Genomic DNA, 57671 nt, shown 5'->3' on the forward strand with positions numbered 1-57671 from the left:
GCGGATCACGCAGTCCTCGCCGTGGACGGAGGGCATCACGGAAACCCGGAAGTCGATCGTGCGACCGCTGACCCGGACCTTGAACCGCCCGTCCTGGGGGATCCGCTTCTCGGCGATGTCGAGTTCGGACATGACCTTGATCCGGCTGACGATCGTCTGGTGATGGCGGCGGTCGATCGGTTCCATCGCCTGGTACAGCACGCCGTCGATGCGGTACTTGATGATCACTTCCTGTTCGCGGGTCTCGATGTGAATGTCCGACGCGCGCCGCTGAATCGCGTTGAAGAGGGTGGAGTCGACCAGCTTGATGATCGGACTCTGATCGGCTGAGATGCGGTCGATCGAGAGCACCTCGCCGCTGTCCTCGTCCTCCTGGACGAGCTGGATCTTGAAGTCCTCGGTCGCCTCGTCCAGGACGCGCTGGGCGCTCTCTGACTTCTGCAGCAGATCCTCGATCTCGGTGCGGGTGCCGATTCGGGCCTCGAGCGGCTGACCCAGTTGCAACTCCAGTTCGTCCAGTCTGACGACGTCCGTCGGATCGGCCATCACGACCGCGAGGCGGCCCTCCAACTGGCGCTCGGGAATGAAGCTGTAGCGGAGCATCAGGTCGAATGGGATGTGGCGGAAGAGGTCGTTGTCGATGCGGAAGTTGTCCAGATCGGCGACCTCCAGGCCAAACCGGGCCGCGATCCGGGCCGCCTCGGTCCGTTCGCGGGCGAGCCGGCCTTCCTCTTCGCTGGCCAGACGGAGGCTCTCGAGTTCCGAGACGCCTTCCGCGATGAGGCGCCGGTTCCGCGCCGCGGCCGTTTCGTCCTGGACGACCATCAACCCTGGACCTGTCCGAGCACGCTGAACAGCGGCAGATACATGGAGAGAACGAGCAGCGCGATCGTGAAGCCCATGACCACCAGCATCACCGGCTCGATCAGGGAGAGCAGGCGCTCGGTGCGGGTCTCGACGTCCTCGTCCAGAAAGTCGGAGACGCTGTTCACCATCTCGTCCAATGCTCCGGTCGCCTCACCGACCTTGACCATGTCGATCGCGAGATCGGTGAACGCCTCGGATTCCTCGAGTGCCACGTGGAAGGCAGCGCCCTCTCGAATCCGCGGGCCGAGAGCCGCCGCGCGACGGTGGAGGAACCGGTTCGTGACCGCGGAGGTCGCAGTGTCGAGCGCAGCGGCCAGCGGCAGTCCGCCGTGCAGCAGAGTGGCGAGGGAGCGGCAGAACTCGGACAGCGCGAAGCGGTGGAGGATCGGTCCGATGATCGGCAGCCGCAGCTTCAGGCCGTCGACGACGGCGCCCAGGCGACCGCTGCTTCCGACCCTCCAGGCGACCCAGACGGCGATGATCGTCGCTGCGACCAGGACCAGTGTGGTCGGGTTACGCAACAGCGCCGACAGGCCGAGCAGCATCTGCGTGATCCAGGGCAGATCGAGGTCGAGAGCCTGGTAGAACTCTTCGAAGCGTGGCATGACGAAGAACATCATCACGGCCACGATGCCGACCGACAGGCAGACCAGCAGCGCCGGGTAGAACAGCGCGCTGACGACGCGCTTGCGTGAAGTGGTGACCAGTTTGAGTTGACGGACGTAACGGCGGATCACCTGCTCCAGGCCGCCGCTCTGCTCGCCGGCCTTGAGCATCGACGCGTAGATCGGTGGGAACGCCCCGCCGGCCTCGGCGAATGCGTCTGAGAGTTCGGCGCCGCTCTCGACCCGGTCCTTGATCTCGGCCAGCGCTTCCCTGAACGCGGTGTTGCGCTGCCGCTCGTGCATCAGCTCCAGGCATTGAAGCAGGGGGAGTCCTGCGCCGAGGAGGCCGGCCATCTGTTGATTGAAGACGAGGAAATCGGGGCCGGGAATCGCCTTGCGCGAGCTGCCCTCTCCGGTCGCGGAGGCGGATCCCAGCAGCGATCCCAGCATGTGCTGAAGGCCGCGGCGTCTGATCTCGAAGACATGGAGCCCGCGACGCTCGATCTCACGTCGCGCGCTCCTCAGATCGGGCGCCTCGTGAATCTGCTCGACGATGCGACCGTCGGCAGTGCCGAGCCGGCAGACGAACTGCATGACCGGGATCGTCCTACTCGCCCGCGCTCAGGTCGTCTTCCTGAGGCGGGCTGACGGTGACCGCGACGACCAGTCCGCTGTCGGCCGAGTCGCGGGACGAAATCGCCAGAACGAGGGGCTTGCCGACCCAGACGTTCACGTGGCCGTTGAAGATCCGCTCACCCAGGCTGTCTCCACGGCTGCGGTCGACCTCCACGCCGTAGAGCTTGAGCCGGCGGTCGAGCAGCACGGTGCCGACCCGGAAGCCGATCCGGAACTCGGTACCGATATCGAAACGCACGTCCTCGCCTTCCATGGCCTCGAACCGCCCCTCGCCGAGCTGCCGGTAGCTCGTGAAGGCCAGCCAATCGCCCAGTTCGTCGATGAGTTCGGCCGGCAACTCGGAACGCGGGTCGCCCTGGCCGCGGCGCGACGCCTCGAGAATGAAGATGTGCAACTCGACCTGACGGCGCGGGTGGTCGAAGTCACGGAGCAAGGCGAGCAGGTGCTCCAGAACGCTGCGCGCGTCCCGCAGCACCAGCGTGTTCGTCGCGCGTTGCAGTTCGATCGTGCCGTGCGGCGACATCTCGCCCTGCATCCACTCCAGGGCGTCGTCGGCGCGCTGATGCTGGAGCGTGAACGCGTGGCGGACCTGGGTCTCGGCCTCCTGCTGCGCGGCCCCCGCCGTCGAGAGCAGTAGCGGAAGGATGACGGCGAGGGCGACGCGCGTACTCGCGGAAGCAGCCGCCGTCATGGTGCGATTTCCGTGACGACCAGGACCATGTCGAGCTTGGAGTCGATGCCGTTCCCCGGGAACTGGAAGACGCCCATCGGCTCGTCGCCGAGCGGTTCGACGAGCGGGGCCATGGCGATGTGGGGTGAAAGACTCAGTTCGGAATCGACGACGTCGCCGGGCGACGGCGCAGTCTCCGGCCAGAGCAGGAAGCCCAGGCCGAACGCCGCCGCCGCGGCGCCCGCCGCAAGGACCGACGCGACGGGGAGCCGCCGGCGAGCGGTCCGGGCCGCCTTGAGCCGCCTTTCGGTGGCGCGTCCGTCGAGTTCGAGCCGGACCCGTCTGCGGAGTTCATCGACCTCCTGTGCCGTGTCGGCGCGGTCACGAGCGCTGGCGAAGGCCCCGCCGATGAGGAGCAGCGGATCGACCTGGAGCGAAGCCGTGTGGCAACGCTCGCAGTCCTCCCGATGGCGCAGGGCATCTGCCCAGGCCCGGTCGATGACCGTGTCGCCGATCTCAGGGCTCCGTTCGGCGTGCTCGCGCTCGCGCGCGAGAGCAGCCCAGTCCGGGCAGGCGGTAGTCATGAGCGATCCTCGATCCCGGTGTGCTTGACCCGGGCGTTTTGGGCGTATTCGGGATACCGCTTCCGCAACTCCTTGCGGAGTTGCCGGCGGCTGTTGAACAGGTGGTTGCGGACGGTGGACGGGCGAATGCCGAGAATGCGAGCGATCTCCTTGCCCTTCAGCCCTTCCATTTCGCGCAGTACGAAGACCGCGCGCTGCTTTTCGCTCAGCGTCGACGCCAACTCGTGGAACACGGTCTGGATCTCCTGTTCGGACAGGTTTTCGAGTTGCCGCGCGAAGGCCTCACCGCGCTGGTGCTCGTGCTGCAACTGGAAGCTCTGCAGCGAGCGGATGCGGGACGCCCGTGACCGTAGGTGGTCGATCGCGAGGTTGGAGACGATGCGGTAGATCCAGGTGTTCGGGCTGTAGCGCTGGTCGAAGCGGTGGCGCGAATCCCAGATGCGCAGGAAAGCGATCTGAACGATGTCGCGTGCGTCCTCCCGGTCGCCTACCATGCTGGTCGCCAGGTGCAGCAGATGTGATGCCTTGCGGCGCATCAACTCGTCGAGCGCGAGTTCGTCATCGCGGCGCATGCCCGCCAGGAGTTCGACGTCGGACGCCTCGGACCACTCCACCCTGCGCTGACGTTGCGAGTAGGCAATCGTCAGACCGCTGCGTGGAGGATCTTCGCGTGGCGGTTCCATGCGGATGGCTTGCGCGGATCTCATGCCTCGCTGTTGATACGGAGGCCCGGGGCAAAGCGTCCAAAGACTGCGCTGCCAGGAACCTGGAACGCTCACCGCCCGGCGGCCACGACGGCTGGAGGCGGCCGAATTATACTCCCCGACAGGTGCGGCCGCTGACCAGCCGGCTCGTCTGAAGCATGTGGTTCCTGTACCAGCTCGCGATGGCGGCAGGGTTGGGCCTGGCGGCGCCGGTGCTGCTGGCCCGGCGCGGTCGCCACTATCTGGCGACCCTTCCGGCCCGGCTCGGCCGCCTGCCGGCGGCTCAGGGAGAGCGGCCGCTGTGGCTTCACGCCGCATCGGTCGGCGAGGCCGGTGTGGCGGCGACGTTTGCGCGGGTCCTGCCGCCGGGACTCGATCTGCTGGTGACCACGGTCACGCCGACCGGCCAGGCGGCGGCGGAGAAACTGTTCGTACCCCTGGCCGAGGGGGGGCGTAGCGTCGTCGTCACCTACCTGCCATTCGACTTCGACCCGCTGGTTTCCCGGTTTCTCGATCGCTACGGGCCGCGTGCCCTGGTGCTGCTCGAGAGTGAACTCTGGCCCTTCGTGCTTAGGAGTTGCCGCCGGCGCGGGATTCCCGTGGCGGTGCTCAATGCGCGCGTCAGCGACCGCAGCTTCGTCCGCATGAGACGGGCCGGCCGCCTTTGCAGGCGGACGCTGCTCGATCCGGTCCAGCGCTTCGGCGCCCAGAGCCCGCAGGACGAGGATCGATTGCGGAGTCTCGGCGCTTCGGACGGGGCCGTGTCGCTGACCGGAAACCTGAAGTTCGACACGCCGGAGCCGGCGCCGGTCACCGGCCTGGAGCGGATGTTGCGGAAGCTCGCGAGAGGGCGGCCCATCCTCGTCGCCGGCTCGACGATGCCGGGCGAGGAGTCGATCGTTCTGGACGCCTTTGAACGGCTGGACCACGAGGCCCTGCTGGTTCTGGCGCCCCGGCATCCGGAGCGTTTCGACGAGGTGTGGCGAGAGATCGAGGGCCGGTCTCTGGGGGCGTTCCGGCGGAGCGCAATCCCTGCGGAAGGGTCGGGCGCGCCGTGGCGGGAATCCACGTCTCGGGTCGTGCTGCTCGACTCCCTCGGCGAGCTCGCCTCCATCTACCGGCTGGCGGCCGCCGCGTTCATCGGGGGCTCCCTGGTGCCCACCGGCGGCCACAATCCGATCGAGGCGGCCCGCTTCGGCGTGCCGGTCCTCGTCGGTCCGTCGATGGAGAACTTCCGGCGCATCGCGCGGGACTTCGAGGCCGAGGGCGGCCTGACCGTGACCGGCGACGGCGAGGCATTGAGCCGCGCCTGGAGGCGCTTCCTGGATCGGCCGGACGAGGCAGCGGAACAGGGCCGGCGCGGCCGAGCGATCGTCAACCGCAACCGCGGCGCGGTCGAGCGGTCGGTTGAACTGCTGCGTGGGCTGGTCGACCTGGCTTGAACACTGTGCGCAGTCCCTGGCAGCAGTTCTACGGTTGGGCGCACGCTCAGCGCCGACGCTACTGGGCGACCCGTTCCGAGAGCCTGGCGCGGCCTGTGGTGAGCATCGGCAATCTGCACTGGGGTGGCAGCGGCAAGACGCCGACGGTGATCGCCGCGGCGCGGGGGCTCCAGGCCGGGGGACGGAGGGTGGCCGTCCTCTCGCGCGGCTACCGCCGGCGGGGCCGGACACCACTCCTGGTCAGCCTGGGTGACGGTCCACTGGCGACGGTGCACCAAGCCGGCGACGAGCCGGTGATGATCGCCGAACAGGCGCCGGGCGTGGTGGTGGCCGTTGGCGCCGACCGCCGCGCGGCCGCCGGCCTGGCCCTCGAGCGGGCGTCGGACATCGATGTCTTCCTGCTGGACGACGGCTTCTCCCATGTTCGCTTACACCGCGACGTCGAGATCCTGACCTTTCCGGCCGCCGACCCCTTTGCCGGCGGCCTCCTGTTGCCGGGCGGTCGGCTGCGTGAGCCCTTGAGCATGGTGCGCGTCGCCGATGCCGCGGTGATCACCGGCCTCGAAGCCGGTGCCGAACCGCCGGACTACTTCGAACCGACGCTTCGCGGTCAAGGTTTCGCAGGCAGGGTGTTCACGTCGGCCCTCCGGTCCGAGCTCTTGGGTGGGCCGCCACCGGAACGACCGCTGCTCGTCACGGGCGTTGCCCGTCCCGAGCGGGTCGCCCGCACTGCAGCCGCGTCCGGCCTGGAGGTCGTGAATCACCTCCGCTTTCGCGACCACCACGGCTATCCGCCGCGTTCCCTCCGTGCGATCGAGGCCGCGCGCGTCCGCCACCGCTGCGACGCCGTGGTCACGACGTCCAAGGACGCCGTCAAGCTCCGCGAGCGGTGGTCCACCGGTGCTCCACCTCTGCTCGTGTTGAGAGTCGAGGCCCAGCTCGACGTGGACTTCCTGCCCTGGCTAGCGGGCCGGTTGGAAGGCTGAGCTCAGGCGAACGACCGCCCCCCGATCACGGCCCAGATGATCCACAGGATAGCGACCGGGCAGACGAAGCGGAGCAGGACGCCGCGCCAGATGAAGAACCAGCGGCCCACGTCGCCGTGGCCTTCGGCGAGTTCGGCCCGCGACTCGCGGGAGCTCAGGAACCAACCGAAGAAGATGGCCATCATCAGGCCGCCGAGGGGGAGGATCCAGTTCGACACGGTGTAGTCCATCGTGCCGAAAAAGCCCTCGGCGCGCTCGCCGAACGGGGCGAAGGCGGAGAGCGCGCCGCTTGCGCCGAGCGAGAGCGCGGAGGGGATGCCGAAGGCGAAGATGGCGCCGCCGGTGACGAGGCAGGCGCTGAGCCGGCTGAAGCCGCGGCGGTCGATCAGGTAGGAGGCGACGGTCTCCAGCAGGGAGATGGTCGAGGTCAAGGCGGCGAAGCCGACCAGGAGGTAGAACATCGGCGCCAGGGCGACGCCGAGCGGCATCTCGTAGAACATCCGCGGCAGGGTGGTGAACAGGATCGTGGCGCTCTTGCCGAACGTTGTGGCGCGCTCCGCCGCGTCGACGCTGAAGATGATCGAGAACATGACGACGCAGGCCATGATCGCGATCAGGGTGTCGAGCAGGCTGATCGCGGCTGCGCTCCTCGGGATCGACTGCTTCGATGTCATGTAGGAGCCGTAGGTGACCATCGCTCCCATGCCGACCGAGAGGGTGAAGAAGGCGTGTCCCACCGCTTCGAGCAGGCCGTCGGCCGTGATCGGCCCGATGTGGAAGAGGAAGCGGATCGCCTCGCCGAAGCCCGGGCTCCAGAACGAGTTGACGACGAGCAGGATCAGGATGGCCCCGAGCACCGGCATCAGGAGCTTGGTGACGCGTTCGATCCCCTTGCTCACGCCGAGGGCGACGACGCCGACGGTGACGGCCATGAACAGGAGATGGAAACCGATCTGGAGGGGGCCGTTGGCCAGGAAGGCGCCGAACGACTCGCCCAGCGGCTGGTCCTGGACGGCTGTGCCCCGCACCGACCAGCTCAGGCACTGGCCGAAGTAGTAGACGGTCCAACCGGCGATCAGGGCGTAGTAGGAGAGCAGAATGAAGCTGCCGGTGACGCCGAGCGCGCCGACGGCGCCCCAGGCGCGACCGCCGACCGTGTCCTTCGCCGCCCGGAGGAAGGCGCCGACCGGACTCTGGCGGGTGCGCCGGCCGATGACGAGTTCGGCCATCATGATCGGCAGGCCGATGAGGGCGATCGCGACCAGGTAGACGAGAACGAAGGAACCGCCGTCGTTGGCGTAGGTGATGTACGGGAACTTCCAGATGTTGCCGAGCCCGATCGCGGAGCCGACGGCGGCGAAGATGAACCCGAGTTGACCGAACCTGCCGCGTCCGCTGGAGCCGTTTGCCACGCTAGTTCCCTCCCGGTAGGCGTCGTGCCGTAATGCCGGCACCGGCCAGCTAGCGTAGCGGAGTGGAGACGGCGACTTGTCTCAGCGGCCCGAGGCGGGCGCCGGGACCGGACTGAACGGCGTCTCCGGGCCGACGACCCGGGTCAGCCAATCGGCGCGGTAGGCGTCGAGTTCCGGCGTTCGAGGATAAGCCTCGCCCGGCGCGAACGGGTAGCCGGACATCGCGTGGAAGGGCAGCGGCAGGTTGCTGTCCGCCTTCCAGGTATTACGGTCGGCGTCCTTGTCCCAGCCAAAGCTCTCGAGAAACACGGTGCGGACGTGGCCCGGCGCCAGCGGCGGCAGCTCGCGGGCGTCGAACAGGACCCGGATCTCGTCGCCCGGTCCGATCACGACCTGGCGGTCGTCGACGTCGACGAGGAGCTCGCGGACATCGCCGAAGCGGGTGTACCGGCCGGGGAAGGGCAGCCAGGGGGACTCCGTGCCGGTGCGCTGGTAGTCGAACAGGTGCGGGCCGTTGGGTGCGGGCCGGGTCGGCGCCGAGAATCCGCGGTAGGAGAGGGCGGCGCTCGCCGCGTCCAGACGCGCCTGGATGACGACATCATCGCCGTCGGCGCCGCCCAGGTCGGTGCTCCAGGCGACGCGGTCCCAGTGCAGCCAGCGGGTGGTCACGATCCGGAGCCTCGTGGCGCCGACCGGCAGCGGCGGCGTGTCGACGACCATCGTCTTCGTCTTGCCGGGCGGGAAGCCCATCGGATCGACCAGGGGCCGCCAGCCGTCCCCGGTTTCGACCTCTAGCCGGGTCATGACCATCTCCAGGTCGCCGTGCTCCACCGCCTGGGCGATGGCGAGGTTCAGGCTGGCGTCGGCGGGGAACACCCAGCCGTCCAGCCACAGCCGGACCGGTTTGCCGGGCGCTTCGCCGAGGTCGAAGGTGAACGTCCAGGGCTCGGCGGCGTGGCCCTGGAAGCGCGAGCGCGCGTAGCCGTCGGCGTAGATCTCGTCGCGGGCGCGGACGCGCTCCGTCACGTCGCGGCCGCGGCCGTCCATGGCGTGAACGACGGGGCGGACCACGGCGCTCGAGACGACGACGTCGGACGGCCTGCCGATGTGTCCCCGGCCCGGGACGATACGGAGGTTGCTCGCGACCTCAACGCCTTCGCGATGGTCGACCACCCACAGCCGCACGCGGTCGATGTAGGCGGCCTCCCACAGCTCCTCGGTGATCCGCAGGTCGTAGTACCCGTTCCGGGTCCGGGCTCCGTCGACTCGCACCAGTTCGTCCGGGTCGTAGCCGTTCCAGACGCCGTCCGCGAGGGGCATGCCGAGCGGCGCGCCCCACAGCAGGTCGGTGACGAAGCTGATCTTCTCGCCGTCCCAGGTGTACAGGAAGGGACAGCTTCCCTTGAGCACCTGCTCCTCGACGATCGTCAGGTTCTCGCCCGGCTCGAGACGGTTCTGCGGCACGCCGTTGGCCCAGACGACGCGGATCAGGTCGGGCCGGCGGCGGCTGCCGAGCCCGATGTGGGTGACCGGCCGGTCGACCTCGATGTACTGGTACGCCCGCTCCGACTTGACTTCGATCGTCGTGCCGCGGCCGAAGACGTTGTTCTTCTGGTTGCCGATGTCGAGGCCGACCAGGCGAACCCGGAGCCAGTTGTTCTCGGAGCCGTTCAGGTTCTCGATCCGGTAGAGGCCGGAGGCGCCTGCCGCCACCAGATCCTGGTCGCCGTCGCCGTCCAGGTCATCGGCCCGCACCGCCGAGATCCCGGCGTCGCGGGGCAGTCCGAGAACCTGCGCGAGCTGGAACTCGAGCGCCTCCGGTCCCGATTCGGAGGTCTGCGTCAGCACCCGCAGCTCGCCATCGGCGACCAGGGCGAGGTCGCGGCGGCCGTCGTTGTCGGCGTCGAGCAGGGCCAGGTCGGTGGCGTCCGTGGGCAGGGCGACCGATTCCAGTGCCAGCGGAAAGGGGGCAAGCGCACCGTTCTCGCCGGTCCTCAGGATGACCGTGGAGGCGCCGGCGAGCACGAACTCGGGAATCCCGTCGCGGTCGAGGTCGGCGGTACGAACGACGCGCACCGGCGTCCCGGTCGTGAGTGCGGGCTCCGAGTCGTCGCCGAGCAGCCGGCCGACGAGCCTTCCCAGCAGGTTCCCCTCGGGTGCTGGAGGTGTCCTCTCCGCGAAGCGCCCCTGGCGCAGGTTGTCCAGCCACAGCACGCCGGCGTCATGGGCCAGCAGCAGATCCGTGTCGCCGTCGCGGTCGGCGTCGGTGGCTTGAAGGTGGTGGAAGCGGCGCGGCTCGACCTGCGGCAGCGCCTTGGGTCCCAGCGCCTCGAGCGAGCCCTCGAAGACCTCCTCGCCGGAGACGTTCCGCAGCAGATCGGGCCCGCCGCCGGTCCGCGCAACGGCGAGATCGAGGTCGCCGTCGCTGTCGAAGTCGATCAGGTCGGCGGCGTCCACGCCGAACGGCTGCGCCAGGAAGCGGTCGCTGGCGTCGCCGAAGCGGGGCGTGTCGGCGGAGGCATCGACCTGCCAGACGGCCAGGGGATCGCCGACGGCGACCAGGTCGAGCCGCCGGTCGTTGTCGGTGTCGCCGGCGACCAGCAGTCGGGCGCCCGTTTCCGGAGCCGTGCCGGACGCCGCGAGGCCGGCGGAGGCGCGCCGCAACTGGAGCCGCGGGAGTGGTGGGTCCGAGCCCTCCCCGGCGGCCACCCACGCGATGTCGGGCCGGTCGTCGCCGTCGAAGTCCGCGACTTCGAGTGCGCGTCCGGAGGCGGCCGCGTTGTCGATGCGGCTGGCCCGGAAACGGACCGGGAGCGCCGGCCCGAAGTCCTCGATGGGCGACTCGTCCTCGAAGCGCTCGACGGGAATGCCCTGGATGTTCGTGAAGACCTCGGCCTGGCTGCTTGTCCAGCCGGCGGTCCCTTTCATGACGTTCGTGACTCTCCGGGCGAGACTGCGTGCGCGGTCCAGGTCGTCCGCTTCCAGGGCGTCGAGGACTTCCTCGACCGCCCGTTCGGCGACCGGCTGGGCCTGCCAGATCAGCTCCCGCACGCGGAGGTAGTCGTCGCTCGCGCGGCCGCGGTCGCCGTTGTCGAGGGCGGCCTCTCCGGAGAGCAGCAGGATGACCAGGTTGTCGGGTCGCAGGCGCCTGAGCCGGTCGACCGCGGTGCGCCGATCGGCTTCGGCCTCCGGTCCGCTCATGATCTCCGCGTGCCGGAACAGGGCGTACTGGGTTTCGGAGTCGTCGGGCGCGCCGCGGGCGGCCCGGCGGTAGTCCACCAGCGCCTCGTCGTTGCGGCTCGTCCACTGCAGGATCTCGGCGCGGATCAGCAGCAGGTCGGCCCGGTTGCCGCCGAGTTCCAGGGCGCGGTCGATCGCGGCGAGCGCCGCGTCCTTCTCGTCCTGCCGGAGCAGCGCGACGGCCAGGTTCGCGTGACCGAGGGGCTCGTCGGGCGCGAGTGCGATGAGCTCCCGGTAGGTGCTCTCGGCTTCGGCTTCCCGCTCGTTTTCGAGTTGGGCGTAGCCGATGCCGTGCAGCCGCACTTGCTCCTCGGTCGGTTGCGCGGGCGCCGCGGCCGGGACGAGCGCGGTGAGAAGAAGAAGGGCGGGGAGTGTCCGAGGCATGGCTCGAGGCGACAGTTCGTTGCAGGACACCGACATCCTACGACTCGACACCAGATCGACACTAGAGTAGTCCCCGCCGTGACCGCGAAGCGCCTCTTCCTGATCGACGGGTACTCGACGATCTTCCGGGCCTTCTACGCGATCCGGGGTTTGTCGACGTCGGCGGGCGAACCGACCAACGCGATCTACGGCTTCATCAACATGCTGCGCAAGTTGCTGCGCGAGGAAGAACCGCCGCTGCTCGGGATCGCGCTGGACGTGGGGCGTGCCACGGTGCGGACCGAGGCGTACGCGGAGTACAAGGCGAACCGGGCGCCGATGCCGGAGGACCTGCGGGCGCAGATGCCGGCGATCCGCCGCGCGATCGAGGCCTTCCGCATCCCCATCCTCGAACTGGAGCGCTACGAGGCGGACGACGTTCTCGGGACCCTGGGGAGCAGGGGGCAGGAGGCGGGCTACGACGTGACGATCGTCAGCGCGGACAAGGACCTGTTCCAGCTCGTGAGCGACCGGGTATCGCTGCTCCACACCGGTCGCGAGAAGACCTACGACCCTGCCCTGGTCGAGCAGGACTTCGGGGTGCCGCCGGAGCAGGTGGTCGACGTCCTCGCCCTGGTCGGCGACAAGGTGGACAACGTGCCGGGCGTGCCGGGGATCGGCCAGAAGGGCGCGCAGACGCTGATCCGCGAGTACGGCGACCTCCAGACGCTGCTCGAGGCGGCGCCCGAACTCAAGCGCAAGGCCTACCGCGAGGGGCTGCGGGAACACGCCGACCAGGCCCTGCTGTCGAAGGAGCTGGTCACGATCCACACCGACCTCGACGTCCCCTTCGATGCCGAGGCCTTGAGGATGGAGGCGCCGGACTACGAGGCGCTGGCCGAACTATGCCGCGAGTTCGAGTTCTGGAGCCTGCTCAAGGAGCTCGAGAGCGAGAGCGGCGGACCCGAGATCGAGCCGGCGGTCATCCTGGACTCCGTCGAGGAGTTCGAGGAGGCGGCACGGGTCCTGAGTCCCCGCATCGCAGTCGGCGTCGTCTTCCGGCGCGGCGGCGAACCGGTGGGGCTGTCGTTCGCGCCAATCGGAGGCACCGTCGGCCGAGACTTGGACGGGACGATCGGCCGGGCCGGCTTCGCGGACTTCGGGCGTCCAGGGATGCGGGAAGCCGTGGCGGCGACGCTGCGGGCGTGGCTCGCAGATCCTGCCCTCGAGCTGATCGGTCACGATCTGAAGGAAGTCGTCCGGCTCTGCCCGCACGGGGAGGGTCGTCCGCGGGTGTCCGCGCGGCTCGTCGACACGATGCTGATGGCCTACCTGGTTCACTCCGCGGTGCGGAGCTTCGGGCTGGCGACCGTCGCCCTCGACCGCCTCTTCTACAAGGCGACGACGCCGGCGGACGCGGGGTTGGGAGATGCCACGGCGGCGCTCGGCGACGACCCGGGTCTCGCTGTCTACGCGGCCGAACAGGCGGTGCTACCCGCACTGATCCTCGAAGCGATCACTCCCCAGTGGGGAGAGTCGCCCGGGGCGCGCGAGGTCTACGAGGGCATCGAGGTGCCCCTGTTGCCGGTCCTCGCGGCGATGGAGGAGGAGGGCATCGAGCTCGATGCCGGCGTGCTGGGCGAGATGTCGCGCCGCCTCGAGCTCGATAGCGGCGACCTCGCCGAGGAGATCTTCGACCTCGCGGGCGAGCGGTTCAACATCCAGTCACCGACTCAGCTCGGCGTCATCCTGTTCGAGAAGCTGGGGCTGCCGGTGCTCGGCCGCACCCGCAAGACGAAGAAGTACTCCACCGGCGCGGAGGTGCTGGAGCAACTCGCGCAGCGTGGCTTCGACCTGCCGGCCAAGGTGCTCCAATACCGGGAGCTGACGAAGCTCAAATCGACCTACGTCGACGCGCTGCCGCACCTCGTGGCGGAGGACGGGCGCCTCCACACCCGCTACCACCAGGCGGTGGCGGCCACCGGGCGGCTGTCCTCGCACGACCCGAACCTGCAGAACATCCCGATCCGCACCGACATCGGGCGCCAGGTACGCCGCGCTTTTCGCGCCCGCGACGGCTACCTGCTCCTGGTCGCGGACTACAGCCAGATCGAGCTGCGGGTGCTCGCGCACATCTCGGGCGACGAGGCGCTGATCGACATCTTCCAGCACGGCGGCGACATTCATCGCTCGACCGCGGCCACCGTGTTCGGCGTGGCCCCGGCCCTGGTGACCGACGAGCAGCGGCGGGCCTCCAAGACGATCAACTTCGGGATCATCTACGGGATGTCCGCGTTCGGCCTCGCCCGCGCCCTGGGCATCGCGCGAGGGGAGGCGCAGGCCTTCATCGACGCCTACTTCGAGCGCTTCCCCGGCGTGCGCACCTACACCGAACGGACGCTTGCGCAGGCGGAGGAGGAACTCCGCGTCGAGACCCTCTACGGCCGGGTCCGCTACCTGCCGGACATCAAGAGCCGCAATCGCGCGGTGCGCGAGAACACGCGGCGGATGGCCGTCAACGCCCGCATCCAGGGCACGGCGGCCGATCTTCTGAAGTTGGCGATGATCGCCGTCGACCGCCGGCTGCGGGCGGAACTCGGGGCGGCCCGACTCCTGCTGACCGTCCACGACGAGCTCGTGCTCGAGGCGCCGGCCGGCGCCATCGACGAACTGTCGGCCCTGGTCAGAGAGGAGATGGAGGGAGTCGCGGACCTGCGCGTGCCGCTCGTCGTCGACATCGACTCGGGCCCCGACTGGTACGAAGCGAAGGCCTGATCACGCGCCCCGCAGCGCCGGCATCACCTGGTCGCCGTACGCCGCGAGCGTGCCTTCCTTGTCGTCGTGCATCAGGTAGACGGCGAAGTGGTCGACACCCAGGGACTGCAGTTCCCGCAACTTCTCGATGTGGGCCTCCGCCGGCCCGAGCACGCACAGACGGTCGACGATGCCGTCGGGCACGAACTCGGTGTCCGGGTTGCCGCTGCGGCCGTGGTGGGAGTAGTCGTACCCCTGCCGCTGGCGGATGTACTCGGCGAGCGCGTGGGGCACCTTCGAGTCGTCCTCGCCGTAGCGCATGACGAGATCGTGGATGTGGTTGCCGACCATGCCGCCGAACCAGCGCAGCTGGTCCCGTTGATGCGCCAGGTCGTCGCCGACGTAGGCCGGAGCGACCACGCAGACCGTGATCGCGTCCGGGTCGCGGCCCTCGTCTTCGGCGGCGTCGCGCACCGCCTGGAGCGTCCACTCGAGGATCTTCGGGTCCGCGAGTTGCAGTACGAAGCCGTCGGCGTGACGGCCGACGACCTCCAGCGCCTTCGGGCCGTAGGCGGCGAACCACACCGGCAACTCGGCGCCGCTCTCCTCGCGCCAGGGGATCCGCACCGTCGCGCCGCCCAGGTCCGCATCGCGGCCGGCGAACAGCGCCCGGATGACATTCATCGCGTTCACCGAGGCCGCGAGCGATTCGGGCCGCCGGCCGATGTAGCGCAGCGCCGAGTCTCCTCGCCCCATCGCGCAGAGCGTGCGTCCCGGGTACATGGAGTCCAGCGTCGCGAACAGCGAACCGAGCACCGTGATGTCCCTCGTGCCCGGGTTCGTCACCATCGGTCCGACGCCCATCCGCTCCGTCCTCGCCAGGATCTGCGAGAAGATGACGAACGGCTCCGGCCACAGGACGTGGGAATCGAAGAGCCAGCACTGGTCGAATCCTCGGCCCTCGGCCATGACCGCGAGTTCGACGACGCGGGAGATCGGCGGGTCGGGCTGGAGGACCACGCCAAAGGACATCTGGTCAGTGCTCGTCATGGTCTTGCTCCTTTCCCGGGGCAGGTCGGGCAGGTTAGCAGCGAGCGTGGCCTACCCCCGCGGCCGCAGCACCCGGCGCCGGTCCCCCTCCCGCCGCGTCAGCCGCTGCCGGTCCAGGTGCTCCAGCAGGGGAATCGCCCACTTGCGGGTGAGGCCGAAGCGGTCCTTGAACTCGGCGACGGTGAAGGTGTCCCAGCCCGTGGCTAGCAGGTCGGCCTGGAACCGCTCCAGGGAGCTGGAGGCCAGAACGAGGCCGTTCGGAAGGCGGGCCAGGCGGCCGCGTTCGACGAGGTAGCGGAGCACGCCGTCGAAGAGCTGTGGCTTGGCGCCGAGGGTGCGGCAGAGTTCCTCGGGGGAGCCGGGGGCGAGCCCCTGCTTCTCGAACCCCTCGACGATGTCCTGGGCCAGCTTCGACTCCGCGCCGGTCAGTTCGCCGGTGCGGCCGGGCAGGGTGACGAGGTCGCCGTCGACCGTCACCGCCCGGTCGGAATCTCCCTGGCTTGCCCAGTCGAGGTAGGCGGGGGCGAGATCGCCCGCGCGGGCGCCGAGCAGGCGCCGGACGAGTTCGGCCTTGGGCATGCCGCGGGACAGGCGATCGGCGGCGAAGTGCGCCTCGACCAACCGCCGGGCGCGACGCGACACGCTGCGCACGGTGCCGGCGGTGACGAAGCGCTCGGGTCCTGCTTCGAGTAGCAGGCCCTCCCTGGCGGCGTCGGTCAGCACGCTCGCGGCGTCGCCGCGGACGACTCCCAGGCGCAAGGCGAGTTCGGAGGTTGCGAGGCCGGCCTCCCGGCCATCGGCGGTCCACTGCACGGCTGCCGAGGCGGTGTCCTTGCCGAGCGCCTCGATCGTCGTCCCGAGGGCCTTGCCGCGTCTGTGCCTCCAGGCCGGGTCCAGCACCTCGCCGCCGCCGAGCGTTGTCTGGGGAGACGGCCGGCGGATCACGAAACGGTCACCGCGAATCGCCACCAGCGGCTCCTCCAGGCGGATCTCCGCGATGGCCTCTCCGCCCGGCTGGAGGCCCTCGGGGGACAGGGGCCGCAGCCTGCCGACCCGCTGGGCCGCCATCACGTGCAGCCGCACGGAGCAGCTCCCCTGGAGCGGTTCGGGCGCGGACTCGAGCAGCCGGCAGCGCACGAGCAGGGAGGACGTGGCCCGGTAGACGCCCGGAGCGGTCAGTTCGCAGCCTCGGGCAACGTCCTCCAGGCCGACGCCGACCAGTTGCAGCGAGGTGCGTTCGCCGGCCTGCGCCCGTTCACGGCTTTCTCCGTGAACTTCGATGCTGCGCACACGAGCGCTTGTGCCGGACGGCAGAACGTCGAGTTCGTCGCCGGCCGCGATGGTTCCCCTGGCCAGTGTGCCGGTGACCAGCACACCGAGTCCCTGGAGCTGGAAGGCGCGGTCGATCGGCAGGCGGGCTGGCAGCCTGCTGTGGCGGTCGAGCGGCGCCGCTTCGCGTGCGAGGTCCACCAGGGTCTTGCGAAGCCGCTCGAGTCCCTCTCCGGTTTCGGCCGACACCGGCAGAATGGGCGCCTCGGCGAACGGCGTGTCGGCCAGCGTCTCCTCCAGCTCCAGTTGCGCCAGCTCCAGCAGATCGGCTGGCACCAGATCGATCTTCGAGAGCACCGCGACGCCGGCCGGAATCCGGAGCAGCGAGCAGATGGCGAGGTGCTCCAGGGTCTGGGGCATGACCCCTTCGTCGGCGGCCACGACGAGGACCATCATCTGGATGCCGCCCAGGCCCGCGAGCGCGTTGCGCACGAACCGCTCGTGGCCCGGAACGTCGACGAAGCCGATCTGCCAGCCGTCCTCCAGCATCGACGCGAAACCGAGATCGATCGTGATGCCGCGCCGTTTCTCTTCCTCCCAGCGGTCGCAGTCGACGCCGGTCAGGGCCTCAACAAGCCGCGTCTTGCCGTGGTCGACGTGGCCGGCCGTGCCGACGACGAACCGCTTCACGACGTTCGCTTCACTGGCCGCGCCCCGGGTCGATGCCGTAGGCGCGGAGCTTGCGGTACAGGTGGCGCCGGTCGATCCCGAGGTCGCGGGCGGTCTGGGAGACGTTGCCGCCGGCGGCGATCAGCCGCTGCTCGATGTAGAGCCGCTCGAAGGCCTCGCGCGCCTCCTTGAGTGACGCGTAGTCGTCCTCGATCGGGGCGACCACGCCCTTGCCGCGGATCCGGGGCGGCAGATCCGCGAGACCGACCGCTTTCCCGGGCGCCATGATCATCAGCCGCTCGGTCAGGTTGCGGAGCTCTCGCACGTTGCCCGGCCAGGAGTAGGCGACCAGGCGCTCGAGCGCCGCCGCGTCGACGGCCTTGGGCCGGCGTCCGGCCTCGGCGGCGAAGCGCTTCATGAAGTGGTCGACGAGCGCCGGAATGTCCTCTCTCCGCTCACGCAGGGCGGGCACGTGGAGCGGAATCACGGCCAGCCGGAAGTAGAGGTCCTCGCGGAAGCGCCCGGCCGGTAGCTCGTCTCCCTCCAGGTCCTTGTTCGTCGCTGCCAGCACCCGGACGTCGACGTCGATCGGATCGCTGCCGCCCACCCGCTCGAACCGCTGCTCTTCGAGCACCCGCAGGACCTTGGCCTGGGTTGCGAGCGACATGTCCGCGATCTCGTCGAGGAACAAAGTGCCCCCGTCGGCCTGTTCGAAGCGTCCGCGGCGGCTGCCGGATGCCCCGGTGAAGGCGCCCTTGACGTGCCCGAAGAGCTCGCTCTCGATCAGTTCTTCGGGGATCGCGGCGCAGTTCACCTCGACGAAGGCGCTGCTGCTGCGCCGCGAGAGGCTGTGCACGCGGCGGGCGACGAGCTCCTTGCCGGTCCCGTTTTCGCCGGTGATCAGGATACGGCTCTCGGCTCGGGCGGCAAGCTCCAGGTCGCTGCCCAGTCTGCGCATCGGCTCGGAATCGCCGATCAGATGCCGTTCCGGCTCGAGCCGGTTGGAGAGTTCCTGCACTTCCCGCTCGAGGCGGTAGCGCTCGAGCGCGTTCTCCACCGAGACCACGACCCGGTTCAGCGCCAGGGGCTTCTCCAGGAAGTCGTGGGCGCCGATCCGCATCGCCTTGACCGCCGTGTCGATGTTGCCGTGGCCGGAGATGACGATGACCGGTGTCGTGAAGCGTCCATCGCGGAGTTCCGAGAGCAGATCCAGGCCGTCGCGGTCGGGCAGCCACACGTCGAGCAGGACGAGATCGAACTCGTCGCTCGACATCAGGGCGCGCCCGCTGACCCCGTCCGCGGCGGTCGTGACCGAGTGACCCTCGTCCTCGAGGATCCCCCTCAGCGTCTGCCGGATGCCGGCCTCGTCGTCGACGACCAGAATGCGGGCCTTGCTCGTCATGGAATAGCTGCCGGTCCGGAAGCTACTGCGGCAGCTCGATCGAGAACGTCGTGCCGTGCGGTTGGTTGTCCTCGACCCGGATCGAGCCGTTGTGGTCGCTGACGATGCGCTGGACGATGGCCAGACCGAGTCCGGAGCCCCTTCCCTTCGTCGAGAAGTAGGGCAGGAACAGCTTCTCGCGTGCCGCCTTCGGGACGCCGCTTCCCGTGTCGCTGACGGACAGGTCGAAGACGCCGTTGCTGCGGCCGGCGCGGACCGTGACCTGGCCCGGCGGAGTGGTGGCGGCGATCGCGTTGTCCAGCAGGTTGACCAGGGCGGAGCGCATCTGGTCGGCGTCGAGCTTGACGTGCAGACCGTCTTCCCCGGCTTCGATCAGCGCCTCGACTTCGACGCCCGGTTTCAGTTCGCGGTAGAGATCGACCGTTTCGCCGATGAGCCGCTCGACGTCGACGTCGCGGGGCTGGGGCCGGCGCATGCGAGCGTAGCGGGCGAACTCGTCGACCAGGTTCAGCATGTTGCCGACCTCCCGCACGATGACGGAAGACCCTTCCTCGACCGCGGCATCCAGGCTCCTGTCCCTGTTCCTGGACTTGCGGAGCATGCGTTCCGCGGCGAGCTTGATCGGCGTCAGCGGGTTCTTGATCTCGTGCGCGATGCGCCGGGCCGCTTCGGTCCAGGTGGCGGCCTTCTGGGCGTCGAGCAGAGCGGTGAGATCCTCGATCACGATGACGTGGCCGAGCAGTTCGAAGCCGCCGGCTCCGCTCGGGGCGCGCAGCGGACTGGTCTTCACCTCCAGCGTCTTCCAGTCGTCCTTGCCGCCGAGGCTGACTTCCCGGCGCGCCGGAGTGGTTTGCGGGCGCCGACGCCTGCGTGTGGCGTCGGGCAGGTCGGCGAACACGGCTTCGATTCCGCGGTCGGGCAGCAGTTCGCCCAGAGCTTCCGGGGGCGAGCCGGCGAGTACCGTGTCGGGGGCCAGCCCCAGCATCTCGAGGGCGGCGCGGTTGCATGTCAGGATCCTGCCGTCGCGATCGAGCGACAGGACGCCGGCGGGACCGCTCTCGAGCACCGCCTCGATCCGCGCGCGCTCGGCGTCCAGACGGCGATTCGTGGCAACCAGATCGCGGTTCGAGTCCTCGAGCGCGTCGGTCATCCGGTTGAAGGAGTCGACGAGCACCTGCACCTCGTCGTCGGCGGCGGCCTCGACGCGGTGTTGCAGGTCGCCGCCGGCGATGCGCCGGGTACCGGCGGCCAGGGCCTCGATCGGTCCGGTCACCCGTCCGGCCACGTAGAGGCCGACCCAGCAGGAAACGAGCAGGATGCACAGGGTGACGGTCAGGAACAGGAGCCAGTACGCGGCCCGTATCTCGTCCCGCTGGGCGTGCAGTTGCCGGCGCGACTGGTAGGCGCCGATCAGGGTTTCCGTGTTGCCGGCCAGTTCGGCATCGAGCAGCCTCCCGGCGACCGCCACGGTGGGTTCGTCGGCGCCGTCGGTCGCCGCCGCACCCAGGATCAGGCGCTCCTCCCTACCGGAGACCTGGTCGACCGCGCGGGCGGCGCCGGTGCGGATCGCTTCCAGCAGCATGCCGCGGGTCGGTTCGGGCATTTCCGACAGGGTCTGGGGGTTGACCGTCGCATGGACGAAGGTCGTGTCGCGGTAGACGGCCAGGTAGTCCAGGTCGGCCGACGACAGCGTCTCCCCGAGGGCACGCGACAGGCTGCCGCGGCCGCGCGGATCCTCCAGGTCGAGATCGGCCGTTTCGCTGAGTAAGCGTTCCGCGTCGCGCAGCAACTGGTCCTGGTGGGTGGACGTGAGGGCCTGGGAGACCTGGTTCGCCGGTTCCAGCAGATCGTCGATGTCGGTGCGGAACATGCGGTCGATCGAGCCCTGCAGCAGTTCGGTCGCGTAGAGGAACAAAACCAGTCCCGGAAGCAGCGACAGCCCGATGTAGGTGAGGATCAGCTTGGTGCGAAACTTGGCCCCAAGACGCTGCCGCCGCCGCTCGATCCACAGCTTGGTCAGGTTGCGGACGAGGACGAACGCGACGATCAGGATCAGCACCACGTTCAGGTTGCGCAGCGCGAACAGGAGGATGCTGTTGTTGAGCGCCGCGGGGTCGATCTCGCGTCCGCGCTGAAGCGCGTAGTAGCCGGCCGTCGGTACCGCGAGGGCTAGGACCAGAAGCCAGACGAGGAACCGGTTGCTCTTGATCAGCTCTCGCAGGGAGCGCGGGGGAGTGCCCTGGGTCGTGGTCATCTCACTTGGCCCGCGTGTCCCGGACCGATCGCCGGAACGGAGGGAAGGGTGGGGTCTTGACCCAGGCCGTATGTACCCGATCGGGGATCAGGCCGAGACGGGTCCGTGATCGCAATTCCGCGCGCACGCGGAGGACGAAACGACCCGCCCGATCGTCCTCGATCTCGATCGACGGCAGCTCCTCGAAGACCGTCAACGCCCGCTCGAGGTCGGCGGCCGAGGTGACGACGCGGCTGGCGTAGAGTTCGCCGTCGCGCCTGAAGTTGACCTGGTACTCGCGGGTGAGGGCGTTGTACATCGCTACGACCTGCAGCCGGGTCGCGCCGACGCGCTGGTCGAACCACCGGCGGCGTAGCCTCTGGACCTCGATGTCGTACGTGAAGCCGGTCGGTAGACCGCTTTCGATCTTCTCCCAGGTCCGTTCGTCCAGGGCGCGGTCGAGGCGGAAGCTGACCAGGAGCGCCGAACCGTCGCGGACGACGGAAAGCGCGGCGATGCCGGCCTTGCGGCTTCGGTTGGAACCTTCTCGTGGGGGCTGGGCCGCGAGTATGTCGGCGCCCAGGACGCTCGACAGGCTGAGCGCGCAGATCAGCCGCCCCGCCCACGGGACTCTCATGGGGGCGACACTACCAGCCCCGGTGGGCTGCCGTCGGCTGCGCTATTGCGGAGGACCGGCCAGAACCGGCGCCCAGGCCGGGGGCTGCTTCGGATCGAGAGGCAGGTCCGCTTGCGGCGGCAACTCTTCCCCGACCATCCAGGTCCAGCACTGCGGATTCGCGACCAGTTCCTTGAGCAGTTCGTAGTGGAGCAGGTGGCCGCCGCGCAGGATCTCGAAGTGGCCCCAGATCGGCGCGCCCAGCAGGGTGAAGTCGCCGATCGCATCGAGTGCCTTGTGACGCACCGGCTCGTCGGCGAAGCGCAGGTCGGTGTTCACCGCTCCCTTGTCGTCGAACACGATGCAGTTGTCGACGGAGCCGCCAAGACCCAGTCCGGCCCGCTGCATCTTCTCGACATCCACCTGACGGCAGAACGTTCGTGCCGGCGCGAGGTCGCGCTCGAAGCTGGCCCGATCGACTTCCATCTGCAGCCGTTGCCGTCCGACGGCGCAGCCCGGGAAATCGATCGTGTAGTCGAGGCGCAGTCCCGGGTAGGGGGAAGCGCGCAGCCACTTGTCGCCGCGCTTGAACTCGATCACCGAGGTCATCGCCACGATCCGCCGGTCGGCGTTCTGCCGGCGAATCCCGGCCGCCTGCAGGAGCAGCAGGTAGGGCATCGCCGAACCGTCCAGGATCGGCACTTCGGGGCCATCCATCTCCACGACCAGATTGTCGATGCCGAGGGCGTAGACCGCGGCGAGCAGATGCTCCACGGTCGACACGGTGACATCGTCGCGGCCGAGTGTCGTCGCCAGCTCGAGGGAACTGACGTCCTTGAGATCGGCCCGGACCTCGACGCTGCCGGCATCGGTGCGGCGGAACCGGATCCCGCTGCCGACCGGTGCCGGTAGGATCCGCAGATTGGTTTCCTTGCCGGTGTGGATGCCCACTCCCGAGATGGCGGTGGGCCGGCGGATCGTCTGCTGCCGGAAGAGACGGTCGCGGGCGCTGTCGGATCGGAAGGAACGGCCTGGACTCCCGTTCGCTCCATTGGCGCGTCTGCCCATCGGCGGTCTTGACTGAGCAGGGATCGTGCCAGCCGCCGTAGAGCCGGTGCAACCCATTCAAGTTCCCATGATTTCAAGGGTTTCTCTGGTTCTTCGGCATCGACCCGTTCCCCTTGCGGGTGGTTCCTGCGGCCGGAACTGTGGCGTGTTTGCCACACATCTGTGGCGCCTCGACCGCACGGCTGCGGTCTGTCGCAGGGGTAGACTCCGGCAAGCGTCGAGCGGCAGTCCGTGGACCCGGGTGTCGCGCGAGATGCCTGGGATGAACACGCATGGCCAAGCGCACCAACCGACACTCCCCGGCGGGCGGCCTGCCTCTGGCGGTGAATCGAAAGGCGAGGCGGCAGTACCGGGTGCTGGAGCGCTTCGAAGCGGGCATCGAACTCCTGGGCACTGAGGTCAAGTCGATTCGCGGCGGCAAGATCCAGTTGCGGGACAGCTACGTCGCCTTCCGGGACCACGAGGCCTGGCTGGTGGACGCGCACATCTCGGCCTACAGTCACGGCAACCGGGAGAACCACGAACTGGAACGGCCGCGCCGGTTGCTCCTGAACCGGCGCGAGATCGACCGTCTCTTCGGGCGCACCCGCGATCGGGGCCTGACGGTGGTTCCGCTTTCCGTCTACCTGAAGGCAAACCGGATCAAGGTCGAGCTGGCCCTGGCCGAGGGCAGGAAGTTGCACGACAAGCGGCAGCGCGAGCGCGAGAGGACACTCGATCGGGAGGCCCGCGAAGTGTTCCGCGGGCGCCGGCGGATGCGGGCCGGCTCTTCCGGGCAGGGGAAACCCGGGGAGCACGACCCGTGAGCGGTAAGAAGATCGTCGTTCGCGGCGCCCGCGAGCACAACCTGAAGAACATCACGGTTGAGATCCCGCGCGACCAGTTGGTCGTGGTCACGGGCGTGTCGGGTTCCGGCAAGTCCTCGCTCGCGTTCGACACGTTGTTCGCCGAAGGGCAGCGCCGCTACGTCGAGTCGCTCTCGGCCTACGCTCGCCAGTTCCTGCACCAGGTCGAGAAGCCGGATGTCGACTCGATCGAGGGTCTGTCGCCGGCGATTTCGATCGAGCAGAAGTCGGTGTCGCGCAACCCTCGGTCAACGGTCGGCACGGTCACCGAGATCCTGGACTACCTGCGGCTGCTGTACGCCTCCGTGGGTGTGCCTCACTGCCCGGAGTGCGGCAAGGAGATCCGGCCCCAGACCGTGCAGCAGATGGTGGACCGGGTTGCCGCCTTGCCGGAGGGCACGCGCCTCCTGCTTCTCGCTCCCTACGTCCGGGGCAAGAAGGGCGAGTACCGCCGTCAGCTCGAGCAGATGGTCCGCGAGGGCTTTCTGCGGGCCCGCATCGACGGCGAACTCGTCGAACTCTCAGGTGATCTACCGGCGCTGGACAAGAACAGGAAGCACACGATCGAAATCGTGGTCGACCGGCTGGTCACGCGACCCGGGATCGAACAGCGGTTGGCCTCCTCGTTCGAGACCGCGCTCGAGGTGGGGCGCGGGCTGCTCATCGTGGCGCCCCAGGGTCTGCCCGAGGAAACGATGTCGCAACACTACGCCTGCGCGGACTGCGGCTCCAGCCTGGCGGAGATCTCCCCGCGCCTGTTCTCGTTCAACAGTCCCTACGGCGCTTGCCCCGAGTGCGGCGGTCTGGGCTCTTCGATGGCTGTGGACGAGGAGCGAATCCTCGACGATCCGCGCAGGTCGATCAAGGCAGGCGTGCTGCGGCCCTTCCCCACGACCTCCAGTTCGTGGCGATTGCGGATGCTCAGGACCGTGGCGGCCGAACTCGGCTTCGACCTCTCGACCCCCTGGTGCGAGTTGTCGGAGGAGGCGCGGCAGGTCGTGCTCTACGGCTCGGGCAGCCGGGAGATCGCGTTCGAGATCAAGGGGCGGCGGTCATCCTACCAGTGGCGGGGGCGTTATGAGGGCGTGGTGCCGATGCTGACGCGGCGCCACTCCGACACGGCGTCGCCCGGTGTGCGGGCCGAGATCGAGAAGTACATGTCCGTCCGCACCTGCGGCTCTTGCGCGGGCCGCAGGCTACGCCCCGAGGCGCTGGCGGTGACCGTCGCCGGCCGTTCGATCGACGACCTGACCTCGATGCCGATCGGCGACCTGCGGCGGGTGGTCGGCGGTCTGGGGCTGACCACGAAGGAGCGGCAGATCGCGGGCAAGATCCTGCAGGAGGTGGAAGATCGGCTGACGTTCCTCGAAGATGTCGGGCTCGGGTACCTCCATCTGGACCGGACTTCGGGGACTCTCTCCGGAGGAGAAAGCCAGCGGATCCGGCTGGCCACCCAGATCGGCAGCAAGCTGCAGGGTGTGCTCTACGTGCTGGACGAACCCTCGATCGGCCTGCACCAGCGGGACAACGCGAAGTTGCTCAGAACGCTCAAGGGAATGCGCGACCTCGGCAACTCCGTCCTGCTGGTTGAACACGACGAGGAAACGATGCGCGAGGCGGACTGGATCGTCGACCTGGGGCCGCGAGCTGGCGAGCACGGTGGCGAAGTGGTGGCGGAAGGGCCGCTCGCCGAGGTCGAGCAGGCGCAGGGTTCGCTCACCGCGTCCTACCTGCGTGGAGAGTCGGAGGTGCCGGTGCCGGAGGGACGGCGGCCGGGCAACGGGAGCTGGCTCGGCATTCGCGGCGCCCGCCAGAACAACCTGGTCGACCTCGACGTGGACCTGCCGCTGGGATGCTTCATTCTGGTCACCGGGGTGTCGGGCTCCGGCAAGAGCAGTCTGGTCAACGAGGTTCTGTACAAGGCGCTGGCAAGGGCCTTCTACCGCGCGGCCGACGCGCCCGGAGACCATGACCGGATCGAGGGCCTGGAGCATCTCGACAAGGTGATCGCGATCGACCAGAGCCCGATCGGCCGGACGCCGCGCTCGAACCCGGCGACGTACACGAACGTCTTTACGCCGATTCGCACCCTGATGGCGAAGACCACGGAGGCGCGAGCGCGCGGCTACAAGCCGGGCCGGTTCAGCTTCAACGTGAAGGGCGGACGCTGCGAGGCCTGCGCCGGCGATGGCCAGAACAAGATCGAGATGCACTTTCTGCCCGACGTCTACGTCACTTGCGACATCTGCGGCGGCCTGCGCTACGACCGGGAGACCCTTCAGGTCCGCTACAAGGACAAGAACATCGCGGACATTCTGGCGATGAGCGTGGAGAACGCGAGGAGCTTCTTCGCCAACATCCCGGCCATCGACCGCATCCTCTCGACGCTGGACGAAGTGGGGCTCGGGTACATCCGGCTGGGCCAGCCCGCGACCACGCTCTCAGGCGGCGAGGCGCAGCGGGTGAAGCTGGCGACCGAGCTCTCCAAAAGGGCGACCGGACGCAGCCTCTACCTGCTCGACGAGCCCACCACCGGCCTCCACTTCGACGACGTGCGGCGCCTGGTTGCCCTGCTGCAACGACTCGTCGACCGCGGCAACACGGTGCTGGTGGTGGAGCACAATCTGGACGTGATCAAGAACGCGGACTGGATCATCGACCTGGGGCCGGAGGGTGGAGCCGCTGGAGGTCGGGTCGTGGCGGCCGGCACCCCGGAGCAGGTCGCGGCCGCTCCCGAGAGTCACACCGGAGCTTTCCTGCGCCGGGTCCTGGCGGCGCGAACGCCGGTGCGAAGGGCGAGCTGAGGTAAGGCCGAAGGAGAAAGCGTGGCCGCCTCGAACCCATCCTCGGACCTGGCCGGTCGCCGGCAGCGCCTGCAGCTCGAGACACTCTACGACCTGGTCGTGGCGCTCTACTCTCACGAGTCGGAGCAGGGGCTGCTCGACGACCTGTTGCAGCGGGTGTGCGCGGCGGTCGATCCGGCGGCCGCGGCCGCGGTGACTCGGGACCGCTTCGGGGTCGCCCGCGCCGCCGCGACGGTGGGCTTCGGCAACCGTCCACCGTCCGCCGAGGCGCTTCTCGCCGGTCCCCTGTGGCACGACCTGCTGGCCCAGGACGAAACCGTGGCCCGCAGCGACGGAAAGCTGGCGGACCGCGAGTTTCGTTCCCTGTTGGCCGCGCCGCTCAAGTCGCGCGACTCCCTGCTCGGCTTCGTGGCGGTGCTCGACAAGGAGGCGCGCGGCGCGGGCGCGCCCGGGTTCAGTGAAGGCGACCGGCGCTTTCTGAGGTCCGTCGCGGCGCTGGCCGGTGTTGCGCTGGACGGTCTGCGCCAGGTCGAACGTCTGGTCACCTCCCGCGAGCGTCTGGCGGAGGAGAACAAGCTCCTCAAGGAACGACTGGACGACCTCGCGGAGGTCGGCGGGCAGCGGATCGTGGCCTACGCGCCGGCCATGCGGCGCATCCTGGAGGTCCTCGACCGGGTCGCGCCTCGTAGCGTCAGCGTCCTGCTGCGGGGTGAGAGCGGCACCGGAAAGGAACTGATGGCGGCGCTGCTGCACGGGCGCTCGGAGCGTTCGGGACCGCTGGTGGCGGTCAACTGCGCCGCCCTTCCGGAGAGCTTGCTGGAGAGTGAGCTGTTCGGTATCGAGGGCGGCGTGGCCACTGGCGTGCGGGCTCGCCTGGGCCGCTTCGAACTGGCCGATGGGGGCACCCTCTTCCTCGACGAAGTGGCCGATCTCGATGTTGCTTCGCAGGTCAAGCTGCTGCGCGCGCTCCAGGAGCGCGAGATCGTCCGCGTCGGCGGACACCAGGCGATCCCGGTCGATACCCGTGTCGTCGCCGCGACCCACCAGCCCCTGGAGCAGCTAGTGGCCGAGGGCCGCTTCCGGGAGGACCTGTACTACCGCCTGAAGGGGATCAGCGTCGAGTTGCCGCCGCTGCGTGAGCGGCGCCGGGACATCCCGCATCTAGTCCGGCATTTCACCGAGCGCTTCTGCGACCGCGAGGCGGTCGAGCCGCCGCAGTTCGACCGCGGGGCCCTGAACCTGCTCCTGGCGCACGACTATCCCGGCAATGTCCGTGAGCTTCAGAACATCGTCGAGGGAGCTGTCTCTCTGGCCGACGGCGTCGTCGACGCGTCGCTGATTCAGTCGTTGATCGGAGGCGCGGATTCGGGCGCACAGGGACCCGAGCCGCTCGATCTGGAGACCGTCAAGCGCCGCCACGTGCGGAGGGTGATCCGCATGACCGGTGGCAACAAGAGCGCCGCCGCGAAACTGCTCGGCGTGCACCGGCGGACGCTGTCGCGCGGTCGCTTCTGATCTGTCCGCCAGCAGCGAGACGCGAATCGGAGCATTTTGTCCCAATAAGAGCCATAATGTCCCTATAGTACGTAGGCTATGGCTTCTTGTCGGACTCCAGTCGACCGCGAGGGTCGGTTCGGTCTCCCGTTGGGACATGTTGCCGCGCTCCCGAGCTCCGGGTCGGTGCGCCCCCGTCTTGCGGAAGGCGCTGTCAGGCCTCAGATCCTGGCTCCAGCGGGCCGCCGCCCCCATGTTGGCAGCGTACTTGCTCGTGGGGAAAGGAAATCGAAGGGAGGTCGGCGTGATGGTAGGGTCGCAGTTCAGTTTTTTGGACCGTGGAGGCGCTGCCGCGTCTGCCTCCGGGGCGGGGGTTCTGTCCAGTTTCCTGGACTGGGTCTTCACTTCGGTTCCGGCCGGCGTGTTCTGGTCTTCTGCGGTTGTCGCGAGTTTCGTATGGTTTCTGCTGAACGATCAAATGCATCCCGCGGTGATCTACTGTCTGAAGCTGTTTCTAACCGCCTAGCGGCGCCGGCACCGTCGCCCCGGCGCGCTCCGCTTGTTCCTCCATGTCTGAGTTCGGGGTACTCGAAGAGACCCATCTGACGTTCAGGCTCGCGCCTGACATGGAGCTCAAGGCGCGTGCGAGCGCCTGCGCGGTGGCGAAGTCCATACGGATGAGCACCGACAAGGTCGAGGAAGTGGGCATGGCGGTCGTCGAGGCGTGCATCAACGCGATCGAACACAGCGGCGCCGCCGACGGCAAGCTGCATCTCGAGTTGGCGGTGCTGGGGCCGGCGGAAGCCGACGATCCGCGGGTGCTGCGGATTACGATCCAGGACCAGGGAGTTGGATTCGATCCCGCCAAGGTGGTACAACCGAGAATCGAAGACAACCTCAGGTCCATCCGCAAGCGGGGATGGGGCTTGAGGATCATCGAGGGCTTGATGGACGAGGTGAACGTGCTTTCGGGTGAGGGCGGCACATCGGTCGTCATGTCGAAGGCGCGCTGACGAATGCGCGAGGGAGTTGGATCGGGTCGATGACCGAGGGTCTGAAGTTGGACGTGGAACGCCGCCCGGATTTGGCGGTCATCTACACGGACGGTTACATCAACAACCAGGGGGGCGAGGAGATCGCCGAGGCCGCCTACGCCCTGCTGGACGACGGCTACCGATCGCTCCTGCTCAACCTCCAGGGCACGAAGATCGTCAACTCGATCGGCATCTCGATCCTGATCGAGATCATCGAAAAGATGCTCGAGGTGAAGGGGCGTCTGGCGTTCTGCAACCTCACGCCGACGATCGACAAGACGTTCCACATCATGGGTCTGGCCCAGTACGCGACGATCTATCCCGACGAGCAGGCGGCTGTCAGTGAGCTCCAGTCGGGCGGGTCCTGACTCTCCAGCCAGCCGGCCCGCGGGTGTCGGCGAACTCTGGCGCCTGGCGGCGTCGGCGGACATCACGGAGTGGGAGAGCGGTGCGGTCCAGACGCGGCTGGTAAGGCGGTGGTGCCGGGAGCAAGGATTGGCCGGCGCCCAGATCTACCGCCGGGACGGGGGACCGGTCGCTTCCTGGGGCGTGCTCGGTAAGGAAGAGACCCGTCTGGAGCACGACCTGGTCCTCTACTACGCCCTCGACGACGAGGCCGGCGGCAGCGGCGCGAGCGCCGGCAGCGAAGCCACCGTGCCGCCCGTGGGAACCGAACTCGCAGGTATCCTGGCTGTTGGCCTGCGGCTGCGCGAGCTGGCGGACGAACTGAAGGACCGGAAGTTCCACGACAACTACAACGTGGTCACGCTGCAGGCGGTCTACGATGTCGGACTGGCGATCGCCTCGACCCTGAACCTGGAGGAGTTGACCGAGGAGATCCTGCTCCGCGCCGTGTCACTCCTCGACGCCCGGCGCGGCGCCTTCTACCTGCGGGACGCGGAAGGCAGGCTGGCGCTGACCGGAACGATCGGCGGCGGCGCGCGTGAGGTGATCGATGCACCCCCGGCCGCGAGCTCCGACGGAGCCGCCCTTGAGGAAGCGGTGACGGGCGTCATTCCGGCCGCCGAGCACTCCCTCGCCGTACCGATCGAAGGCGACGGCGGCAGCGGCAACGTCGGCCTGCTGGTGGTCGCCGACAAGGAGAGCCGAACCGGCATCGGGCCCTTCGCGGCCCCGGACCGCCGGGCGCTCTCCCTGTTCGCGAACCAGGCGGCCATCGCGCTGACCAACGCGAACCTCCATCGCCAGGCCCTCGAGAAGGAGCGGCTGGAGCGCGAGGTGGAACTCGCGGCCGAGATTCAACAGGGCATCCTGCCGTCCGACATGCCGAGCGTCGGCTGCTTCGAGACCGTGGGCTGGAGCCGGCCCTCGCGCCAGGTCGGGGGCGACTACTACGGCTCGCTGCAGTTCGCAGGTTCGCGCCGCGGGATGGTGGTCGCCGACGTCACCGGCAAGGGGATGCCGGCCGCCCTCCTGGTCTCGACCCTGGACTCGGCGCTACGCCTGCTGATCGACGATGCCCGTCCCGGAGGGAAGAGCGCCCCGGTGGAGGCTTCGGCCGAACTCGTGGAGCGGCTCAACAAGCACATCGTCGAGTCGAGTGCCCCCAATCGCTTCATCACCCTGATCCTGGTAGAGGTCGATCCTGGGAACCGCTCGGTGCGATACGTCAATGCGGGACACAACCCTGGGCTGCTGGTTCGTCGCAGCGGCGAAGTGACACCGCTTGGCGCGAGCGGCTTGCCCCTTGGACTCCTGCCCGGCGCGACGTACCGGGTCGATGCGGTGGAGATGAAACCGGGCGACCTGGTCTGTCTCTATAGCGACGGCATCACCGAGTGCGAGTCGACGGCGGACGAGGAGTACGGGCAGGAGCGCCTCGAGACGTTCCTGCGGGAGCGGCGCGACCGGCCGTTGTCCGAGATCGTCGAGGCCATCGACGATGACGTCAGGCGTTTCGGGGCCGGTCTGCCGCAGGGGGACGATCAGACGGTCGTGCTGATCCGCTGCCGGGCACCCTAGGGGAAGTTCGGGTTCTCCCCCTCGGGGTCGTCCTGCGCGCGGCCTGTCATGGGAACGAAGCGCACGACATCGACCTGCCGTCGGACCAGGCCGTCGGCGGTCTTCCGGATCACGACGAGATCCTGGAGGGTTCGCCCGACCGGGGCCACCAGGACGCCGTTCACCTTGAGTTGCTCGATCAGGGGCGGGGGAACCTCGGAGGGCGCCGCGGAGACCAGGATGCCGTCGAACGGCGCCTCCTCCGGCCAGCCCCGGTAGCCGTCGCCGACGCGCACTTCGACGTTGCCGTAGCCCAGTTCGTCCAGCACCGTTCTCGCCCGCTCGGCCAGGTCGTCGATGATCTCAATCGTGTACACCCGGCTGGCAAGATGCGCCAGGACGGCCGTCGTGTAGCCCGAACCCGTACCGATTTCCAGCAGCTTCTCGTCGCCTTCGAGTTCCAGCAGGTCGGCCATCAGGGCCACGAGGTAGGGCTGCGACACGGTCTGGCCTGATCCGATCTGCAGCGGTTCGTCACGGTACGCCTCGTCCCGCAGTGCCTGGGGTACGAATTCGTGACGAGGCACCGTCTCCAGGGCGTCCAGCAGCCTCGGTTCCTCGATCCCGCGGCCACGAATCTGTTCGTCGACCATCACCCTGCGCTCCAGGGCGTAGGAGTCGTCAACTGGACTTGGCTGCGCCGCGATTCCGAGGGGAGTACACAGACAAACGGCGGCAGCAACGGTCCAGGTTCCTTGCATGACCCCTTGCATTGACCCCTTCATTGACCCCTTCATTGACCCCTTATGATAGGCAAATCCCGTGCCGGATCGTCGATCGCCGAGACGAGTTGCTGGACGCGGGTCTTCCCGGAGCCGGGCGAAGCGGCGCCAGGGCGGCCGGGAGCAGGCCGGGCCTCGCCTCCGGTCGCTGAACCGGGTCAAGGAGGAGATCGTCGCGGCAGTCAAGCGGTCGCCGGCTGACGACACCGAGATTCTGTGGCTCGAGAGCAGGCGGTGCCGAACCGGGTTGATGGTTCGGGATCTGGACAGCTACAGGCGACGGTCCCGTCAGGTCATGGTCAGGGTGCGCGACGGACGCCGCGGCGGGGCTCACCGCACCGGTGGCGGCCAGGCCGGCGAACTCGATGGTTCGGTCCGGCTGGCGATGGCGGCGTCGCGCGTCTCCGCTCCCGAGTCGCTGCCCTCGTTGCCCGACGGGAACGAACCTCCGGTTCCCTCGGTCTTCGACCAGGATCCGGCTCTGGTCCGGCTCCACGCGGATGCCGCGCGGCACCTGCTGATGGCGGCACTTGGCGACGACGAAGCGGCGATCGTCGAGTGGACCGTTGGACAGGCCGCGGTCGCCAACAGCCGCGGTCTGGTAAGGGGCCAGCGGGCCACCACGATCCAGGTCGAGGTGCGAAGCGGCGACGGTCCCGGTGCCGGCTTCGTCCGCCACGCCGCCCGCTCGGTCGACCAACTGGATCTCGACCGGCTCGTGGAGACGGCCCGCGAGCGCAGGGCGCCGGAGGGAGACGCCGCGCCGCCGCCGGACGGCGCGAGTGTGGTTCTCGCTCCCGAGGCGACCCTTGACCTGCTGGAACTTCTGAACCTCTACGCCTTCTCCTCGCGCTCGATCGTGGAGGGGAAGTCCTTCCTGCTCCAGCACACGGGCGTGCAGGTCTTCGACCGCGGGCTCCACCTCGTGGACGACGGCAGTTGCGAACGCGGCCTGCCGTTCCCGTTCGACCTGGAGGGTCGGACGAAGACGGCCGTTGAGCTCGTGTCGGCTGGCGTGCCCAGGACACCGGCGCTCGACATCGCAACCGCGGCGCGCGTCGGCCTTGAGCCGACGTGCCATTGCACCGGGGGCGAAGAGGCCTACCCGCTGAACCTGTTCCTCGGCGAGGGAGAGCGAGGCGACCGCGCCCTGTTCGAGCTCGCGGACGGGGGCGTCTGGATCGGTCGGCTGGACGATGTCGAGTGCTTCGACCCCGGGCGCATGCGGGTTCGGGCGAGGGCGCGCGGCGTCCGCCGGATCCGCGATGGCCGCCTTGGCGAACCGGTGGTCGACCTGGTCTGGGAGGACAGTCTTCTACGGGTGCTGTCCAACCTTCTGGCGATCGGGGCGAACTGCTACTCCAGAACCTCGCGGGACGGTTTCTTGGGCGGAACGACGGCGCCCGCGGTGGCGGTCAGCGACGTGGATGGCCTCGCTCCTGCCCGAGGCCGCCGCTCCGGTCGCGGGCGGGATGGTGGAGCAGAAGGGACTTGAACCCTCGACCCCCACGTTGCGAACGTGGTGCTCTCCCAGCTGAGCTACTGCCCCACACGCGCCCGCCAAGCTCGGGGGCGGCGGATTGTAGCAGCGACGGGTGTATGATGGGCGAGCGTGGCAGCGGTACCGCATCCGGCGGTGCCGATTCGTCGTAACTGACTGATTACCAAGAAGAAAGCTGACATGACCAAGGCGAAGAAGAGTGAAAGCGATGGCGACGGCGGCAACGTGACTTCGATGGATTTGGCTCGCGAGGCGGTTGCCGAAGGTGTGGAGAAGGCGCGCTCGGCGGTTAGCCAACGCGTCGGTACGGCGCGCGAGCGGATGCGTGACTCGAAGCTCTCGGACCGGGTCAAGAAGGCCTCGGGTCGGGCCGGCGAGGCGGCTCGCGAGGGCTACGGCGTCGCCAAGGAGAAGATCGGACACGGCTACGAGCGGGCGCGCAAGGATCTGGACCAACTGGTTGGCGACGTGAACGTGTACGTCCGCGACAACCCCGGCCGTGCAGTGCTGATCGCCGCCGGCGTGGGCTTCGTACTGGGGTTCCTCCTGCGTCGTGACCGCCGCGCCTGAACAGCCCGCGATCGAGGATCGGATCGTCGGGAGTCTGACGCCCGGTCTCGACTGGATGTCCCTGGTCCGGACATATCCCCTCGCCTCGGTCACGGTGGCCGCCTCGATCGGTTTTCTGATCGGCCGCGCCCGCGGGCGGGAGATCATGGGAATCCTCGGTGACCTCGCCGGCGAGCGGGTCGACGAGAGCGTGCGGAGTTTCCTCGTCCGCTAGCGAACCCCGGTTCCCGGGTTCTCATGGCCGCTCAAGCGGTGCGCCGCCTGCTCCATCTCTCCGATATCCACTTCGGGTCGCCTCACTACGAGCCGGCGGCCGCCGGAGTGGAAGCGCTGGTCAGGGAGAGGCGGCCCGATCTCATCGTCGTATCGGGCGACCTGACCCAGCGCGCCAAGGCTCGTCAGTTCCGGCAGGCTCGCCGTTTTCTCGAGGGCCTGGAATGCCCCTTCCTGGCTGTGCCGGGCAACCACGACGTGCCCATGTATCGGTTCTGGGAACGGCTCTTCGATCGCTACGGCGCATGGCGCCGGAACTTCAGCGCCGTTCTGGAGCCGTACTTCGCGGACAATGAGATGGAAGTCGTCGGTTTCAACACAGCGTTCAACCTGACGATCGACAACGGACGCTTCACCGGCCGCCAGTTGGCCGGCATAGGCCGACGGTTCCGCGCGGGCCGCTCCCGCTCGGGTCACTCCCCGGTGCGGATCGCGGTTGCTCATCATCCGCTGGCGGCACTGCCTGAACTGATGGGCTGGCGTACGGCGCGCCGAAGTGACGAGGCCCTGGCTGCGTTCGCCGCGGCGGGCGTCGACCTGGTGCTGTCCGGCCACGTCCACGTCGCCGCCCTGGGCCAGGCGCCGGGTTCCGCGCGCCGGCTGTGGCTGGTGCACAGCGGCACGTCCACCTCCGGGCGCGGCCGCGGCGCCGAGCAGGGCCGGAACAGTTGCAACTGGATCACGCTGGACGCGGGGCCGGCGGGGCGCACGGCACGAGTCGAGCAACTGGTTTGGTCGGAAGATCGTGGCCTTTTCGAGGTGGAGTCGGTTCACGACTGCGACTTGGCGTGACGACGATCGACCTCTCGGTGTTCGACCGGGTAACCGCCCGGGCCGAGACGCTGGACAACGGTCTCGGTGTCGTGCTGCTTCCCCAGGCGGGCGCCGAATCGATCGTCACGGTCGTCTGCTATCGCGCCGGCAGCCGCGACGAGGGCTCGAACGAGGGCGGTCTCGCGCACTTCCTGGAGCACATGATGTTCAAGGGGTCGGCGCGCTACCCGCCGGGGGCGATCGACAGCGTGACGCAGCGTCTCGGCGGCACGAACAACGCCTTCACGTCGCACGACGTCAGTGCCTATCACTTCCAGTTTGAGCGCCGCCGCCTGGATGAGGCGCTCAGGATCGAGGCGGACCGGATGCGGGGCTTGAGCCTGTTGCCGGAGGAGGTCGAGAGCGAGCGCGAAGTGATCCTCGAGGAGATCCGGATGGTCGAGGACGATCCATGGGACGCCCTGGAGCAGGCTGTGGCCCGGCGCCTCTTCGGCGGCCATCCCTACGGCCGTCCGGTGCTGGGGACGAGGCGGAGCCTGCGCGGGCTGGATGCCGTGGCGCTCGGTTCGTTCCACCGCCGCCACTACCATCCGGGCAGAGCGGTTCTCGTGGCGGCCGGAGGTCTGCCGTCCGATGCGATGGAGCGCATCGAGGCGGCCCTCGGGAACGGCGGTCCAGGTAAAGCGGGCGTTGCGCCGGAATCCCCGCCGGCGGATCCCGCGAACCCGCCCATCCGGCCCGCATCCGTTCCCCGTGCGCACCTCGGACCCCCGGTCTTCGATCCCGCGCCCGGGCGCCGGGTGGAGCTGCGCGGCGGCGAGATGGCGCGTCTTCTCGTCGCGCATCCCGCACCCGCCGCAGACGATCCGCTGTCCGTCCACGTTCGTCTCGCCCTCACTGTCCTCGCCAGTGGACGGGCGAGTCGCATTCAGCGGGAACTGGTCGAACAGAATCCGCTGGCGCTCTGGGCGGCCGGCGCGGCCAGCGGTCACTGCCTCGGAGGCATGTCGACACTGACGGCGGAGGTGGCGCCGGGGGTCGAACCGGCTCGGCTCGAGGCCGAGCTGTGCTCGCGGGTCGACGGCCTGGCTGCGAGCCCGCCGTCGACCGGCGAACTTGAGCGGGCGAAGCGCGTGTTGTTCGCGGACTGGGTCTTCATGCACGAACGGATCGGGGAACGGGCCATCTCGGCCGCTCTCGAGCATGCCCTCTTCTTCCCGGGTTTCACTCGCGGCTCGTACGAGGCGCTCGCCCGTGCCACGGCCGCGGACGTCTCCGATGCCTGTACGGTCTGGCTGTCCCCGGCGATCCGGATCGTCGGCTGGTCGCTGCCTGCCGGGACACGTTGAAGTTGGAGCGCGAGCCCTCACGCCTCGACCTGTGGTCCGGCAGGCTGCGCCTGGCCGCGCTGCGCGTGCCGGACTCCGGCGTCGTGGCGGCGCGGGCCTGGCTGCGCGGCGGCGCCCGCACAGGTCCCTCGCCGGGGCTGGCGCTTCTTTGCGGCCGCATGCTGGTCGAGGGGACCGACCGCCGGACCTGGCGCGAGATCGCCGAACAGGCCGAAGCTCGCGGTGTGTCCCTGAACGGCTTCGCAAGCGCCGAGGTCCACGGACTCGCGGTCGATGCGCTGGCTGACGATGCGGGGCTGGCGCTCGGGTGGTTGGCCGAGCTGGTGCTCGAACCCGCCTTCGATCGGGCGCGCTTCGAACTGCTGCGCGACCAGACCCTGGGCGAACTCCGCAGCCTCGGGGATCGGCCCGAGGTCGTTACCGGCTGGGCTTTCCGGGATCAGCTCTACCACCCGCATCCGCTGGCGTCGCCGAGTCAGGGGACGAGCGAATCGCTGACCGCCCTGACGCCGGAGGACTGTATGCGGTTCCACGGCGATGCGCTGGCGCGGGGCGGCGTCGTTGCAGTGGCGGGCGACATCGACGAGGATGCGCTGCTGGCGGACCTGGAGCGTCTCTTCGGAGGTTCGGTCAGGGGCGCCATCCGACCCGTCGAACCGCCGGCGCCGCGGGGCCGGAGCGAGAAGCGGATCGAGATCGTCACCGGCTCCCGAGAGCAGGCGCACGTGTACGCGGGGCACTTCACCGTGGACCGGCGGCATCCCGATCTGCCGGAGCTGCGCGCGCTCGGCATCCTGCTCGGATCCGACGGTCTGGCGGGACGGATCCCCCATCGCGTTCGCGAACGGGAGGGTCTGGCGTACGCGACTCACGTCGACGTGCTGGCCGGCGCCGGCAGCGATCCAGGCGCCCTCTCGGTCTACCTCGGAACCCACCCGGACCATGTCGAGCGCGGGCTCGAACTGGTGCGCGAAGCGCTCCACGAAGTGCGGGAGCGGCCGCCCGAATTGGCTGTCCTCGAAGCGTGCAAGACCGGTATGTTCGGCCGCGAGCCCTTTCTGACGGAGACGGCCGGCCTGTGGGCCGGCCTGCTCGTCGATGCGCTGCTCTTCGACCTGCCGAGTTACCGGCGCTCGTGGCGGCTCGAACGGATTGAACGGCTCAGCCCGGACAGTGTCTTCCAGGCGGCGCGGCGGTACCTGAAGCCGGAGCGGATGTTCGTGACAGTCGGAGTGCCCGCCTAGGGCGGCCCGCGAAACGCCGCTCGATAGATCTCGACAGATCTCGACCGGGTCAGAAAGCCTCGCAGCTCAGCGCCGTGGTGTCGATCAACGCAGGCCCCAGCCCTTCATCGATCGCGTAGGGTGCCTCCTCGTCGCCGAAATCGACCAACACCCGATGAGCAAGATCCGTCGCGCTCGCGATCAGCACCCAGTAGTGGCCGTTGATCTCGCAGCCGTCCAGCACCTTCACCAGAACTTCCCAGTTCGACGAATCGAAGAAGGTGAAGAGTCCCGAGTCCGCTGCCTGGTAGTCGGCGGCGCTCACAGCCGACGCCGCGCGCTGAACGCCCTGCAGAGTGAACGAGGCGGTCACATCGGCGTGCCGCAGGTCGTGCGCCGCTCCGACCTCCAGAATGTCCGCGACCTCGGGCGGCGATTCGGGTGCCGGCACATCCTCGCAGCGGAACGCGCCGATGTCCGCCTGAGCGCGGGACGGCGCCCCGCCGGCGGACCGGTAGACCTTGGAACGGCCGCCCGCTGCGTCGATGGAGAACTCGTAGCTGACATCCGTCGCGGCCGCGGAGAACACCCACCAGTGATTGTTCACTTCGCAGCCGTTCAGCACCTTCACCAGCACCTCCCAGTTCTCTCGGTCGAAGAAGGTGAACAGGCCCGAGTCGGTCGAGGCACCTCCCATCTCCACCGGAGACATCGCACTCTCCTCGCCGTCCACGAGGTACGCGCCGCTCACCCTGAACGTGTCGCCGTGCAGGCAGAGACTGCTCGAGTCGTCCTCGCAGACGCTCGACAGGGGTTCTCGGGGGAGATAGATGCCGGAACCGATCACGGCCCGCTGATCCGAGTTCGGCACCGGGAAGCTCACCGCGTAGCCGAGCTTCGGGGAACCGGTGTCCTCGTCTCCCTCGACGGTGGGGTCGTCGTAGTAGTACTCCAGGAACTTCCTACCCTCGCGTCGCGCACCTCCGATCAGCTCCTCGGCGAACCTCACCCCGTTGATGTCCGTCCTCGTCATGTCCGTGGGCGTGCCTTCGACATCGGGCCTGGTTGCGTGAAACAGGATGATGCCCGAGCCACTCACGACCCACAGGTAGATGGAACCGGACTTCCAGTCTCCTCCTTCCAGCCGGAAGGCGTTTCTGATCCCGACCAAGGCGCTGTAGCCTTCCGATCGGACGGCTTCGCGGTACACCTTGACCGCTTCCTCAACGAAGGTGATGAGTGTCTCGCGGTCCTTGACCTGCGACGCGGTGACGGCCGGTTTCGGCAGATGAGTCGCGGGCTTGTCCGGTACGTGGGAGACGTCCTGCGACCAACCGCCCACCAGGGTGAATCGTCTGCCGGTGATTCCGGAGATGTACTCGACGGCGTACGCAGTCTTTGGCTCCCCGTCGTGGTACTCGACGAAACCGCCGCCTCGGGCGCCGGCCGCCAGGAGCTCCCGGACGACCTTCTTCCCGTTGTCGTCCTCGACGTCGATCAGGTTCTTGTTCTCCGCCGTGCGATCGCCCCCGTGGATGAACGGCTCACCGCTTTGGAGGAAGATGATGAGGAACATCGACCCCGCCTTCAGGGGTCCCTCCTGTTTCAGCCGGTCCCTGAGCTTTGCGCCTTCGTCTACCTGTGTGATCGCCTCGAACTCCGCCTTCGCCCCTTCGACGAAGGCCTTGAGGGTCTCACGGTCCTTGACCTCGGCGGCAGTCGTCCTGGCCTCGGCAACCCCGCTCGCCAACGTGAGTAGCGCCAGAGCGGTGAGCGCCAGCGTTCCTTTGCGGTTCGATCCCATCGGGCTCTCCTTCATGGCATTGTAGGTCACGAGATGACGAGAGCGCTGAGGACGGTCCTGTACAGGTGTCACGTCGAGTCGGGGGCTCGTTTCGGGCCGTTCGCCGGCTACGAGATGCCGATTCAGTATCAGGGAGTGCTTGCGGAGCACCGCGCGGTGCGCGAACGCGCCGGCATGTTCGATGTCTCCCACATGGGGGAGATCCGCGTGCGGGGTCCCCGCGCCCTGTCCCTGCTGCAGGGCCTGACGCCCAACGACGTGGGTGCGCTCGCGCCCGGCCGCGCCCACTACAGCGCCCTGCTGACCGAGCGGGGCACCTTCATCGACGATCTCCTCGTCTATCGCCTGGACGAGGAGGACTTCCTCCTGGTGGTCAACGCCGCCTCCCGCGCGCGCGACCTGGATCTGATCCAGGCGGTGGCGCAGGCGGAAGAGGGCGTCCGCGTCGATGACCTCTCCGGCGAGACGGCGCTGATCGCCGTGCAGGGCCCGGAGGCGGCCGGGATCGTGGCGGACGTCGTCGGCTCCGAGGCGTCGGAACTCCGCTACTACTCCTTCCTCCAGCAGGCGTCCCAGGGCCGGCTGGTGTCCCGGACCGGCTACACCGGCGAGGACGGGTTCGAGATCTACGCCCCGAACGAGAGCGCGGAGACGCTGTGGCTGGAACTGCTGGAGCGGGGCCGCGACCGCGGTCTCGTGCCCGCTGGACTCGGCGCCAGGGACACGCTACGGCTGGAAGCCGGGATGATGCTCTGCGGCCAGGACATCGACGAGACGACGACGCCGATCGAGGCGGGGCTGTCGTGGATGGTCAAGTGGAAGAAGGGCGACTTCGTGGGTCGCGAGGCGCTGGCTCGCCAGCGTCAGGGCGGTTGCCGCCACCGGCTCGTCGGGTTCGAAGTCGTTGGCCGCGGCATCGCCCGCCACGGCCACCGCCTGACGGTCGACGGCCGGCCGGGCTGCGCCGGGCCGGTGACCAGCGGCGCCTTCGCGCCAACCCTGGGACGGGCGATCGGCATCGCGCGAGTGGACTGCGGCGACGGCGACGTCCCGGAACCCGGCGCCGCCGCTTCGGTAGAGGTTCGCGGCAGGGAGATCGCCTGCCGTATCGTCAAGCTACCCTTCTATCGACGCCCGAAGACCAGTGGAGGTTGATCGCTTCGATGATTCCCGAGGACCGCCTGTACACGGAGCAGCACGAATGGCTCAAGCTGGAGGACGGCGAGGCCGTGCTCGGCATCACGGACTTTGCCCAGCAGGAACTCGGCGACGTCGTGTTCGTCGAGATGCCGGCGGCGGGCCAGGAATTCGAGGCCGGTTTGGAGATCGGCGCCATCGAATCGGTCAAGGCGGTGGCCGAGATCTACACGCCGGTCGGCGGAACCGTGCAGGAGACGAACAGCCAGCTCGAGGACGCTCCCGAACTCGTCAATGAGGATCCGTACGGAGAGGGTTGGCTGGTGCGGCTGCAGCTTTCGGGCGAGGGGCCGGAAGACCTGATGACGGCGTCCGAGTACGAGTCTCTGCTGGCCGCGGGCTGATCGGCAGCCGGAGAGGGAGAGGTGCGAGGTCTGGAAACCGTCATCCTGTCGTCTTCCCTGGCGGCGTGGTCGGTCGGCATCCTGGCTCAGATCGGCGTTCTCAGGTGGAACCTCACCTTCGAGCTGGCGCTCTATCCGCTCTACATCCTGGCCGCCTTCACGGGCTGGTTTTTCGGCAACGTCTACGTTCACCGTCTGAGGCGAGAGCGGGGTTCGTCGGGGCGCAGACTCGACGAGATCGTGCTCCAGATCGCTCGTTCGCGACTCCTGTTCGTGCTCTACCTGTTCGGGCCGCCCGGCTGGCTCTACCTGTTGCGATCGATGGCCAGGCGGGAACAGCTTGAGGCGATGCCGCTGGTACCGATCCTGACCTTTGGCGTCTACGCGGCCCTGTTCTCGGTGCCGGTCGTCCTGCGAGGCTTCGCGGCGCCGCGCCGCAAGTTCGAGCTCGGCGGCGGCAGCGACGACCCATAGACTCGCCGCCATGGAGCATGCGGCGGCGATGCGGATTCGGACGCTCGAGGCCGACCTGGAGCGTCGCGGTTCGGTGCTCGTCGCCTTCTCGGGCGGCGTCGATTCAGGGCTGGTGGCGGCTCTGGCGCACCGTGCCCTGGGCGACCGGTCGGTGGCCATAACAGCCGCGGCCGAAACCCTCGCCGGAGAGGAGCTGGATCATGCCCGCAGGCTCGCGGCCGAGATCGGAATCCGCCACGAGGTGACGGTGTACAGCGAACTCGACGATCCAGAATTCCGTGCCAATCCCCGGCACCGCTGCTACGTGTGCCAGGGGATGAGGATGGACCGCATGCTGGAGCTGGCGGCGAAGGGCGGCTTCGCCGAGGTCTGCGACGGTACGAACGCCTCCGATCCCGGGTCCGACCGGCCGGGTCTTCGCGCGGTGGGCGAACGCGGGGTCTACAGCCCGCTACTGGCCCACGGTGTACTGAAGGCCGAAGCGCGTCACCTCGCCCACGCGCTCGGACTCACGGTCTGGGATCGGCCCGCCAACGCCTGCCTGTCGTCGCGCATACCGCACGGACAACTGGTGACCCTGCCCAAGTTGCGGCGGATCGAGGCAGCGGAAGCCGAGCTCCGGAACCGGGGTTTCCGCGTGCTGCGGGTGCGCCACGAGCGCGCGGCCGCCCGGATCGAGGTCGGCGCGCCGGAACTCGTCGAGGCGCGGCGACAGTGGAGCGAGATCGAGACGACGATGCTCGAACTCGGCTTCGAGACGGTGGCTCTCGATCCGCGCGGCTACCGAACCGGCGGCGCGGACGCCGCCTGACCCTGCTGCTGCGGGAGGCGCGATGCGGCGGGAAGAGCTTCTCGAACTGCTCCGGGGCGTGGCCTCCGGCAAGGTCTCGCCGGAAGACGCGCACGAGCGGGTGGCCCGCCTGCCGTACGTCGACCTGGGCGCGGCCCGGCTCGACCTGTTCAGGGAACTCCGTAGCGGGCTGCCCGAAGTGGTCTTCGGCGAGGGCAAGAGCGAGGAAGAACTGGTCCGGATCGTCGAGTTGATGGTGGAGCACTCGGGCCGTGCGCTCGTCACACGGATCGGGGCTTCGGCCGCCGAACATTTGAGCGCGGCGGTCACGGACGGTTGCTACGAGGCCCGGGCCCGGGTGTGGACCGCGGGCCGGTTCTCGCCCGCTTCGGGCCGGCGGATCGCGGTGGTCAGCGCGGGCACGTCGGACTTCCCGGTGTCGGAGGAGGCGGCCGTGTGCGCCGGCTGGCTGGGTCACGAGGTAGTCCGCATCCGGGACGTGGGCGTCGCCGGCATCCAGCGTCTGCTCGACGCGGTGGACGAACTCCGCCGCGCGGATGTCGCTGTCGTCGTAGCCGGTATGGACGGCGCTTTGCCGACCGTGGTGGCGGGTCTGGTGCCCTGCCCGGTGGTTGCGGTGCCGACCAGCGTCGGCTACGGCGCCAGCTTCGAGGGGATCGGGCCGCTGCTCACCATGCTCACGGCGTGCGCCCCGGGGATTGCGGTGGTCAACATCGACAACGGCTTCGGCGCCGCGGCCCTGGCTCACCGCATCCTGTCCACCAGCATCGCGTCGCCGTAGGAGTAGAAGCGGAACCCGGCGGCGACGGCCTGTCGGTAGGCGTCGAGGACGCGCTTGTGGCCGGCGAAGGCGCAGACCAGCATGAGCAGGGTCGAGCGCGGGAGATGGAAGTTGGTGATCAGGCGGTCCGTGGCGCGGAACTCGTGGCCGGGACGGATGAAGAGTTCCGTGCGGCCGGTGCCGGCTTCGATCAGCCCGCCGTCTGAGGCCACCGTCTCCAGGGTGCGAACGACCGTGGTGCCGACCGCGACGACCCTGCCCCCACGGCGCCGCGTGTCGGCTACTGCTTTGGCGGTGGGGGCCGGGACGTCGAACAGCTCGGAGTCCATGACGTGGGTCTTCGGATCGTCCGTCTTCACCGGCCTGAAGGTGCCGGGGCCGACGTGGAGCGTGATGCTGGCCAGTCTGACTCCGCGGTGTTCCAGCGCCTTGAGGATGGCCGGGGTGAAGTGGAGGCCCGCGGTGGGGGCGGCGACGGCCCCCGGTTGTTTCGCGTAGACCGTCTGGTAGCGGTCGCGGTCCTCGGACGTCGGCGGCCGTTCGATGTACGGCGGCAGCGGCACCTCGCCGATCGCCTCGAGCCGGGGGTGCAGGGGCTCGTCGAAGCGGAGTCGGAAACGGCCGCCGCCGCGTTCTTCGACGCGGGCCGCCGGCCCGCCGTCCAGGAAGAGGCGGGCCCCCGGAACCATCCTGCGTCCGGGACGCAGCAGGCACCACCATTCGGCTGGCGCCGCGCGCTCGACGAGCAGGATCTCGACCCGGCCGCCGGTTGGGCGCCGGGCCTGGAGCCGAGCGGGAATGACCCGGGTGTCGTTGACGACGAGCAGGTCGCCTGGATCGAGGAGGGCGGGCAGGTCGCTGAAGCGTCGCTCGGCGGTGCTGTGGCTCACCACGAGCAGGCGGCTCCCACCCCGCGTCCCGGGGTGCTGGGCGATCGCTTCCGGCGGCAGGTGATAGTCGAAGTCCGAGGTCCTCACCGCGCCGGCGCTTCAGGTTTGACCCAGCCAGGTACGGATCGCCCAGGGAGAGCGTGTGCGGGCAGGACGGTCCTTGCCAGCACGAAGGCCTGCGAGACGGTCGCTCAGCCCGTCCGCCAGGAGGCTCGAACCGATCACGGCCGCGGCGACCATCAGGCCGGGAAACGCGGCGATCCACCAGGCCGTCGTCAGGTGACTCTGTCCATCGGCGATCATCGAGCCCCAACTGGCCTGAGGCGGCTGAACGCCCAGTCCCAGGAAGGAGAGCGCCGCCTCGACCAGGATGCTGCCTCCCACCCGCAGGCTGGCGTCGATGAGAAGCGGCGTCGTCGCGTTCGGCAGCAGGTGGCGCACGAGAACGCCGGCCGGCGAGCGCCCGGCCGCCGCCGCCGCGAGGGCGAATGGCTCCTGCTTCAGTCGCAGGATCTCCGCGCGCACCAGGCGCGCGAGTCCCATCCAGCCGGTGCCGCCGATGAGTACGACCAGGAGCCAGGTATCGGGCCGGTAGAGCGCCGCCAGCAGCAGCACGAGCGCCAGGTGGGGGAAGCAGAGCAGCCCGTCCACGGTACGCATCAGGAGCTGGTCGACGAACCGGCCGCCAGTGGCGGCCAGAGAGCCGACGGCGGTGCCGGCGGTCAGCGCCAGGGCGGCGGCGAGAAGACCGATGGTCAGTGAGATCCGCGCGCCGTAAAGCAGCCGCGAGAGGAGGTCGCGGCCGAGCGTGTCGGTGCCGAGCCAGGCTCGGCGACGCTCGGTGACGCCGCGCTCGCCGTAGTTGGTGACCGAGCCGAGCGGCACGCGCAGTGAACCCGCGCGCCGGAGGAGGACCAGATCGTCGCCGTCGACGCTCACCCGTTCCGCGAGTCGCGGTTCGGCACCCTCCGTGCGCACGACGACCAGGGCCGACAGCGGCGGCCGCCGGCTCGATTCGGCGGCGTCGAGCTGCTCCGTCGGATCGTACGGGGCGAGAAGGGGTGCCGCGACCGCGAGGACGGCCAGGCAGGCGAGGATCCAGGCGCCCGCGCGGGCTGGTCGCGGAAGAGAGGAACGCCTCATTCGGCCTGGATCCTCGGGTCGAGGCGGACCAGGAGCAGGTCCGCGGCAAGAGACGCGGCGATGACGAGAGCCGCGCCGTAGGCAGTGGCGGCGAGCACGACGGGCACGTCACCGGCCTGGATCGCCCGCAGCGTGGTCGACCCCAGACCCGGCCAGACGAACACCGCTTCGGCGACGATCGCGCCGGAGAGCAGAAGGGGCGCCGAAACGGCGGCCATCTGCAGCAGTCTGGGAGCGGCGTGAGCGAGACCGTGAACGAGCAGGATGCGGGTCCAGGGCAGGCCGCGGGCCTTGGCCGCCCGCCCGGCGTCGGTCGTCTGGAACTCGATCAGCGAGCTACGGGTGTAGCGGGCGATGTCGCCCGCCATGGACAGGCCGAGGACCAGGGCGGGAAGCCAGAGGTGGGCCAGCACGTCGAGCACGGCTGCCAGCGGTCCGAACTCGTACGCGGCGGCGGAGGTCATGCCCCCGGTCGGCGCCAGACCGAGGCCGACGCCCACGATGAGCACGGCCATCAGACCGACCCAGAAGGTCGGCAACGCGTACACGAGAAGGCTCGCCGCCCGCACACCGAGATCGAGCCAGGAGTTCGGGCGGCGGGCCGCGATCAGGCCGAGGCCGATCCCGAACAAGTACTGGGCGAACAGGGCCGCGCCGGCAAGCAGCAGGGTGGGAGGCAGGGCTTCGAACAGGAGATCCGAGACGGGCCGGCCGGTCTGGTAGGACTGGCCCCAGTCCCAGGACAGCAGCACCGCGCCGAGCCAGCGCAGGTACTGCGCCGGTAGCGGCTGGTCGAGTCCGTAGAGCGCCCGCAGTCGCTCGGCGTGCTCGGCGGGGATCCGGGGGTCGTTGGGCGACAGGGGATCACCGGGCGCACCGGCGACCGCGGCGAACGTCAGAGTGAGAACGATCAGGAAGAGGACGGCAGCGGCCGCCAGCCGGCGCAGAACGAGGCGGATCACGGGGCCACGGGCTGCGCCCTAGCGCCAGGCCCATTCCTTCAGGTTGGCGAGCGGGCTCACGGCGTTGGGCGCGACTGATTCGAGTTCGTCGTTGAAGGCGGCCAGGCTCACCGGCTCCCACAGGACGAGCATCGGTTGATCGTCGCGCAGGATGCGCTGCAGCCGGTGGAGATCCTCTCTGCCGCCGAGTGGATCGGTTCGGGTGGCGAAGCTCTCGATCAGCCGGTCGGCTTCCGGGTTGGCGTACCCGGCGAAGTTGTAGCCGCCTACCTCTTCGCTATGGAAGAGGGGCCGGAAGTCGAGGCTCGTGTCGATCGCGATCGCGATGGCGGCGGCGTCGAAGTCCTGCTCGGGTAATCGCTGGTTCAGGGCGTTCGGCTCCACTCTGCGCGGCTGGGCGTCGATGCCGACCGCGCGCAGGTCGGCCTGGATCATCTGCATCGCATCCCAGCGCGCGCCGGCGCCGGTGTTCGTCGCCAGTTCGAAACGGAACGGTCGGCCTCCGCGCTCGATGATGCCGTCGCCGTCGGCGTCCATCCAGCCGGCCTCGCGAAGCGTCGCACGGGCTGCCTCGGGATCGTGCGGCCAGGGTTCCAGGTCAGGATCGTGCGCCCAGACACCGGAGATGACGGGGCTCCGGCCGACCCTCGCATAGCCGTGCCAGATCGTGTCCACGATCGCCTGCCGGTCGATCGCCAGCGCCAGAGAGCGCCGCGTCGCCGCGTCCGCGAACCACGGCCGGGTCGTGTTCCAGACCACGAAGCTGAACTGGCGGTTGCTGTAGGCGATCAGGCGGAGACCGGGCTGGCCGTCGATCCGGCTTGCGTCCGTGGCTCCGATCCCGGTGGCGACGTCCAGTTCACCGGCGAGGAGCCGGTTGGTCAGAGCGGTGCTGTCCGGTGTGTTGCGCAGGATGACCCGCTCGAGCCGGGGCAGATCCGTCTCGAAGTGGTCGGGGTTGCGCCCGAGGACGAGTTCGCTGCCGGGTGTTCGGCTCTCGAGCCGGAAGGGACCGCTGGTGACCAGGCGGTCGAAGAACCAGTCCGGGTCACCGCGCCATTCGGCGAACGGCCGCGCTTCCCAGGCGTGCCGGGGGAGGATCGCGCCGGTCGACACGTCCGCGAGCACGGTCGGCAGGGCGGCGTCGAAGTGGAAGCGGACGGTATGCGGGTCCAGGACCTCGACATCGACGGTCGCCTCGTGGACATAGGAGGAGCCCCAGGCGACCTCGCTGTCGGTGTGGGCCAGCCAGGTGAAGCGGACGTCCTCGGCGGTCACCGGTTCGCCGTCGCTCCATTTTGCGTCGGAGCGCAGCCGGACGGTCAACTGCAGGCGATCCTCCGAGAACTCCCAGTCCTCCGCCAGACCGGGCGCCCAGACCGGTGGGCCTTCGCGGAAGTCCCCCTGCTCCTGCATGAGCGACAGGAACATCTGGTCGTTGATCGCCGCGTAGGCCAGTGTCGGCGGGCCGATCAGCTCGTTTGGCGTCGGATAGTCGAACCGCAGCCCCACGGTCAGGCGGGTGGTGTCCCGGGGAGCGTCGGGGCCGCAACCCCAGCCGACGACGGCGGTCAACCCGGCAACAGCCAATCGCCGCATCAAAGGCACGGAATCATCGTACACCCCACGTCTCTTGTAGCGTTCAGGAGGATGTGGGACTGGCTCGGCAGCGATTCGAGGCAGCGGCGACGCCGGATTTGGGCGGTGATCGTGGGCGTCTTCGTGGTCGCTGATCTCAGCCTGTTCGGCTGGCTGATCTTCCGGTCCCTGTCGCAGCGGGAGCTGGACCGGATCGTGCTCGAAGCGCGGGCCGAAGCCGAGGAACTGGCCGAGGGGATCGCCGGCCGGGTGGAGGCCACGGGGCGCGACCTGTACACGGCGATGGCCACCGCGTCCGAGACGCGCAGCTACATCAACAGGGTTCTGGTGCAGCGCGACATTGTCGAGACCGTGGAGGTCCGCGATACGGATGGCCGACTCGTGTTCCGTGATCGCCGCGAGGAGACGCAGACGGCCCCTGGAGAGCGACCGAATCTGGAGTCGCCGGATCTGGTGGCTGACACGTTCACGCGTGAGGTGCCCTACTATCGGGTGGACGTGCCGGTGGGCAGCATCGGTACGTTCGTGATCGGCATCTCTCGCGCCGAGATCGAGCAGCGGCTGGCCGTCCTGAGGCGGGACCTGCTGCGGCAGGCGGCGATCATCGCGGCGCTCACGGTGGCCCTGTTCGTCGCCGGCTACGTGATCTACAGCCGCCTCTCGCGTCAGGCTGCGGTCGCCGAGCGCCAGGCGCGGGAGGCGGAGCAGATGGCCTACGTCGGCACCCTGGCCTCCGGCCTCGCTCACGAGATCCGCAGTCCCCTGAACTCCCTGAACCTCAACATGCAGATGCTCCATGAGGAGATGTCGGAAGGGGACCCGGGCGCGGCGACGTCTTCACAGCGGCTGGTGGCGATCACCCGCTCGGAGGTCGGCCGCCTGGAGCGTCTGGTCTCGGACTTCCTCAGCTACGCACGTCCGGCCGACCTCGACCTCGAGGAGACGACCGCGGCCGAGTTGCTCCGCCACCTGAGCGAGGTGGTCGCCGGCAAGTTGCATGCCCGGCAGGTAGCTTCGGCGATCGAGGACCGCACCCGCGACGTCACGTTCCAGGTCGACCGCGAGCAGGTGAACCAGCTGCTCCTCAACCTGGTCGACAACGCCGTGGCGGCGATGAGCGACTGCGACGATCCGCGGCTCCAGCTGGAGGCGGAGATCCGGGATGGATCGGTGGTGCTGGCGGTGGGCGACAATGGTCCCGGCGTGGACGCGGCGGAACGCGAGCGCGTCTTCGATCTGTTCCATTCTGGACGCCGCGGCGGGACCGGTCTGGGTCTCGCGATCGTCCGCCGGATCGCCAGCGCGCACGGCGGCGAGGCGCGGGTTCGGGACGACGGGCGTGCCGGCGCCACGTTCGAGGTCGAGCTTCCGCTCAAGCGTGCTCCTCGTTGACCGCGCAGCCGCGCCGGTGCTACTGTCGGCGGCCGAATGCCGTCCGGCGGCGTTCGGCGCGGAGGCGCAGGTTTGCTCCGCGCGGGGAGATGACAGCTAGGGCGAACGACGTTCGGCGGCCGAACAGATCGGCGCCGCAGAGAGACAATCATGTACGCAGTGATAGAGACCGGCGGCAGGCAGGTCCGCGTCGCGGAGGGCGACCTCGTCGACCTCGAGCGTGTAGCCGGCGCCGCGGTCGGCTCGGAAGTCGTCTTCGACCGCGTGTTGATGATCGGCGGTGGAGAGGGCGAGACGGAAGTTGGCGGCCCCGTCGTCGAAGGGGCGCGCGTACGGGCACAGCTCGTGTCCGATCTGCGAGGGCCCAAGATCATCGTCTTCAAGTTCAAGCGCCGCAAGGGCTACCGGCGTCGTCAGGGTCACCGGCAGGACATGCAGCGCTTTCGGATCGAGGCGATCGAACGGGCGGCCGGGGCATAGGACCGCACTGGAGGGCGATAGAGATGGCGCACAAGAAGGGTCAGGGCTCGAGCCGCAACGGGCGGGATTCGAATCCCAAGAACCTCGGCGTGAAGCGCTACTCCGGTCAGAGCGTGACCGGTGGCACGATCATCGTGCGTCAGCGAGGCACCCGGTTCTTCCCCGGGGAGAACGTGGGTCGAGGAAACGACGACACGCTCTACGCGCGGGCCGACGGTGTGGTCGAGTTCCGCAACCGGGGCCGGCGGGGCACGCTGGTCAGCGTCCATCCGGCCGGCTAGGAGTTGGAGCCGGGCCAGGGAGCCTGTGAGGCGGCCGGCGGTTCTGTGGGGCCGTCCCGCGAGAGCGGCTGATGCACTTCATCGACGAGGCCGTCATCGATGTCCTCGCGGGTGCGGGCGGTGACGGCTGCATGGCGTTCCGGCGCGAGAAGTTCGTGCCTCGGGGTGGCCCGTCCGGCGGCGACGGCGGTGACGGCGGCAGTGTCGTCCTGGTGGGCGCCGGTGGCCTCGGCACCCTGTACCGCCTCACGTTTCCGGCCAACTACCACGCGGAACGGGGCAGGCATGGGGAGGGCTCGAACCGTACCGGCAGGAGCGGAGGCGACCTGCTCATTCCGGTACCGCTCGGCACCGAGGTCTACGATGCGAACAGCGGCGAGGCGCTGGGTGAGGTGCTGGTGGAAGAAGAGCGTCTGATCGTCGCGCGGGGCGGCGCGGGGGGCCGCGGCAACGCGAGGTTCAAGAGCGCCCGGCAACGGGCACCGAGGCGCACGGAGCCGGGAACGCCGGGTGAACAGCGGCGCCTCCGCCTGGAACTCAAACTGCTCGCCGACGTCGGTGTCGTGGGTTTGCCGAATGCCGGAAAATCGACGCTGATCAGCAGGCTCACCGCCGCCAGGCCGAAGATCGCCGACTATCCGTTCACCACCCTGGTGCCCCAGCTCGGAGTCGTGGGGGCGCCGGCGCTACCGGTGGAAGCCGAGCCCTTCGTGATCGCCGACCTTCCGGGGCTGATCGCCGGGGCCGCCCGGGGCGCCGGACTCGGAACGCGCTTCCTCCGCCACGTCGAGCGCTGCCGCGTGCTGCTTCATCTGGTCGATCTCGGGCCGCAAGCGGAGGAAGCCGGGAGTTCGGTCGAGGAGGCCGTGGACACGATCAGCGCCGAGCTGGGCGCCTTCAACGAGGATCTCCTGCGCCGGCCTAGGATTCTTTGCGGCTCGAAGCTGGACATCGCCGCCGACGGCCGCCGTCGCGAACTCCAGGAGGTGGCCGCGAGGCAGGGAGTGCGGGCGTTCGAGATCTCGGCCGTGGCGGGGACGGGTCTCGTGCCCCTCGTTCGGGAACTTCGGAGCCTTCTCGACACCCGCGGCTCGGCCGCGCAAGTGGCTGCGGGAGCTCCGCCATGAGGGGGCCCGGAGGGCGGATCGGGCTCTTCGGCGGCAGTTTCGATCCGATCCACAACGGCCACATTCTGCCGGTGCTTGCGGCTCACAGAGAACTGGGACTCGACGTTGTCCACTACCTGCCGACCGCCTGCCCGCCGCACAAGCCGCAGGGCACGAGGGCCCCGGCTCTGGTGCGGAACACGATGGTCGAGTTGGCCCTGCTGCCCTACCCGGAACTCATCGTGTCGGATGCCGAACTCGACCTGGGACGATCCGTGTACACGATCGAGACGGTGGAGCGCTACGCTGCCGAGTTCCCGGATGCCAGCCTCCATCTGCTGCTGGGCGTCGACAGCTTCAACGAACTGCCCGGCTGGCGGCGCTTTGGCGACCTGATCGAGGCGGTGAAGCTGGTCGTACTTGCACGTCCGGGGGAACGTGGCCTGGACCCTCAGGTGCGCGCGTCGGTGGAGAGCGCCCGGGGCTACGTACTGATCCGGCACCGCTCGGTGGATGTCTCGTCGAGCGACATTCGGCGTCGTCTGGCAGGGGGTGCGGACGTCAGCGGGGATTTGATGCCGGACCCGGTGCTGCGCTACTGTCGCAAGTACGGATTGTATCGTTGACGCAACTGCAGACGCTCCAGGCCCAGGCGGGCACGACCAGCCACGACCCCGAAGGGGCCACCGACACCGAGGACCGTGTCCGGGCGGCGACTGCGGCCGCGCTGGATCGCAAGGCGCAGGATCTGCGGGTGCTGGAACTGACCGAGGTCAGCGACTTCACCGACTACTTCGTCATCTGCAACGGCGCCAACGCCCGCCAGGTGAGCAGCATCGCGGAAGCCGTGGAGCGCAGGCTGCGCACCGCTGGCGCGCGGCCGCTCCATCTCGAGGGTGCGGGCCGGGGACAGTGGGTGCTGCTCGACTACGGTGACGTGGTCGTCCACGTATTCGACGCCGAGCGGCGTGAGCTCTACCGGCTGGAACGGCTCTGGTCCGACGCGCCGGACCGGACGGCGGAGCTCGTGCCGGCCTGAAGACGACGCTCCATGGATTCCGTGCTGCGACTCCGGGTGAACGGCCAGGAGCGGGAACTGGTTTCCTCGGGCTCAGGTGCCACCGTGCTTGATCTGCTTGCGAGCCTGGATCAGCACCCGAAGACGGTGGCGGTCGAGCTGAACCGTGAACTCGTACCCCGCGCCCGCTTCGGCGAAACGGCGCTCCGGGACGGGGATCGCGTCGAGATCGTTCGCTTCGTTCAAGGTGGTTCGGGGGCGGGCGATCGGGTATAGTCCCGCGCTGCCGTCGGCGCCGGAGGAACCGGCCGCCCTGGAGACGGTACGGAGGCGGGGCCGCTAGCTCAATTGGCAGAGCAACAGACTCTTAATCTGTGGGTTCTAGGTTCGATTCCTAGGCGGCTCACCACATCCCACCCGTGGCGGCTGAAGGTCCTGCACCGCTGAGGCGCGACGCGAAAGTGGCGGAACTGGTAGACGCGCTAGACTTAGGATCTAGTCCCGAAAGGGTTGGGGGTTCGAGTCCCCCCTTTCGCACGTCTGGCACCTCCCTTACTCGCACTACCGGAATCGCCTGAGTTCTCCCGTTCGGCCATGACTGTAGTGGTCAAGAAGAGGGAGATCGGCCTCTGCCGGCAGGAAATCGTCATCGAGGTTCCTGCCGAGGAAGTGGACGCCGAGTACCTGCGCGTGGCCAGGGACTACCGTCGGCGGGCCCGTCTCGACGGCTTTCGCAAGGGCAAGGCGCCGCTCGACCTGATCCGCCAGCGGTTCGCGGAAGCGATCGGCGAGGACGTGTCGGAGCGGCTGGCGCCGAGATACTGGACGCTGGCGCGCGAAGAAGAAGACGTCCGCGCCATGCTGCCGCCCAGTGTCGGACCGGTCGAGGTGGTTCCCGGCCAGCCGTTGCGCTTCACGGTCACGGTCGATGTCGAGCCCGAGGTCGAAATCGGCGACGACCGGAGCTTCGAGTTGCCCCAGCCCGAAACGCTTCCGACCGAAGCGGAAGTGGACGAGGTGCTGGAGCAGGTCCGGCTGGAGCGTTCGACCTGGGTCCCTGTCGACCGCGCCGCGGCCCGCGGTGACCGCGTGCGCGGAAAGGTCCATCGCGCCGCGATGCCGGGGTACGACGAGCAGGCGGCCGGCGAGGGAGACGACAACGATGACGACAATCGCGGCCCGGCCAGCCACGACATCGACCTGGAGTTGGGCGACGAGCGGGTCTGGCCGGAACTCACCGACAACCTGACCGGACTCTCGGCCGGTCAGACAGCCACGTTCGAGCGCGTGGAGCAGGAGGACAACATCGAGCGGCAACGCCGCTACGACGTGGAAGTCCATGAGGTGCTCGAGCGGAAGCTGCCCGACGTCGACGACGACTGGGCCGGCGGTCTCGCCGCGAGCATCGGGAGTGTCGACGATCTGCGGGAGAACCTCCGCTCCCAGGTGGAGGCGCGCAAGATCGAGGCGGCCCGCCAGCAGCGCACGGATGCTCTGCTCGACCAGTTGCGCGAGCGGTACCCGGTCGATCTCCCGGAGGCGGTGGTGGAGCGCGAGGCCTTGCAGATGGCGCGGTCCTATGCGAACAACCTTGCCCGGCAGGGCGTGGATCTCGAGCAACAGCAGTTGCCCTGGGAACAGATGATGGAGGAGATCCGTCCGCAGGCGGGAAAGCGGGCGCATGCCTCCTTCCTCCTCGACCGGATCGCTCGGGAGGACGGGATCGAACCGACCCCGCAGGATCTCGAGCGTGCGCTGGAAGTCATGGCGCGGGCCCGCAACACGCATCGGGGACGACTGCGGCGCGAACTGGAGCGGGACGGCGGCCTGGAGATGCTGAAGATCGAACTCAGGCGAGACAGGACGGTGCAGGCTCTTCTGGAGGTCGATGCGCCGACCGATCAATCGGCCGGCGCCAGGGAAGAACCTGCCGCCGAAGAAGAGGGCTAGGGCGATGCTGGTACCGATGGTGGTCGAGCAGACCAACCGGGGAGAACGCGCTTACGACATCTACTCGCGGTTGCTCAAGGACAACATCGTGTTCCTTGGCCGGGCGATCGACGACGACGTGGCGAATCTGGTCATCGCCCAGATGCTGTTTCTCGAGTCCGAGAACCCGGAGAAGGACATTTCGCTCTACATCAACTCGCCGGGCGGCTCGGTGACCGCCGGGTTCGCCATCTACGACACGATGCAGCATGTGAAGCCGGACGTCTCGACCCTCTGCGTCGGTCAGGCCGCGTCCTTTGCGGCAGTGCTTCTGGCGGGGGGCGCCAGGGAAAAGCGGCTCGTGCTGCCCAACGCGCGCGTGCTGATTCACCAACCCTGGGTGCAGGCTCTGGGAGGTCAGCAGACGGACATCGACATCCACGCGCAGGACCTGCTGCGAATGCGTGGCCGGATCGACGAACTGCTTGCGTTGCACACCGGGAAGTCGACGGAAGAAGTCCACGCCGACACCGAACGGGACAAGATTCTGACCGCCGAGATGGCGGTGGAGTACGGCCTCGCCGATCGCGTCGTGGAGCGTCGCGGCGCCCGGTAGCCGCCGCCGAGCGGGCGCACCGATGGCAGGTCGCGGCCCCGAGCCGTGCTACCATCCGTAGGTGCCCGCGGCCTGTTGTGGTCGTCGCAGGCAGACTGGACGAAGCGCACGAAAGCAAGCAGGAACGAGCCGACGGATGCCGAAGAAGGACAGCGGAGACGACGCCCTCAGGTGCTCTTTCTGTAGCAAGAGCCAGCGCGAAGTCAAGAAGCTCATTGCCGGTCCGACGGTCTTCATCTGCGATGAGTGCGTCGACATCTGCCTCGACATCATTGCCGAGGACCGGATGCTGGAGCAGCGCCAGGAAGCGGCCCTGCCCAAGCCTCAGGAACTGAAGAAGCTGCTCGACGACTACGTGATCGGGCAGGAGCAGGCGAAGAAGAAGCTCGCCGTCGCGGTCTACAACCACTACAAGCGGATCGACTTCGGCGACCGGGCGAGGACCGACGTCGAACTGCAGAAGTCGAACATCCTGCTGATCGGCCCCACGGGCACGGGCAAGACGCTCCTGGCGCAGACCCTGGCGCGGCTGCTCAGCGTCCCCTTCACGATCGCGGATGCGACCACGCTGACCGAGGCCGGCTACGTCGGTGAGGACGTCGAGAACATCATCCTGAAGCTCTACCAGGCCTCAGGGAGCGACAAGGAGAAGACCCAGCGCGGGATCGTCTACATCGACGAGGTGGACAAGATCTGCCGCAAGGGCGACAACCCGTCGATCACCAGGGACGTGTCGGGCGAAGGGGTGCAGCAGGCGTTGCTCAAGATCCTCGAGGGCACGCAGTGCAACGTGCCGCCCCAGGGCGGCCGCAAGCACCCGCACCAGGAGTTCCTGCAGATCGACACGACCAACATCCTCTTCATCTGTGGAGGCGCGTTCGTCGGCCTCGAGGAGCGCATCGAGCGGCGCATGAACGAGAAGACGATGGGCTTCGGCGCCGACATCAAGAACCGCGACAAGCGGGCGGGCGAGATGCTCCGGCACGTGCTGCCCGAGGATCTGATCAAGTACGGCCTGATTCCCGAGTTCGTGGGCCGCCTGCCGGTCGTCGCCACGCTGGAGCAGCTCGACGAGGACGCCCTCGTCCGGATCCTGACCGAGCCCAAGAACTCCCTGGTCCGGCAGTACGAAGCGATGTTCGAGTTCGAGGACGTGAAGCTCACGTTCACGGCCGAGGCGCTGCGGGCGGTGGCACGGCAGGCCATGAAGCGCAATGTCGGAGCCCGGGGCCTCAGGATCATCCTCGAGGAACTGATGCTGGAACTGATGTACGGCCTGCCGTCCGAAGCCGGCGTCAAGGAGTGCGTCATCAACGAGGATGTGGTGATGAAGGGCATTCAGCCGCTGACCGTCTACGAGAAGGCGGTCTAGCGATGGCTTCCGGATACGTTTCGACGTCCAGCGAGCGGCTGCCGGTTGTGCCGCTCAGGGACATGGTCGTGTTCCCCCAGATGATGGCCCCCTTCATCGTCGGGCGTCGCGGCTCGGTGCTGGCGCTGGAGCAGACGCTGCGCACCGCCGGCAAGCTGATCTTCCTGGTCGCCCAGCGGGATCCCAAGGTGGATGATCCCGGCATCGACGACATCCATCCGATCGGGGTCGTCGCGCGGGTCGTTCAGAACGTCAAGTTGCCGAACGGCAACGTGAAGGTCATGGTCGAAGGCCTGCGCCGGGCGGAGCTGCGGACCCTGGAGGAAAAGGACGGCGCCTTCGAGGCCGAGGTCGAGGTCTACGAGATCCACTACCCGGCCGACGACAAGGTCCAGGTCTACATGAGCCGGCTGCTCAACAGCTTCGAGCAGTACGCCAAGATGTCCCACCACCTGGCCTTCGAGAGCCTGATGTCGACGCTGAAGCTCGACGATCCCGACCGCTTCGCCGACGCGCTGGCCGCGCACCTGACCGTCTCCACCGCCGAGAAGCAGACTCTGCTCGAGACGCTGAATCCGTACGAACGCCTGCAGGCGGTGCACGACCTGCTCGATGTCGAGGTCGAGAAGATCAACATCGACAAGCGGATCAACGTGCAGGTCAAGAAGCAGATGGAGAAGGCGCAGAAGGAGTACTACCTCAACGAGAAGATCAAGGCGATCCACCACGAGCTCGGGCGCAAGGACGATCGCGCCGACGAGATCGCCGAGCTGAAGGAGAAGATCGAGAAGTCCGGCGCTCCGAAGCTGGTGCGCGAGAAGGCCTCGCAGGAGCTGCGGCGTCTGGAGGCCATGCCGCCGGTGTCGGCCGAGGCGACCGTGTCGCGCAACTACGTCGACTGGCTGGTCTCGGTGCCGTGGAAGAAGCGGAGCCGCGAACTGAAGGATCTGAAGAAGGCCGCCACGATCCTGGACCAGGGTCACTACGGGCTGGAAAAGGTCAAGGAGCGGGTGCTTGAGTTCCTGGCCGTTCGCCAACTGACGAACAAGAACCAGACCTCGATCATCTGCTTCGTCGGCCCGCCGGGCGTGGGCAAGTCGTCGCTGGCCAAATCGATTGCCGCGGCCACGGGCCGCAAGTTCGTGCGCCTTTCCCTGGGCGGCGTGCGGGACGAGGCCGAAATCCGCGGGCACCGGCGCACGTACATCGGCGCCTTCCCGGGCCAGATCATCCAGATGATGAAGCGGGCGGGGACGGTCAACCCCGTGTTCCTGCTCGACGAGGTGGACAAGATGTCCATGGACTTCCGCGGCGACCCGTCGTCGGCCCTGCTGGAAGTGCTCGATCCAGAGCAGAACGACACGTTCGTCGACCACTACATGGACATCGAGTACGACCTCTCGAAGGTCATGTTCATCGCCACGGCGAACGTCGAGCATCCGATCCCGCCGGCACTGAAGGACCGGATGGAGATCATTCAGCTAGCCGGTTACACGCCGAACGAGAAGCTCGAGATCGCGCGCCAGTTCCTGGTGCCGCGGCAGTTGGACAGCCACGGCCTGACCGCCGACGAGATCCGGTTCAGTGACGACAGTCTCGGCTTCCTGATGGACTCCTACACCCGCGAGGCGGGTGTTCGCAACCTGGAGCGCGAGATCGCCGCCGTCTGCCGCAAACTGGCCCGACGGCTCGTCGAGGAAGGCCGCGCCAAGAAGGTGAAGGCGAAACAGAAGGGCAAGGGGAAGCAGAAGGCCAAGGCGAAGGCCGCGGACGCGGAGCCGGCGATCGCCGTCGATGCGAGCCTGGTCGCGGAGCTTCTCGGCAAGCCGAAGTTCCGGCCCCGCAAGAAGCTCGACGAGTCGGAAGTCGGCGTTGCCACGGGGCTGGCCTGGACTCAGGCCGGGGGTGAACTGCTGGAGAGCGAAGTCGGCCTGATGAAGGGAACGGGCAAGCTGATCCTGACCGGCAAGCTCGGCGACGTGATGAAGGAATCGGCGCGGGCCGCGATGTCCTATCTTCGTAGCCGCTCGGACGTCTTCGGGCTGGAACCGGGGTTCCACGCGGACCGTGATCTGCACATCCACGTACCCGAAGGGGCGATCCCCAAGGACGGTCCGTCGGCCGGCATCACGATGGCTTCGGCGCTGATCTCGGCTCTGCTCGAGGTGCCGGTGCGCGGCGACGTGGCGATGACCGGCGAGATCACCCTGCGGGGGAAGGTGCTGCCGGTGGGCGGGATCAAGGACAAGGTGCTGGCGGCATACCGTGCCGGGATCTTCGAGATTCTGCTG

The 57671-nt window shown here is 68.6% G+C and carries 50 protein-coding genes and 3 tRNA genes (2 of these 53 cut by a window edge); 33 read left to right on the plus strand and 20 right to left on the minus strand.

Annotation, left to right across the window (positions count from 1 at the left end; genetic code table 11):
* The 5 genes in view from OXG83_12410 to OXG83_12430 are tightly spaced (at most 13 nt apart) and all read right to left on the minus strand, a layout consistent with a single transcriptional unit that may run on beyond the window.
* A protein-coding gene (locus OXG83_12410) for a GspE/PulE family protein (protein MCY3965835.1) crosses the window boundary here: on the minus strand, positions 1-825 show its beginning. It extends 861 nt beyond the left edge of the window; 825 of the gene's 1686 nt are visible here — the first part of the coding sequence; the start codon lies at positions 823-825; its stop codon lies off the left edge, out of view.
* Positions 825-2066 carry a type II secretion system F family protein gene (locus tag OXG83_12415; GenBank protein ID MCY3965836.1) on the minus strand — a complete coding sequence of 414 codons (1242 nt, stop codon included), beginning with the start codon at positions 2064-2066 and terminating at the stop codon, positions 825-827. The genes OXG83_12410 and OXG83_12415 overlap by 1 nt, the downstream gene beginning before the upstream one ends.
* A gap of 13 nt (positions 2067-2079) precedes the next feature.
* Positions 2080-2799: a hypothetical protein gene (locus tag OXG83_12420; GenBank protein MCY3965837.1), complete on the minus strand. Its 720-nt coding sequence runs from the start codon at positions 2797-2799 to the stop codon at positions 2080-2082.
* Complete coding sequence (locus OXG83_12425) at positions 2796-3362, minus strand: hypothetical protein (GenBank protein MCY3965838.1); 567 nt, start codon at positions 3360-3362, stop codon at positions 2796-2798. Before OXG83_12425 ends, OXG83_12420 begins: the two co-directional genes overlap by 4 nt.
* The gene (locus tag OXG83_12430; protein MCY3965839.1) at positions 3359-4069 is read right to left on the minus strand and encodes an RNA polymerase sigma factor; all 711 of its coding nucleotides are present in this window, start codon (positions 4067-4069) and stop codon (positions 3359-3361) included. The genes OXG83_12425 and OXG83_12430 overlap by 4 nt, the downstream gene beginning before the upstream one ends.
* Before the next feature lie 155 nt (positions 4070-4224).
* On the opposite strand from OXG83_12430, the gene OXG83_12435 reads away from it, so the two are divergent.
* A complete protein-coding gene (locus OXG83_12435) occupies positions 4225-5508 on the plus strand; it encodes a 3-deoxy-D-manno-octulosonic acid transferase (protein MCY3965840.1) in 1284 nt (427 codons plus the stop codon).
* Between the two features lie 5 nt (positions 5509-5513).
* Positions 5514-6494, plus strand: a complete 981-nt coding sequence (gene lpxK, locus OXG83_12440) for a tetraacyldisaccharide 4'-kinase (GenBank protein MCY3965841.1) — start codon at positions 5514-5516, stop codon at positions 6492-6494.
* Positions 6495-6496: 2 nt separating this feature from the next.
* Here lpxK and OXG83_12445 read toward each other — a convergent pair whose 3' ends face one another.
* Together OXG83_12445 and OXG83_12450 are read right to left on the minus strand one after the other, a co-directional pair.
* Positions 6497-7906, minus strand: coding sequence for a sodium-dependent transporter (locus tag OXG83_12445; protein ID MCY3965842.1), 1410 nt, complete (start codon positions 7904-7906; stop codon positions 6497-6499).
* 81 nt (positions 7907-7987) lie between these two features.
* Positions 7988-11530 (minus strand): FG-GAP-like repeat-containing protein, encoded by a 3543-nt coding sequence (locus OXG83_12450; protein ID MCY3965843.1) that lies wholly within the window; start codon positions 11528-11530, stop codon positions 7988-7990.
* 78 nt (positions 11531-11608) lie between these two features.
* On the opposite strand from OXG83_12450, the gene polA reads away from it, so the two are divergent.
* Entirely contained in the window at positions 11609-14284 is a 2676-nt protein-coding gene (gene polA, locus OXG83_12455; GenBank protein ID MCY3965844.1) for a DNA polymerase I, read from the plus strand.
* Here polA and OXG83_12460 read toward each other — a convergent pair whose 3' ends face one another.
* The 6 genes from OXG83_12460 to lpxC all read right to left on the minus strand — a co-directional run bounded on the left by OXG83_12460 (position 14285) and on the right by lpxC (position 22570).
* Positions 14285-15295, minus strand: a complete 1011-nt coding sequence (locus OXG83_12460) for a TIGR03842 family LLM class F420-dependent oxidoreductase (protein ID MCY3965845.1) — start codon at positions 15293-15295, stop codon at positions 14285-14287.
* A gap of 69 nt (positions 15296-15364) precedes the next feature.
* On the minus strand, positions 15365-17272 hold the full coding sequence (gene selB, locus OXG83_12465; protein MCY3965846.1) for a selenocysteine-specific translation elongation factor: 1908 nt from the start codon (positions 17270-17272) through the stop codon (positions 15365-15367).
* Positions 17273-17282: 10 nt separating this feature from the next.
* Positions 17283-18653, minus strand: a complete 1371-nt coding sequence (locus OXG83_12470) for a sigma-54 dependent transcriptional regulator (GenBank protein MCY3965847.1) — start codon at positions 18651-18653, stop codon at positions 17283-17285.
* Between the two features lie 22 nt (positions 18654-18675).
* The gene (locus OXG83_12475) at positions 18676-20907 is read right to left on the minus strand and encodes an ATP-binding protein (GenBank protein MCY3965848.1); all 2232 of its coding nucleotides are present in this window, start codon (positions 20905-20907) and stop codon (positions 18676-18678) included.
* A 1-nt stretch (position 20908) separates the two neighbouring features.
* Positions 20909-21523: a DUF4390 domain-containing protein gene (locus OXG83_12480; protein ID MCY3965849.1), complete on the minus strand. Its 615-nt coding sequence runs from the start codon at positions 21521-21523 to the stop codon at positions 20909-20911.
* Between the two features lie 42 nt (positions 21524-21565).
* On the minus strand, positions 21566-22570 hold the full coding sequence (gene lpxC / locus OXG83_12485) for a UDP-3-O-acyl-N-acetylglucosamine deacetylase (GenBank protein MCY3965850.1): 1005 nt from the start codon (positions 22568-22570) through the stop codon (positions 21566-21568).
* Between the two features lie 272 nt (positions 22571-22842).
* Between lpxC and smpB the strand changes: the two genes are divergently transcribed.
* The 6 genes from smpB (at position 22843) to OXG83_12515 (ending at position 30730) form a co-directional block, all read left to right on the plus strand.
* Positions 22843-23376: an SsrA-binding protein SmpB gene (gene smpB, locus OXG83_12490; GenBank protein ID MCY3965851.1), complete on the plus strand. Its 534-nt coding sequence runs from the start codon at positions 22843-22845 to the stop codon at positions 23374-23376.
* On the plus strand, positions 23373-26219 hold the full coding sequence (gene uvrA, locus OXG83_12495) for an excinuclease ABC subunit UvrA (protein ID MCY3965852.1): 2847 nt from the start codon (positions 23373-23375) through the stop codon (positions 26217-26219). Before smpB ends, uvrA begins: the two co-directional genes overlap by 4 nt.
* A gap of 21 nt (positions 26220-26240) precedes the next feature.
* Entirely contained in the window at positions 26241-27734 is a 1494-nt protein-coding gene (locus tag OXG83_12500; protein ID MCY3965853.1) for a sigma 54-interacting transcriptional regulator, read from the plus strand.
* 548 nt (positions 27735-28282) lie between these two features.
* Entirely contained in the window at positions 28283-28726 is a 444-nt protein-coding gene (locus OXG83_12505; GenBank protein ID MCY3965854.1) for an ATP-binding protein, read from the plus strand.
* Between the two features lie 29 nt (positions 28727-28755).
* Complete coding sequence (locus tag OXG83_12510) at positions 28756-29115, plus strand: STAS domain-containing protein (GenBank protein ID MCY3965855.1); 360 nt, start codon at positions 28756-28758, stop codon at positions 29113-29115.
* A complete protein-coding gene (locus tag OXG83_12515; protein ID MCY3965856.1) occupies positions 29090-30730 on the plus strand; it encodes a SpoIIE family protein phosphatase in 1641 nt (546 codons plus the stop codon). Before OXG83_12510 ends, OXG83_12515 begins: the two co-directional genes overlap by 26 nt.
* On the opposite strand, the gene OXG83_12520 is transcribed toward OXG83_12515, so the two are convergent.
* Positions 30727-31362: a protein-L-isoaspartate(D-aspartate) O-methyltransferase gene (locus OXG83_12520; GenBank protein ID MCY3965857.1), complete on the minus strand. Its 636-nt coding sequence runs from the start codon at positions 31360-31362 to the stop codon at positions 30727-30729. The two genes, OXG83_12515 and OXG83_12520, sit on opposite strands and share 4 nt — an antisense overlap.
* A gap of 169 nt (positions 31363-31531) precedes the next feature.
* On the opposite strand from OXG83_12520, the gene OXG83_12525 reads away from it, so the two are divergent.
* Positions 31532-32986 carry a metallopeptidase TldD-related protein gene (locus tag OXG83_12525; protein MCY3965858.1) on the plus strand — a complete coding sequence of 485 codons (1455 nt, stop codon included), beginning with the start codon at positions 31532-31534 and terminating at the stop codon, positions 32984-32986.
* Here OXG83_12525 and OXG83_12530 read toward each other — a convergent pair.
* Positions 32965-33040, minus strand: a tRNA-Ala gene (locus tag OXG83_12530). The two genes, OXG83_12525 and OXG83_12530, sit on opposite strands and share 22 nt — an antisense overlap.
* A gap of 132 nt (positions 33041-33172) precedes the next feature.
* Here OXG83_12530 and OXG83_12535 point away from each other — a divergent pair.
* The 5 genes from OXG83_12535 to OXG83_12555 are packed head-to-tail and all read left to right on the plus strand — an operon-like array spanning position 33173 to position 37202.
* Entirely contained in the window at positions 33173-33562 is a 390-nt protein-coding gene (locus OXG83_12535; GenBank protein ID MCY3965859.1) for a hypothetical protein, read from the plus strand.
* Positions 33546-33776, plus strand: coding sequence for a hypothetical protein (locus OXG83_12540; protein MCY3965860.1), 231 nt, complete (start codon positions 33546-33548; stop codon positions 33774-33776). Before OXG83_12535 ends, OXG83_12540 begins: the two co-directional genes overlap by 17 nt.
* Positions 33777-33799: 23 nt before the next feature.
* Positions 33800-34627: a metallophosphoesterase gene (locus OXG83_12545; protein ID MCY3965861.1), complete on the plus strand. Its 828-nt coding sequence runs from the start codon at positions 33800-33802 to the stop codon at positions 34625-34627.
* Positions 34624-35958, plus strand: coding sequence for a pitrilysin family protein (locus OXG83_12550; GenBank protein ID MCY3965862.1), 1335 nt, complete (start codon positions 34624-34626; stop codon positions 35956-35958). The genes OXG83_12545 and OXG83_12550 overlap by 4 nt, the downstream gene beginning before the upstream one ends.
* Positions 35955-37202 (plus strand): pitrilysin family protein, encoded by a 1248-nt coding sequence (locus OXG83_12555; protein ID MCY3965863.1) that lies wholly within the window; start codon positions 35955-35957, stop codon positions 37200-37202. The genes OXG83_12550 and OXG83_12555 overlap by 4 nt, the downstream gene beginning before the upstream one ends.
* A gap of 49 nt (positions 37203-37251) precedes the next feature.
* On the opposite strand, the gene OXG83_12560 is transcribed toward OXG83_12555, so the two are convergent.
* On the minus strand, positions 37252-38985 hold the full coding sequence (locus tag OXG83_12560; GenBank protein ID MCY3965864.1) for a cache domain-containing protein: 1734 nt from the start codon (positions 38983-38985) through the stop codon (positions 37252-37254).
* 33 nt (positions 38986-39018) lie between these two features.
* Here OXG83_12560 and gcvT point away from each other — a divergent pair, with 33 nt between their 5' ends.
* Genes gcvT through larB form a run of 5 tightly spaced genes read left to right on the plus strand, consistent with a single transcriptional unit; the run spans position 39019 to position 42592 of the window.
* A complete protein-coding gene (gcvT, locus tag OXG83_12565) occupies positions 39019-40140 on the plus strand; it encodes a glycine cleavage system aminomethyltransferase GcvT (protein MCY3965865.1) in 1122 nt (373 codons plus the stop codon).
* 8 nt (positions 40141-40148) lie between these two features.
* Positions 40149-40526 (plus strand): glycine cleavage system protein GcvH, encoded by a 378-nt coding sequence (gcvH, locus tag OXG83_12570; protein ID MCY3965866.1) that lies wholly within the window; start codon positions 40149-40151, stop codon positions 40524-40526.
* A gap of 21 nt (positions 40527-40547) precedes the next feature.
* Positions 40548-41000 (plus strand): hypothetical protein, encoded by a 453-nt coding sequence (locus OXG83_12575; GenBank protein ID MCY3965867.1) that lies wholly within the window; start codon positions 40548-40550, stop codon positions 40998-41000.
* Positions 41001-41010: 10 nt separating this feature from the next.
* Complete coding sequence (larE, locus tag OXG83_12580; GenBank protein MCY3965868.1) at positions 41011-41811, plus strand: ATP-dependent sacrificial sulfur transferase LarE; 801 nt, start codon at positions 41011-41013, stop codon at positions 41809-41811.
* A gap of 22 nt (positions 41812-41833) precedes the next feature.
* On the plus strand, positions 41834-42592 hold the full coding sequence (larB, locus tag OXG83_12585; GenBank protein MCY3965869.1) for a nickel pincer cofactor biosynthesis protein LarB: 759 nt from the start codon (positions 41834-41836) through the stop codon (positions 42590-42592).
* Here larB and queA read toward each other — a convergent pair.
* Genes queA through OXG83_12605 form a run of 4 tightly spaced genes read right to left on the minus strand, consistent with a single transcriptional unit; the run spans position 42556 to position 47210 of the window.
* A complete protein-coding gene (gene queA, locus OXG83_12590; protein MCY3965870.1) occupies positions 42556-43569 on the minus strand; it encodes a tRNA preQ1(34) S-adenosylmethionine ribosyltransferase-isomerase QueA in 1014 nt (337 codons plus the stop codon). The genes larB and queA overlap by 37 nt on opposite strands.
* Positions 43570-43581: 12 nt before the next feature.
* Positions 43582-44625 carry an ABC transporter permease gene (locus tag OXG83_12595; protein ID MCY3965871.1) on the minus strand — a complete coding sequence of 348 codons (1044 nt, stop codon included), beginning with the start codon at positions 44623-44625 and terminating at the stop codon, positions 43582-43584.
* On the minus strand, positions 44622-45587 hold the full coding sequence (locus OXG83_12600) for an ABC transporter permease (GenBank protein MCY3965872.1): 966 nt from the start codon (positions 45585-45587) through the stop codon (positions 44622-44624). The genes OXG83_12595 and OXG83_12600 overlap by 4 nt, the downstream gene beginning before the upstream one ends.
* Positions 45588-45605: 18 nt before the next feature.
* Positions 45606-47210 carry an ABC transporter substrate-binding protein gene (locus OXG83_12605; protein MCY3965873.1) on the minus strand — a complete coding sequence of 535 codons (1605 nt, stop codon included), beginning with the start codon at positions 47208-47210 and terminating at the stop codon, positions 45606-45608.
* A gap of 27 nt (positions 47211-47237) precedes the next feature.
* Here OXG83_12605 and OXG83_12610 point away from each other — a divergent pair, with 27 nt between their 5' ends.
* The 13 genes from OXG83_12610 to lon all read left to right on the plus strand — a co-directional run.
* Complete coding sequence (locus tag OXG83_12610) at positions 47238-48578, plus strand: HAMP domain-containing sensor histidine kinase (protein ID MCY3965874.1); 1341 nt, start codon at positions 47238-47240, stop codon at positions 48576-48578.
* A gap of 150 nt (positions 48579-48728) precedes the next feature.
* Complete coding sequence (gene rplU / locus OXG83_12615; protein MCY3965875.1) at positions 48729-49058, plus strand: 50S ribosomal protein L21; 330 nt, start codon at positions 48729-48731, stop codon at positions 49056-49058.
* A gap of 23 nt (positions 49059-49081) precedes the next feature.
* Positions 49082-49339: a 50S ribosomal protein L27 gene (gene rpmA, locus OXG83_12620; protein MCY3965876.1), complete on the plus strand. Its 258-nt coding sequence runs from the start codon at positions 49082-49084 to the stop codon at positions 49337-49339.
* Between the two features lie 71 nt (positions 49340-49410).
* Entirely contained in the window at positions 49411-50466 is a 1056-nt protein-coding gene (obgE, locus tag OXG83_12625; GenBank protein ID MCY3965877.1) for a GTPase ObgE, read from the plus strand.
* Positions 50463-51071 carry a nicotinate (nicotinamide) nucleotide adenylyltransferase gene (gene nadD, locus OXG83_12630; protein MCY3965878.1) on the plus strand — a complete coding sequence of 203 codons (609 nt, stop codon included), beginning with the start codon at positions 50463-50465 and terminating at the stop codon, positions 51069-51071. The genes obgE and nadD overlap by 4 nt, the downstream gene beginning before the upstream one ends.
* Positions 51068-51484 carry a ribosome silencing factor gene (gene rsfS / locus OXG83_12635; protein MCY3965879.1) on the plus strand — a complete coding sequence of 139 codons (417 nt, stop codon included), beginning with the start codon at positions 51068-51070 and terminating at the stop codon, positions 51482-51484. Before nadD ends, rsfS begins: the two co-directional genes overlap by 4 nt.
* Positions 51485-51496: 12 nt before the next feature.
* The gene (gene thiS / locus OXG83_12640) at positions 51497-51739 is read left to right on the plus strand and encodes a sulfur carrier protein ThiS (protein MCY3965880.1); all 243 of its coding nucleotides are present in this window, start codon (positions 51497-51499) and stop codon (positions 51737-51739) included.
* Positions 51740-51796: 57 nt separating this feature from the next.
* Positions 51797-51872: transfer RNA gene (locus OXG83_12645), tRNA-Lys, on the plus strand.
* Between the two features lie 46 nt (positions 51873-51918).
* Positions 51919-52000 (plus strand) — tRNA-Leu (locus tag OXG83_12650).
* A gap of 57 nt (positions 52001-52057) precedes the next feature.
* A complete protein-coding gene (gene tig / locus OXG83_12655; GenBank protein ID MCY3965881.1) occupies positions 52058-53413 on the plus strand; it encodes a trigger factor in 1356 nt (451 codons plus the stop codon).
* 4 nt (positions 53414-53417) lie between these two features.
* On the plus strand, positions 53418-54008 hold the full coding sequence (locus tag OXG83_12660) for an ATP-dependent Clp protease proteolytic subunit (protein MCY3965882.1): 591 nt from the start codon (positions 53418-53420) through the stop codon (positions 54006-54008).
* Between the two features lie 136 nt (positions 54009-54144).
* Positions 54145-55380: an ATP-dependent Clp protease ATP-binding subunit ClpX gene (clpX, locus tag OXG83_12665; protein MCY3965883.1), complete on the plus strand. Its 1236-nt coding sequence runs from the start codon at positions 54145-54147 to the stop codon at positions 55378-55380.
* A gap of 2 nt (positions 55381-55382) precedes the next feature.
* On the plus strand, positions 55383-57671 hold the 5' portion of the coding sequence (gene lon, locus OXG83_12670; GenBank protein MCY3965884.1) for an endopeptidase La. 192 nt of this gene lie beyond the right edge of the window; 2289 of the gene's 2481 nt are visible here — the first part of the coding sequence; it begins with the start codon at positions 55383-55385; its stop codon lies off the right edge, out of view.

This window comes from Acidobacteriota bacterium, from assembly GCA_026707545.1.
Classification (GTDB): Bacteria; Acidobacteriota; Thermoanaerobaculia; order Multivoradales; family Multivoraceae; genus Multivorans.

Coding starts and splice junctions, on each gene's coding strand:
- OXG83_12470 (MCY3965847.1), bottom strand. CDS start 18,653: ATGACGAGCAAGGCCCGCATTCTGGTCGTCGACGACGAGGCCGGCATC.
- OXG83_12520 (MCY3965857.1), bottom strand. CDS start 31,362: ATGGTCGACGAACAGATTCGTGGCCGCGGGATCGAGGAACCGAGGCTG.
- OXG83_12505 (MCY3965854.1), top strand. CDS start 28,283: ATGTCTGAGTTCGGGGTACTCGAAGAGACCCATCTGACGTTCAGGCTC.
- gcvH (MCY3965866.1), top strand. CDS start 40,149: ATGATTCCCGAGGACCGCCTGTACACGGAGCAGCACGAATGGCTCAAG.
- tig (MCY3965881.1), top strand. CDS start 52,058: ATGACTGTAGTGGTCAAGAAGAGGGAGATCGGCCTCTGCCGGCAGGAA.
- lpxC (MCY3965850.1), bottom strand. CDS start 22,570: ATGGGCAGACGCGCCAATGGAGCGAACGGGAGTCCAGGCCGTTCCTTC.
- larB (MCY3965869.1), top strand. CDS start 41,834: ATGCGGCGGGAAGAGCTTCTCGAACTGCTCCGGGGCGTGGCCTCCGGC.
- rpmA (MCY3965876.1), top strand. CDS start 49,082: ATGGCGCACAAGAAGGGTCAGGGCTCGAGCCGCAACGGGCGGGATTCG.
- OXG83_12560 (MCY3965864.1), bottom strand. CDS start 38,985: ATGGGATCGAACCGCAAAGGAACGCTGGCGCTCACCGCTCTGGCGCTA.
- OXG83_12480 (MCY3965849.1), bottom strand. CDS start 21,523: ATGAGAGTCCCGTGGGCGGGGCGGCTGATCTGCGCGCTCAGCCTGTCG.
- OXG83_12545 (MCY3965861.1), top strand. CDS start 33,800: ATGGCCGCTCAAGCGGTGCGCCGCCTGCTCCATCTCTCCGATATCCAC.
- OXG83_12595 (MCY3965871.1), bottom strand. CDS start 44,625: ATGAGGCGTTCCTCTCTTCCGCGACCAGCCCGCGCGGGCGCCTGGATC.
- smpB (MCY3965851.1), top strand. CDS start 22,843: ATGGCCAAGCGCACCAACCGACACTCCCCGGCGGGCGGCCTGCCTCTG.
- OXG83_12435 (MCY3965840.1), top strand. CDS start 4,225: ATGTGGTTCCTGTACCAGCTCGCGATGGCGGCAGGGTTGGGCCTGGCG.
- gcvT (MCY3965865.1), top strand. CDS start 39,019: ATGACGAGAGCGCTGAGGACGGTCCTGTACAGGTGTCACGTCGAGTCG.
- OXG83_12660 (MCY3965882.1), top strand. CDS start 53,418: ATGCTGGTACCGATGGTGGTCGAGCAGACCAACCGGGGAGAACGCGCT.
- OXG83_12415 (MCY3965836.1), bottom strand. CDS start 2,066: ATGCAGTTCGTCTGCCGGCTCGGCACTGCCGACGGTCGCATCGTCGAG.
- obgE (MCY3965877.1), top strand. CDS start 49,411: ATGCACTTCATCGACGAGGCCGTCATCGATGTCCTCGCGGGTGCGGGC.
- rplU (MCY3965875.1), top strand. CDS start 48,729: ATGTACGCAGTGATAGAGACCGGCGGCAGGCAGGTCCGCGTCGCGGAG.
- OXG83_12420 (MCY3965837.1), bottom strand. CDS start 2,799: ATGACGGCGGCTGCTTCCGCGAGTACGCGCGTCGCCCTCGCCGTCATC.
- clpX (MCY3965883.1), top strand. CDS start 54,145: ATGCCGAAGAAGGACAGCGGAGACGACGCCCTCAGGTGCTCTTTCTGT.
- OXG83_12535 (MCY3965859.1), top strand. CDS start 33,173: ATGACCAAGGCGAAGAAGAGTGAAAGCGATGGCGACGGCGGCAACGTG.
- larE (MCY3965868.1), top strand. CDS start 41,011: ATGGAGCATGCGGCGGCGATGCGGATTCGGACGCTCGAGGCCGACCTG.
- OXG83_12425 (MCY3965838.1), bottom strand. CDS start 3,362: ATGACTACCGCCTGCCCGGACTGGGCTGCTCTCGCGCGCGAGCGCGAG.
- nadD (MCY3965878.1), top strand. CDS start 50,463: ATGAGGGGGCCCGGAGGGCGGATCGGGCTCTTCGGCGGCAGTTTCGAT.
- thiS (MCY3965880.1), top strand. CDS start 51,497: ATGGATTCCGTGCTGCGACTCCGGGTGAACGGCCAGGAGCGGGAACTG.
- OXG83_12460 (MCY3965845.1), bottom strand. CDS start 15,295: ATGTCCTTTGGCGTGGTCCTCCAGCCCGACCCGCCGATCTCCCGCGTC.
- OXG83_12430 (MCY3965839.1), bottom strand. CDS start 4,069: ATGAGATCCGCGCAAGCCATCCGCATGGAACCGCCACGCGAAGATCCT.
- OXG83_12610 (MCY3965874.1), top strand. CDS start 47,238: ATGTGGGACTGGCTCGGCAGCGATTCGAGGCAGCGGCGACGCCGGATT.
- OXG83_12510 (MCY3965855.1), top strand. CDS start 28,756: ATGACCGAGGGTCTGAAGTTGGACGTGGAACGCCGCCCGGATTTGGCG.
- OXG83_12450 (MCY3965843.1), bottom strand. CDS start 11,530: ATGCCTCGGACACTCCCCGCCCTTCTTCTTCTCACCGCGCTCGTCCCG.
- OXG83_12475 (MCY3965848.1), bottom strand. CDS start 20,907: ATGACCACGACCCAGGGCACTCCCCCGCGCTCCCTGCGAGAGCTGATC.